Source organism: Williamsia serinedens (assembly GCF_024171725.1).
In the GTDB taxonomy this organism is placed as follows: domain Bacteria; phylum Actinomycetota; class Actinomycetes; order Mycobacteriales; family Mycobacteriaceae; genus Williamsia_A; species Williamsia_A serinedens.
This window is the reverse complement of the sequence record NZ_JAMTCG010000002.1, coordinates 515,642-572,385: the sequence shown is the minus strand read 5'-3', so window position 1 is coordinate 572,385 and position 56,744 is coordinate 515,642. Positions and strand designations below refer to the sequence as shown.

Genomic DNA, 56,744 nt, shown 5'->3' with positions numbered 1-56,744 from the left:
GTAGGACTCGAAGCCGCTCGACGTCCACTCCCACACGTCGCCCACCATCTGGTGCACACCGAGCGGCGAGACACCCCCGGGGTAGGCGCCGATGTCGGCCGGTTCCAGATGGCGCTGCGCGAGATTCGCGTGCACGGCCGTCGGGTCGTCGTCACCCCACGGATAGCGACGACCCGCGGTCGGTGCCGCCGGGTCGAACCGGGCGGCCTTCTCCCACTCGGCCTCCGTCGGCAGGCGTTTCCCCGCCCACCGCGCGAACGCCTCGGCCTCGAAGAAGCAGACGTGCACGACGGGAGCGTTCGGGCGCAGGGGCGTCATGGTCCCGAACACCCGCCGGAACCAGCGGCCGTCGACGTCGCGCTCCCAGAACTGCGGCGCGGTGAGGTCGGCCTCGACGCGATGGGCCCAGCCCCGTTCGCTCCACAGCTCCGGACGCTCGTAGCCGCCGTCGTCGATGAACGCACACCAGCGCTCGTTCGTCACCGGGAACCGCTCGATCGCGAACGCCGGCACCGACACCCGGTGCGCGGGTCGTTCGTTGTCGAGCGCCCACGGGTCGAGGTCGGTGCCCATCACGAAGTCCCCGGCGGGGACGATCACCTCGTCGACGGTGGGTGTGTCGGCCACACGCGGCGCGTCGGGTGCCCGCAACGCCGTCGGACCCGTCCGCAACTGGTGGGTCGCGAGCATCGTCTCGTCGTGCTGCTGCTCGTGCTGGGCGATCATCGCGAACGCGAAGCCGCGGTCGACGAGGCGTTCCCCCGACAGCGGAGACGCGTCGAGCACCTCGAGAGCGTGATGCCGCACCCCGGCGGTGTAGTCGCGGGCCTGGGTCGGGTCGAGCAGAGGCAGATCCGGTCGGCTGGCGCGGGCGTGCCGGAACGCGTCGTACAGGTCGTCGAGGTCAGGACGGATCGGCGCGCGACGGCCGACCTCGCGGATCAGCCACATCTCCTCCTGGTTGCCGATGTGCGCGAGGTCCCACACCAGCGGGCTCATCAACGGCGAGTGCTGCCGACGCAGGTCGTCGTCGGACACGGCGTCGACGAGACCCGCTGTGCGGGAACGCGCATCGCGTAGCACGGTCTCCAGGCGCGCGCGGACCTCGCGGGGGCTCTCGGCGAGGGGATCGTCGTGCAGGGCGGTCATCGGGGGTCCTGTCGGTCGAGGTCGGCGGGAACGGCGGGCGACTGCGCCGCGGGCGGCTCGCCCCGTCCGCATCGCGCGGCGGCTGCGGCGAGGAGGTCACGGTCCGGGCCGGACGGGGTGACGTCGGCGGCGAGGGTGAGCAGACGTGCTGCGGTGGAACGCAGTTCGGGGTCGGCGAGTCCACACTGCGCGCCGCGCATCCACGCGTCGGCGGTGGGACCTGCGATCGCGTCGACCTCGGCGCCGACGGCGTCGTCGGCCATGAGTGCCGCGACGGCCGCGATCGGGACGCGCCACAGGCCCTCCGGCTGCCCGTCGAGGTAGCGCACCTCGAGGTACCCCTGGGGGCGGACCATCGGGAAGACGGTCGTCACGTGGTACGCGAGGTCGCCGGCGTCGGGGCGGCGACCCACCGCGTCGTCGAGGTGGCCGCTCATCCAGTCGGCGAAGGTCGCTTCCGGCGGAGGCGCGTACCAGGAGCCGTCGGCGCACCGGACGCACAACAGCGGCACCGACAGCACCCAGTCGGCGTAGTCCTCGATGGTCTGGGCGTGCGGTGGGATCCGCGTGCGGTCGGTGCCGAGCCAGGCCCGCATCCGTTGCGACGCCCAGCGTTCGTCGTCGGCGCCGTGCAGTCGGGGCGAGCACGCGAACGCCGCGGTCATCGCCGGGCCGATGGTGTGCAGCCGCGTCCACCGCGTGACGGCGTGGTCGGGGTCGACGCCGGCGTCGAGCGCGACCTGCACGGCGGCGGTGTTGCACATCATCAACGACCCGAAGATGCCGCGGCGGGCGAAGGCGGCCTCCATCGACCGGTAGCGGTCGCTGGTCAGGATGCGGTGCGGTGCGCGGGTGGCGTCACCGGCGCCGGCGATGACCCGGATCCCCTGCGCGCCGAGCATCCCGCGGAGTTCGCGTTCGTCGGCGGCGAGCGAGCGACACAGGGCGTCGACGGAGTCGAAGGGGATGCTGGAGAGTTCGATCTGCCCGCCCGGCTCGACGGAGACGAGGCTGCCGGAGGTCAGGGGGCGGACGGGTGAGTCGGGCGAGATGGTGCGGGGGGCATGGTCTCCGAGTGCGGCGGCGAGGCGCGGGACGTCGGGACGGCCGGAGGAGTCGTGCGGATCGGTGGTGCGGGTGAACCATTCGAGTTCGGCGCCGACCAGACGCGGTGGGCCGAGTTTGAAACAGACGCGCGTCAGGTGCGCGGCCGCTGCAGGCCGCGACGTGATCGCCGTCGTGGGAGCTGTGGTCGTCATGACACCTTCCCGGGCCGGGGTCCGTGCGAGTCGGCGACGTTCCGGGCACCAGCGTCTCCAGTGCCCGTCGATGACCTCTCGATGCTACGGAGTCGGTGCGACAGGCACATCCGTCTGCGACAAGTGCGCTGGTCGGGTCGGCAGGAACACGACGAATCGGGCACCCGTCCCGGACGGTTCGACGCACTGGACGTCTCCCCCGTGCGCGCGTGCGAGAGCCCGGGCGATGGGGAGTCCGAGGCCGGCGCCAGGGGTGTCGCGGGCCCGGTCGAGCCGGACCAGTCGGTCGAAGATGCGGTCGCGGTCGGCGGCGTCGACCCCGGGTCCGTCGTCGGTGACGGTGATGGCCGCGGTCCCGCGGTCGACGCTGAGGGTGACCTCGATCGTCCCGGCCGGCGGGCTCACGCGGGCCGCGTTCTCGAGCAGGTTGGTGACGATCTGGCCGATCCGCCCGGGGTCGACACGTGCGGGCACGGTCGCCGGCCCATGTCGGGTGATCTTCAGGTCCGGATGGACCAGACCGGCCCGCTCGACCGCACCGTCGACGACGGTGGCGAGATCGGCGTCGACGAGATCGAGCGCGGGGTCGTCGTCGATGCGGGCCATGTCGAGCAGGTCGTCGACGAGCCGGGACGCATGCCGGGATTCACGGACGAGGAGGTCGGACCAGCGTGCGACCCGGTCCGGCCGGTCCGCGCCGTCGCGGGCGATCGACTCGGCGACTGCGGACAGTCCGGCGATCGGGGTGCGCAGCTCGTGCGCGGCGTCGGCGAGGAACCGCTTGATGTCGGCCTCGGCGCGCCGGGCCGTCTCCGCCGCGGTCCGCTCGGCGGTCTCGGCGGCCTCCAACGCGTCGAGCATCTCGTCCATCGACTCCGCGGTCCGGCCGAGCTCGGTGGACGGCGAGGCGGGACGGACGCGACGCCCGCGGTCGCCCGAGGTGATGTCGCGGGCGACGGCGACCATCGCCTCCAGCGGCCGCAACGCGCGACGGACCACGAGCAGGATGAGGCCGGTCGCCACCGCGAGCGCCACGAGACCAGCGGCCAGCATCAACCAGCGCAGCTGGTGCCGGACCTGGGTGATGGAGGTGGTGTCCCCGAGCAACGTCACCGTCGAACCGTCGGGCAGCGTGCGCGTGACGACGAGTGCGTCGCCGGGCGCTCCCGGGGCGACCGAACCCGGGCCCTGTCCGTCCGGCCCGCCCGGAGGCGGAGGACCGTCCTCACCGCGGGGCCCCCGGCCGCCCGACGGGCGTGGCGGGCGCATCTGTCCCGGATCGTCGAGGACCGGACCCGGTGTCTGGTAGACCGTCCCGTCCGAGGTCTGCAGTCGCACCCGGATGGAGTCCCCCTGCAGGGCCGTGACGAGGTCCTGGCCCTGGTAGCCCTCGGCCAACAGCGACGGCGCGCGGTCGGCGCGATCGGTGACCCGCGCGGACAGGTCGGACCGCAGCCGCTGGCCGAGCGCGATGTCGACGGCGACCCCGACCACGAGCAGCAGCACGGCGAACGCCACCGTCACCGCCACGACGACACGCCACCGCAGCGACGGCGTCGGGGTGGTGCCGGGGATGGCCCGCGGCCGGAGTCCCGTCACTGGGCGGACCGCAGGACGTACCCCAGTCCACGGACCGTGTGGATCATGCGCGGCCCGTGCGCCTCCATCTTCTTGCGGAGCGCGCTGACGTGGACCTCGACCAGATTGACGTCGTAGGCGTCGTATCCCCAGACCGCCTGCAGGATCTGCCGTTTGGTGACCGTGCGCCCCCGCTGGGCGACGAGGAACTCGGCGAGCCGGAACTCGGTCGCCGTCACGTCGAGCACGGTGTCACCGCGGGTGATGGTGGCGCCGTCGGGGTCGACGAGGAGGTCGCCGACCGTGATCGCCGTTGCCCGCCCGCCCCGACGTCGGAGGACGGCGTCTGCGCGGGCGAGCAACTCCTCGAGGCGGAACGGCTTGACCACGTAGTCGTCGGCGCCGCCGTGCAGGCCGCGCAGCCGGTCGTCGATGTGGTCGCGGGCGGTGAGCATGATGATCCCGGCGTCGCTGCGCGTGCGGACCACGTCGATGAGGTCGAAGCCGTCACGGTCGCCGGGGAGCATCACGTCGAGGATCACGAGGTCGGGACGCCTCCCCTCGACGAGCTCCTCCATCCCGTCCCCGGAGGACGCGCCGTAGGCGAGGTAGCCCGCATCGGCGAACGCGGCGATGACCGGCTCGCGGATGGCGTCCGCGTCCTCGACCACGACCATCCGCCGGGCCGCGCTGAACTCCCCTGCACCCGTCACGACTTCCCATTGTGGGGACGAGCCTGAAGTCAGGCTGAAGACCGCGCCGATCGGTCGCCGATTCAGGGTGGCTTCAGGTCCGGCACCCACCGTCGTCTGTGCCGCCGACGCGACATGCGACGTCGGCGAGGACCGAACGGAAGGTGAACTCACATGGCAGACGAGAAGGACAGGTCGTCCGACGCCGGCAACGGCGCGGACGTGACCCGACCGATGGACCGCGTGCACGACGGGTCGACGCCGGCGGCGCCGTACTCGGCACCGGTGTCGGACACCGTGCCCCCGACGGAGGCGGCCCCGCGCACGTCGCGACTGCAGCGCATGCGCGCGAGCACCTCGAAGCCGTGGGTGCCCGTCGCGGCGATCGCCGTCGGCGCAGCGCTCGTCGGCGCGATCGTGACGTCGGCGATCTTCGTCGCCAACCCGGTGCACGAGAACGTCAGCACGGCGTCGTCGAACAGCGCGCTGCCCCAGTCGGGTGGTCAGAACGGGTCGACCGGGCAGGGTCCCGACGGGCCCGGGGCGGGTGGGCAGCAAGCACAGCCGCCGAACGGTCAGGGTGGCCAGAACGGCCAGGCACCGCAACCGCCGAACGGTCAGGGTCCCGACGGCAAGGCAGGCCCCGGCGGTCCGGGTGGGCCCGGCGGACCGGGATGTGCCCCGGGCGGTCCCGGTGGCCCGGGTGGCAAGGGTCCGGACGGGAAGGGCCCCGACGGCAAGGGCCCCGACGGCAAGGGTCCGGACGGCAAGGCCCCGCAGGCACCGAACGGTCAGGCACCGCAGGCGCCCCAGCCGCCCACCGGTGGTCAGGCACCTCAGCCGCCGAGTGGCGGTCAGGCGCCCCAGCCGCCGAGTGGTGGACAGGCACCCCAGGCGCCGCAGGGCAGCTGACAGCACGACCCCATCGCACCCCCTCCGACACCGGAGGGGGTGCGGTGCGTTCACGGCCGCCCGTAGCGTGGGGGGACGCCGAGCCCAGGCGCGACGCACACCCCCGAGCAGACGGCGAGCACCAGATGAGCAACTTCCCGCACGACAAGGAGTCGCAGGTCGGCGAGACCGAGGAGATCCGCCGCGAGGAGAAGGTGTACGAGGCGGGCCAGTCCGACGCCGACGAGCCCACCGGCGAGATCGACCCCGGCGAGCACTCGTTCGGCGGGTCGGACGGGACGACCGACGGCACCTAGGACGGGCGTGGCGTCGGTCCGACACCAGGACGTCGTCGACGAGCTCCGCGCCGCCGGGTGCGTGTTCGCCGAGGACGAGGCGCGCATCCTGCTCGAGGCCCCCGACACCGACGTCGCCGCGCTCCTGGCCCGTCGGGTCGGCGGCGAGCCGCTGGAACACGTCGTCGGATGGGTCGCGTTCGCCGGTGCACGGCTGTCCGTCGCACCCGGGGTGTTCGTGCCCCGGCGGCGCACCGAGCTCCTCGCCCGCGTCGCCGCCGAGGCGACGCACGACGGCGCGGTCGTCGTCGAACTGTGCTGCGGGATCGGAGCCGTCGCCCACGTGGTGGCGACACGTCGTCGGCCGGCTCGGGTCGTCGCGGTCGATCTGGACCCCGCGGCGACCGCGTGCGCGCGAGTCAACCTGCCGCAGGCGGAGGTCCTGACCGGTGACCTGGTCGCTCCCCTGCCCGCCGATCTGCGTCGCGCCGTCGACGTCCTCGTCGCCAACGCGCCCTACGTGCCCACCGCGGCCGTCGAGACCATGCCACGCGAGGCGCGTGACCACGAGCCGCGCATCGCGCTCGACGGCGGTGACGACGGGCTCGACATCGCCCGACGGATCGTCTCCGAGGCGGGCGCCTGGCTGGCCTTCGGCGGGGTGCTGGCCATCGAGACCTCGTCCGGTCAGGCGCCGTCGCTCACCACCGCGATGACGGCCGTCGGCCTGCATGCCGACGTCGTGACCGACGACGACCTCGGCGGCGTCGTCACCGTCGGGCGGGCACCGCGAGAACAAAACCGAGAACTCCCGTCGTTGACGGTGGGGACCGCGCGCCCCCGCCCGGGGGCCGACACGGAAGCGAGCACCACATGAGCACCACCGGAACGGCCCTCGTCACCGGGGCGACCGGCTACATCGGGGGCCGCCTCGCGCCCCGCCTCGCCGCCGCGGGATGGACCGTCCGGGCGCTGGCGCGGACCCCGGCGAAACTCGACGACGCCCCCTGGGTCGGCGAGGGCACCGTGGTGCAGGGCGACCTCTCCGACCGCGACTCGCTGATGCGGGCGTTCGACGGCGTCGACGTCGTCTACCACCTCGTCCACTCGATGGGCGGTGACGGCACCGGCGACTTCAAGGAGGAGGAGGCCGAGTCGGCGCGCAACGTCGCCGCGGCGGCGAAGGCCTGCGGCGTCTCCCGGATCGTCTATCTCGGCGGGCTGCACCCCGACGGCACGAAGCTGTCGAAGCACCTCGCGTCGCGGGTGGAGGTCGGGGAGATCCTGCTCGCGTCGGGTATCGAGACGGTCGTCCTGCAGGCCGGTGTCGTCATCGGTTCGGGCTCGGCGTCGTTCGAGTTGATCCGCCACCTCACCGAGCGTCTGCCCGTCATGACCACGCCGCGCTGGGTGCACAACACCATCCAGCCCATCGCCGTCCGCGACGCCCTGCACTACCTCGTCGAGGCGGCGTCGGCGACGGTGCCCGAGAGTCGTGCCTGGGACATCGGTGGCACCGAGGTGTTCGAGTACGGCGAGATGATGCAGCTCTACGCGCAGGCCGCGGGTCTGCCGAAGCGACGGATGATCGTGCTGCCGTACCTGACGCCCACCCTGGCGAGCCGGTGGGTCGGCACGGTCACCCCCATCCCCACGTCGCTCGCGCGGCCGTTGGTCGAGTCCCTCGAGTGCGACGCGGTGATGAAGAACCACGACATCGACGAGGTGATCCCCCGCCCGGACGGCGGCCTGTTGACCTACCGGCAGGCGCTCGACGCCGCACTCGACCGCGTGCGTCGCGCCGACACCAGCGTGCCGTGGTCGAACGCCGACGCGTCGGTGTCGCCGGCCGAGCCGCTCCCGAGCGATCCTGCGTGGGCGGGTGAGGACGTGATGGTCGAGGAGCGGACCGCGACCACCCGCATCACCCCGAAGCAGCTGTGGGACACCGTCTCGTCGATCGGTGGTGACACAGGGTGGTTCACCCTCGATGCGGTGTGGCGTGCGCGGACCGCCGTCGACCTCGTCGTCGGCGGGGGGCCGGGCCCGAAGAAGCGTCGCCCGACGGGCGAGCCCACCAAGGGCGAGCCCCTCGACTGGTGGCGGGTGGAGGACGTGGAACCCGGCAGGCTGCTCCGACTGCGCGCCGAGACGACGATGCCCGGCACGGCGTGGCTCGAGCTGGGCGTGGAGCCCGACGGGTCCGGCGCCCGACTGCGCCAGCGGACGATCTACTACCCGAAGGGCCTTGCCGGACTCGGGTACTGGTACGGCCAGCTGCCGGCACACAAGGTCATCTTCGCGACGCTGGTGCGCGACATCATCCGGAACGCGGAGAAGTCGGCCCGCTCGTCGACCCGCGCCTGACGACCAGCCGGTAGAGACCTCCCACCGCGGCGACCACGATCCCCGCGACGACGGACGCGACCGGGAGGCTCACGGCGAGCGCCACACAGCCGATCGCGCCGACCACGTGGACGGCCATCGGGTAGCGGCGGTGAGATCCGGTCTGCGTCGCCGCGGCGAGGTTCGCGACCAGGTAGTACAGCAGCACCCCGAACGACGAGAAGCCGATCGCGCCACGCAGATCCACCGTCAGCACTGCGACCGCGACGATCACACCGACGGTGATCTCCATCCGGTGCGGCACCGAGAACCGCGGGTGCACCGCGGCGAGCGGTCGGGGGAGGTCGCCGGTCCGGGCCATGGCCAGCCCGGTGCGCCCGATCCCGGCGACGAGCGCCAGCAGCGCGCCGAGTGCGGCGACCGCCGCCGCGACACGGACGAGAGGCGCGATGACGTCGGCTCCGCTCGCGGACACCAGGGCGACCAGGGGCGTCGGGGTGTCGGCGAGGTCGTCGGGACCCAGCACGGCCACCGCGGTCACGCCGACGGCCGCATAGACGAGCAGGGCGCAGGTGAGCGCGCCGACGATGGCACGCGGGATGGCCCGCCGCGGATCACGGACCTCCTCGGCGAGGGTGGCGATCCGCGCGTACCCCGCGAAGGCGAAGAACAGCAGACCGGCGGCCTGCAGCACGCCGTGGACGCTCCCACCGTCGACCCTGATCGCCACGTTGTCCGCACGAGGGTCTCCACCGACGACCCCGGTCACCACCACCACGACGAGCACCGCGACAACTGCCGTGACGATGACCGCGGTGGCCGTCGCCGTCCGTGTGACGCCGAGACAGTTCACGGTCACCACCGCGGCGACGGCGACGACAGCCACCACGGGACCCCACGTCTCACCGGCCAGATAGGTCCCGACGGTGAGCGCCATCGCGGCGCAGCTGGCCGTCTTGCCCACGACGAACATCCAGCCCGCGGCGAAGCCCCACCACTCGCCCAGCCGTTCCCGGCCGTAGAGGTACGTGCCGCCGGCCTCGGGGTACTGCGCCGCGAGCTGCGCCGACGAGAGGGCGTTGCAGACGGCGACCACGGCGGCGACGGCGAGTCCGACGAGCAGCGCCGAGCCGGCGGCCGCCGCCGCGGGGGCGAAGGCGGTGAAGACCCCGGCACCGATCATCGAGCCGAGCCCGATGACGGTCGCCTGCGTCGTCGACAGACGGCGGGACAGACGACCGGAGCCCGGTGTGGTCATCGTCGAGGTGACCTCACCGGGCTCCGGGTGCGTGGACTACGTCAGGCGCCGAGCGCCGGACCGAGGGTGGAGAACCAGGCCTCCTTGAGGCGGGCCTGCCAGTAGGTCCACCAGTGGGTCCCGTCCTGCGTGATGTGGGTGACGGGGTTGATCCCGTTCATCCGCAGGGTGCCGATGTACTGCTGGCTGGCGATACCGGCCGCGGTCTCGAGCGGCACGAACTGCGCGAACTTCACCGGGTCGGCGGTCGGGTCGATGTTCGAGCCACCGAGGCCGGCCGAGATGTAGACGCGCTTGCCGCGCAGGTTGCCCGCGTGCAGGGCGGGGTCCTTGGCGAGCCACTGACCGCCGGGCCAGACGCCCCACATGTTGTTGACGTCGCCGCCGATCTGGCCGACGGCCAGGCCGATGCCCTGCGCGAAGCCGGGCTCGCTGCTCACCGGGTAGCCGCTGAAGGAGGCCACGCCCTGGTACATGTTCGGGTGGTCGGTCGCGAGGATCAGCGCGGAGGTGCCGCTCATCGACAGGCCTGCGATCGCGTTGCGCACCCCGTCGGAGCCGAAGCGCGCCTTCATGGCCGCCGGGAGCTCACGCGTCAGGAAGGTCTCCCACTTGACGTTGCCCAGCACGGGGTCGCGGTTCTGCCAGTCCTGGTAGAACGTGCCGGCACCGCCGTAGGGCAGCACGACGTTGACGTTCTTGTTCGAGAAGAACCGGACGACGTCGGTGTTGATGAGCCAGCCGTTGTCGTTGTTCGGTGCACGGAGACCGTCGAGCAGGTAGAGCGTCGGCGCGCTGTTGCTGCCGTTGGCGGCGCGGAGGACGCGGACGGGGATGTTCTTCCCCATCGCGGCCGAGTAGATCTGCGCGTCCGCGGGGCGGGCCTGGGCAGGGGCTGTGGAGACGACGCCGGCGACACCCGCGGCGGTCACGGTGGCCACGAGGACAGCGGTCAGGCGCGTCCGGAGGCTACGAATCGACATTGGGAGTGATGGTCCTTTGGCGGTGGTCGTCGGTGGGACCCCCGGAGAGTAACAGGGGAATAACGCCCTCACAGAACCGCGAGGGACGGACCGGGCACACGCGACATTTCCCCGTTCACCTCCGGCAACCTGCAGTTTCTTTACGACTCGATTACTTAGTAGTTCGCAACTAATCTCTTGTGAGTCCCACCGGACGCACGAGGGAGGACCCATGACGACGGCGACACCGACCCAGACCGGACGTGCCGTGACCGTCTACACCGCACTCGCACGGATCATCCGGACCCTGCGGAGCCAGACGGGTTCCGGTTCGTTGTCACTCGGCGCGACGTCGGCGCTGTGGGTGCTGGCGACCAACCCGCCGATGCGACTGTCCGACCTCGCCGCCCACGAGGGCGTCACCGCGCCGACGATGTCGCGGATCGTCTCGTCCCTGGAACGCGACGGCATGGTCCGACGCACCGCCGACCCCGTCGACGGTCGCGCCAGCCTGATCGAACCGACCGAGGACGGAGCCGACCTGGTCCACGGCACCACGTCCCGCCGCGCCCGACTGGTCGAGGAGGCCCTCGGCCGCCTCGAACCCGGCGACCGCGCAGCGGCCGAGCGATCCCTCGAGTTGCTCGCCGCCGCCCTGTCCACGTCCCGCGCCTGAACAAGAAAGCCTGAGATGACCCACCGCTCCACGGCCCTGCTCGACCACGCCGGGGCGCCGGAACCGTCACGGTCCGGACGCACCCGGTCACTGGCCGACCTCGGCCCCCACTACAAGTGGATCGCGTTGTCCAACACCACCTTGGGCATGCTGATCGCCACCATCAACTCGTCGATCGTGCTCATCGCGCTGCCCGACATCTTCAAGGGCATCAAGCTGAACCCGCTCGAGCCGTCGAACACCAGCTACCTGCTGTGGATGATGATGGGCTTCCTCGTCGTCACGGCCGTGCTCGTCGTCAGCTTCGGGCGCCTCGGTGACATGTTCGGGCGCGCCCGCATGTACAACATCGGGTTCCTGGTCTTCACCGTGTCGTCGATCTTCCTGGCCGCCACGTGGTTCGACGGTGCACCGGCCGCCATCTGGCTGATCTTCTGGCGCGTCGTCCAGGGTGTCGGCGGCGCGTTCCTGATGGCGAACTCGTCGGCGATCCTCACCGACGCGTTCCCGCAGCACCAGCGCGGCCTCGCGCTCGGCATCAACGGTGTCGCGGCGATCGCCGGGTCGTTCCTCGGCCTGCTCGTGGGCGGTGTCCTCGCCCCGATCGACTGGAACCTGATCTTCCTGGTGTCGGTGCCGTTCGGCGTCGTCGGGACCGTCTGGGCGTACATGAAGTTGCACGACACCGGAATCCGTCAGAAGGCGACGATGGACTGGTGGGGCAACATCACGTTCGCCGTCGGGCTCGTCGCGATCCTCGTCGGCATCACCTACGGCATCCAGCCCTACGGTGCGTCGAACATGGGGTGGTCCAGCCCGATGGTGTTGTCCTGCCTCATCGGTGGCGCGGTGGTGCTCGCGGCGTTCGCCGTGATCGAGACCCGCGTCGAGAACCCGCTGTTCAACCTGTCGCTGTTCCGCAACCACTCGTTCCTGTACGGGAACGTGGCCAACCTGATGGCCTCCATCGGTCGTGGCGGTCTGCAGTTCATCCTCATCATCTGGCTGCAGGGGATCTGGCTGCCGCAGCACGGGTACGACTACACCCGCACCCCGCTGTGGGCCGGTATCTACATGGTCCCGATGACCATCGGATTCCTGTTGTCGGCACCGGTGTCGGGGTGGCTGTCGGACCGCGTGGGGACCAAGTGGTTCACGACCAGCGGCCTGCTGCTCACCGCCGGCACGTTCGCCGCGCTGATCGCCATCCCGGTCGATTTCAACTACTGGGCGTTCGCCGTCATCCTGCTGATCAACGGGATCGGCATGGGACTCTTCGCATCCCCCAACCGCGCCGAGGTCATGAACAGCCTGCCCGCGAACTCCCGCGGGTCCGGCGCGGGCATGATGACCACGTTCCAGAACGCCGCGATGGTGCTGTCGATCGGCCTGTTCTTCAGCCTGATGATCGCCGGCCTGTCCAGCGACCTGCCGTCGGCGATGCACGGTGGGCTGGTGGCGCACGGTGTCTCGCAGTCCGACGCGAACGCGGTCGCGAACCTGCCGACCGTCGGCGTGCTGTTCGCCGCGTTCCTGGGCTACAACCCGATCAAGGAACTCGTCGGACCGCACCTGTCGACGCTGTCGCAGTCGAACCAGGACACGCTCACCGGGCTGAACTTCTTCCCGCACCTCATCTCGGAGCCGTTCTCCAACGGTCTGTCGGCGGCGTTCACCTTCGCCATCGTCTGCTGCGTCCTCGGCGCGATCGCGTCGCTGTTCACCGGCCGCAAGCCGGCGCAGACCTCGACGGACGAGCCGCACGAGACGGTCGGCGAGGAGCTGGCGAGCGTCGGGTTCACCGGCGTCGCCGCACGCGACGCCGAGCACGCGGAGCTCGAGGAGTACGCAGGCCGCTGATCGCACACCACTGAGAACCGCCCCGAGAAGGCACCCCGACGGCACTACGCCATCGGACGTCCCTCTCGGGGCGGTTCTCGTTCGGTCACTCCACCCCGATGGTCACCTCGGTCGACTTCACGAGGACCGTGGCGGGCTGGCCGACGGTGAGGCCGAGTTCCTCGACGGCCTCCTTGGTGATCGAGGAGACGACGGTCTGGCCGCCGGGGTCGAGGGTGACCTTGACGGTCGCCATGACCGACCCGAGGGTGATCTCGGCGATGGTCCCGGACAGCTGGTTCCGCGTGGAGAGGCGCATGTCCGCGACGGTAGTCGACGGGGTGCGATCCAGATCACATGCAGCGTTTTGACCTGCACGCACGTCTCGGCGCAGCATGGAGTCACCTGGAGCTACTCGCCGGTAACAACGGTGCGCCCGGGATCACAGATCGTCGAGGAGACACCATGCGCAGGACCCTGTACGGACCCGACCACCGCGCGTTCGGCGAATCGGTCCAGGAGTTCGTGGACCGGTACGTCACGCCGCGCCACGAGAAGATCATCGAGCAGCGGTTCATCGACCGCGAGATCTGGAAGCAGGCGGGGGAGCTGGGCTTCCTGGGTCTGGAGATCCCCGAGGAGTACGGCGGCTCGGCCGCCGGTGACTACCGCTTCAACGCCAAACTCACCGAGGTGCTCTCCGGCGTGAGCGCCGCGATCCCGTCGGCGTTCGGCATCCACGTCGACATCGTCGCGCCCTACCTCGTGCACCTGACCACCGAGGAGCAGCGGCAGCGGTGGCTGCCGGGCTTCTGCACCGGCGACACGGTGACCGCCATCGCGATGACCGAGCCCGCCGCCGGATCGGACCTCGCCGGGATCAAGACCACCGCCCGCCAGGAGGGGTCCGACTGGATCCTCAACGGCTCGAAGACGTTCATCACCAACGGCTTCAACGCCGATCTCGTCGTCGTCGCGGTGAAGACGTCGCCGGAGAAGAAGGCCAAGGGCATCACCCTGTTCGCCGTCGAGAAGGGGATGGAGGGCTTCGAGCGCGGCCGCAAGCTCGACAAGGTCGGTCAGCCCGAGTCCGACACCGCCGAGCTGTTCTTCTCCGACGTCCGGGTGCCGGCCGAGAACGTCATCGGTGAAGTCGACCGCGGCTTCATCCACATGATGACGTTCCTGCCGCAGGAACGGATGAACTGCGCCGTCTCGAACATCGCGCACGCCCGCGCGCTGTTCGACGAGACCCTGACCTACGTCACCGAGCGCAAGGCGTTCGGACAAGCCGTCGGCTCGTTCCAGTACAACAAGTTCACGATCGCCGAGCTGTCCACCCAGCTCGACGTGACGCAGGCCTTCGTCGACGCCTGCGTCGCCGCGCACTGCGACGGCGAGCTCAGCCCCGCCGACGCCGCGAAGGCCAAGTGGTGGACCGCCGAGATCCAGAACAAGGTCCTTGACGTCTGCGTGCAGCTCCACGGCGGCTACGGGTTCATGAACGAGTACCGCATCGCGCAGGCATGGAAGGATGCCCGGGTGACCAAGATCTGGGCCGGCTCCAACGAGATCATGAAGGAGATCATCGGCCGCGATCTCGGTCTGTAGGAACCGACATCTCAGCGAGGAGATCGCCCATGGCCGTGCTCGACATGTTCCGCCTCGACGACAAGGTCGTCATCGTGACCGGCGCGTCGTCGGGCCTGGGCGTCGCCTTCGCCCGCGCCGCCGCCGAGGCGGGGGCGTCGGTCGTCCTCGCGGCTCGTCGCGTCGACAAGCTCGCGGACACCCAGGCGATGGTCGAGTCGCTGGGAGCGAAGGCCGTCAGCGTGGCGACCGACGTCGCCGACCCCGGACAGGCCGCGGCCATGGTCGACGCCGCGACCGAGGCGTTCGGTCGAGTGGACGTGTTGATCAACAACGCCGGCGTCGGGACCGCGGTGCCCGCCACACGAGAGACGCCCGAGCAGTTCCGCACCGTCATCGACATCAACCTGAACGGCTCCTACTGGGCCGCACAGGCTGCCGCAAAGGTGATGCAGCCGGGGAGCAGCATCATCAACATCTCCAGCGTCCTCGGGCTCACGACCGCGGGTCTGCCGCAGGCGGCGTACGCGGCGAGCAAGGCCGGCGTCATCGGTCTCACGCGCGACCTGGCCCAGCAGTGGGGTAGCCGGAAGGGCATCCGCGTCAACGCGATCGCTCCTGGCTTCTTCGCATCGGAGATGACCGAGCAGTACGACGCGGGCTACCTCGAGTCGCAGCAGGCGCGCCAGCTCCTCAAGCGCATGGGTGACCCGGCCGAACTCGCCGCGACCGCTGTCTGGCTCGCGTCCGACGCAGGCGGCTACGTCACCGGGCAGACCATCGTCGTGGACGGCGGCGTCACCGTCACGTGACCCGGCGTCGCCTGGGGGTTCTCACGGGGGTCGGGGTCGTCGCGGTGATCGCACTGGTCGGTCTCGTCGCGCCCGACGACACCCAGCAGGCGTCGGACCAGGCGGCCGCGGTCACCCGCACCACCACCGAGACGGTCGCGACGAGCTCGCCCGAGCCGACGAGCACGAGTACGCCGGTCGAGACGACATCTCCGCCTGCCGATTCCGGCGCGGCGTCGGCCGCGCTGGCCACTCTCGAGACCCTGCCGGTGAAGGGCCGCGCCCCCAAGACCGGTTACAGCCGAGCACAGTTCGGGCAGGCGTGGTCCGACGACGTCGACGTCGCGTTCGGCCACAACGGATGCGACACGCGCAACGACGTCCTTCGCCGTGACCTGACGGGTGTCGTCGCCAGGCCGGGCACCCGCGACTGCGTCGTGCTCTCCGGAACGCTCGCCGACCCCTACACCGGCCGGTCGATCCCGTTCACCCGCGGCGAGCGGACGTCCGAGGCCGTCCAGATCGCCACGTCGTCGCCCTGTCCGACGCCTGGCAGAAAGGCGCGCAGCAACTCTCGGCCGACGAGCGCCGCGACTTCGCCAACGACCCCCGCAACCTGCAGGCCACCGACGGCCCGACGAACCAGCAGAAGGGCGACGGCGACACTGCGACCTGGTTGCCGCCGAGCCGCTCCTACCGCTGCACCTATGTCGAGCGGCAGATCACGGTGAAGTCGGCCTACCGACTGTGGGTGACGTCGGCGGAGAAGGACGCGATGGTCCGGATCCTCACGTCCTGCGGCGGGCAGGTGACCGCAGCGGCACCGACGACCACCACCACGGTCGAGCTCCCGCCACCACCACCGCCGGCCCCGACGACCACCGAGGCCCCCCGACCGCTCGTCCCGGCCGCGACTCCGGACGGCGGCTCGGCCTACTACCGGAACTGCTCCGCCGCCCGCGCCGCCGGCGCGGCGCCGCTGCGTGTCGGGGACCCGGGATACCGCGCGGGCCTCGATCGGGACGGCGACGGTGTCGCCTGCGAGTAATCGCCGGCGCCGACTCAGGTGAGCCGGATCCCGGTGAGTTCCGCGCAGTGTGCGAGCAGCTGATCCTGCTTCTCCACCGACCGCGCGTCGGGATGGGTCGCCGCGAGCTCCTGGTGGTAGAAGTGCTGCCCCGTGACCAGCGCCGCCGGTTCGTCGCTCGTGGCCAGCCAGACCTGGGTGACAGGCCCTGCGTCGAGGTCGTCGGTCGCTTCGGCGCCGCCGAGTTTCGTGGCCACCCACCCTGGTTCGACGGAGTTCACCAGGACGTCCGGCCAGAGTCGTGCGACAGCGAACGCGAGCATCAGATCGAACAGCTTGCTGTCGGCGTACGCCTGGTTGCCGTCCCACGGTCGTCGGGTCCACTGGGCATCGGAGAGGTCGAAGACACCCTGCTGGTGCAGTACCGAACTCAGGTAGACCAGCCGCTTCGGTCGTGGCATCGACGCGGTGATCACGTAGGGCGCGAGGACATTGACCGCGAAGGTGCGATCGAGTCCGTCGGCGGTCTCGACCCGCTCGGAGGCCATGTACCCCAGGCCGACGTTGTGGATCACGGCGTCGTACGGACCGTTCTCGGTGGCCAGCTCTGCGACCGACCGCATCTCGGAGATCTGCGACACGTCGCCGACCACGATCCCGTGTGCCTGGGGGACCGCCTCCCGGGTCTCGTCGGCGCGGGCGGCGTTGCGCGCATGCAGCGTGACGCTGTGCCCGTCGGCCACGAGCGACCGCGCCGCCATGAGTCCGAGGCCGTCGGACGATCCTGTGATGAATATGGATGACACTGTTCACTCCTTGGTGTCGGTTGACTGCGATGGTGTGCGGTGCCGGACGATCAGCACGACGACGAGGGCCCAGATCACGAGTACCGCGAGACCCAGCCCGAGGCCGTAGGGGCGGTCGAGGATGGTGCCGCTCTGCCCGTCCCCGGGTGGGAGCTGCGACGTCGATCGCGGGTACAGAACGGGAAGAGCGAGGAGCACCAGGAGCAGCGTGGCGGACGATCCGGCGAGCACCGGGGGCCACCACCGCTGCGGGAGGATCGCTCTCACGCTGTGGCCGGCCGCGATGCATGCCGGCGCGAAGATCGCGTCGTGGGCGACGAGTCCGCCGATGAGCCACACCAGGATCGAGGCCTTGTCGGCAGCGCTCATGTCCCACAGCAGCGACAACCCGTACCAGCCGACAGGCAGTGCGGCCAGGATCAGGACCAGCCGCGCGAGGCGGATGATCATGTGACCTCGATCCGGCTGAGCCACTTGGTCTGCAGGACACCCGGACGGTTGGGGGCGATCAGTCGGCACGGGTACCCGTGATCGACGGTGAGGGGCTCACCGTGCAGTTCGAGGGCCACCAGCGTGCTCGGATGGCGGGCGAATGCGGCCGGCAGCAGGCTCTCGCCGTACATCCCGCGTTCGAGGGAGACCACGCGCACGGCACGGTCGGGGTCGCCGCCGACCATCGCGACGAGATCGCGCACCCGGACCCCACGCCAACGGGCCTCTGCGCTCCAGCCCTCCACACAGGCGATCGGGAGATCGCTGTCGTGCTGGGGAAGTCGCCGCAGATCGTCGAGGGTCAGTGCCCTGCTCCGCCCGTCGGCCACGACGGTCAGCACGTAGTCGGCGGCTCGAGCCATGTCGACGACTCCGGCCGCCGACGCGGTCCGGTTGACGGGCACCCCCTGCGGACCCTCCCCCGACCGCGGCGCGAGGAACGAGACCCACCGCAGGAACGGGACGGTCTGACCCGCGAACGCCACGACCGCGAGCCCTGCGGCCGCCACCGAGCCGCCGAGGATCGCGCGGCGCGAGACCCCACGCTCGCCCGTCACCGGCTCATTGTCGATCGCCTCGGTGGACCCCAGTGGAGACCGGAACGCCGCCTGGATGATCGGAAGCTTGACCGCGATGTGCACGAGCAGTGCGGCGACGACGACGAACGACATCGCGTAGTGCGTCGTGGTGAAGAAGAACCGCCACGGGTAGAACTGCGCGGTGTTCATCAGGCCGGTGAACAACTGGAAGATCATCGAACTGACGAGGACGGCGATCGAGAGGCGTTCGGCCGCGCGCAACGGTGTGCCGATGACCGGCCGCGCGAACAGCCGCGGGTACACGAGTTGCAGCTTGATCAGCAGCAGCGGGATCGCCGCCGTCCCCGTGATCACGTGCAGGCCCTGACTGACCCGGTACAGCCACGGTGGATCGGTCGGGAACGCGAACCAGCCCGGCGGGTGCTGGATCCAGTGACTCACGAGCCCCGTCGCCAGGCACACCACGACGCAGATGCCGAGCATGAGGCCGACACGGGCGACGATCCTCGGGCTGCGCGGACCGACATCCGCCTCGGGCGCAGGCTGTTTCGTGAACGCGATCGCGTACAGGGTCGCCGCCAGATCAGCCCGCGCTGTCATTGCTGATAGGCGAGATCGGCTGCGGTGAGACCCTCCAGAGCCATGCCGAACGGGACCCCCTCGACGATGCGGCGGAGCAGCTTCTGGTTCAGGGTCTGCTTCTGCAGCGACCGGTAGAGGCGTGGCTTGGCGGCCAGGGTGCGTGCCAGTTCCAGCCCGCGGGCATACGCCTGATCGTGCTCGACGACCTCGTTGACCACGCCCCACCGTTCCGCGGTGGCGGCGTCGATCGTGTCACCGGTCCACAGCAGCCACTTGGCACGCGCCGTCCCGGCGATCTCCTCCCACACCACCTGCAGCCCGTCACCGGCGGTGATCCCGAACGCCGGGTGGGGGAAGTCGCCGTAGGTGGCGCGCTCGGAGGCGATGTGGATGTCGGTGAGCAACAGGTACTCCGAGTGCACGGTCGCCGGACCGTTCGCGACACCGACCACGGGGATCGGCAGGCTGAGGAGCCGCTGCAGGACTGCGAGTCCCTCGGTGCGGATCTTCTCCCAGACCGCGGGTCGGAAGATCTCACCGAGGCTGTCGCCGTCGATGCTGTCCATGAACACGTCGCCGGTGCCGGTGAGGACCAGCGCCCGGTTGTCGGCGTCGAGCGCGATCTCCTCGAGCGCCTTCGGGAGGTCCTCGTGGGTCTGCCCGGTGAAGGTCGCGGGGCCACCGTCGGTGTGGAACCGCATGGTGAGGACACCGTCGTCGGTGCGGTCGAAGGCGAGGTTCTCAAAACGGGTGAAATAGTCGGGCTGGGTCATGGCAGGACTCCTGTCGGGAGATGAGTTGTGAGACGGGGCGTTCAGCGATCGGTTATGGCGTCGAGCGCGGCGAGGATCTGCGCGGGCTCGGTGCGTGAGGTGTAGTTCGGGTGCACGTCGATGAAGCGCACCGTCCGCGACGAATCCACGACGACGACGGTGGGGAACGGCAGATCTGCCGTGCCGTCGGCGTTCACCTCGGTGACGTCCAGACCGAGCTTCCGCTGTGCGGCGAGGGCGTCGGGGTTCGTCGGGGCGAGGATGCCCAGGCTGCGCGCGACAGCGTTGCCGGCGTCGGAGAGCACCGAGAACGTCAACTCGTCGGCCTCGGCGGTGCTCAGCGAGCCGTCCGGCTTCTGCGGGCTGAGGGCGACCAGCGCGACGCCCCGCTCCTCCAACGCGGGAACCAGTTCCTGCTGGTACGCCCGGAGGGCGATGTTGCAGAAGGGGCACCACGCACCGCGGTAGAACACGAGAACGGCGGTCCGTCCGCCCAACTCGTCGGAGAGGCGCGTCGTGGACCCGTCGACGGTGAGGACGCCCGCGTCCGGGAGCGTCGTGCCCACGGCGGCGACGTCGTCGGGCACTCCGGCGGCGTCCAGCGCCGCACGGTCGGCGTCGAACGCATCCGACACCTCGGCGGGGAACTGGGTGCGCGACCCCACCAGCGTCGCGGTCAGTCGGTCGATCATGGAGTCCTGGGCTGCGGTCATCGTCTGCTCCTCGGGTCTGCGCACGTCGGGGTCGTCCCCGACATCGACCACGATGTCGAGCAAAAACTGGAATGTCCACTCCAGAAAAGATAGGGTCGCGCCATGTCCACCGACAGCCTGCGCACGAGCACCGGACGCCCGCTGACGAGCCGTGGTCGACAGACTCGGGAGCGCATCGTCACGGCGGCAGCCGCGTTGATGCTCGACATCGGGGTGTCGGGCACGACGATGGAGGATGTCCGCGACCGCGCCGGGGTCAGCAGTTCGCAGATCTACCACTACTTCTCGGACAAGGACGAGCTGGTGCGCGCGGTGATCGCCCACCAGGACGAGACCATCGTCGGCACCCACGAAGAGGTGTTCGCACACCTCGACTCCCTCGACGGACTCCGGCGCTGGTGCGACGGGATCGTCGACTACCAGCGGCTGGGTGGCTGTTCGGGAGGGTGCCCGCTGGGCTCACTCGGCGCTCAGGTCGCCGAGACGGACCCCGACGCCCGCGCCGCGGTGGCGCGGGCACTGGCCCGGTGGGAGCGGGCGATCCGGCGCGGGTACGACGCGATGCGCGACCGCGGCGTGTTCGAGGACTCGGTCGACACCGCGTCGCTCGCCGTGGCCACGTTGGCGGCCCTGCAGGGCGGACTGCTCATGGCGCAGGTCCAGCGCGACACCGCACCTCTACGGGCCTCGCTGGATGCCGTGGTGCACCGTGCCGAACTGTTGGCAACTCGGTGACCGCCCTGTGCTCGACGTCGCCGTGTCGGCCCCCCGTGCCACGATGACGTCGTGAGTCCGACCCCGCCGACCCATGCGCTGTGGCGGCCGGGGGTCGGGATGTCGTTGTGGTTCACCGATTCCTCCGGTGCACCCACCACCGAGCCCCGCGACGATCTCCCGGCGCCCGTCGCCGCCGTGGTCACCGGTCGGACCCTGCGGCGCACCATCGGGATCCGCGTCGGCGAGGCCACCGTCCACGCAGGCACGGTCACGCTCGGTCCGGCGGCGACCGTCGCGCTCCTCGACGACGACCTGGGCGTCGCACCGGGCGGCGAGCTCCAGTTCTATCGCCATGTGACGCAGGGTGTCCGACGCTTCGTGACCTCGGGGGCCGTCGCCCCGGCGGTCGCCTGGGTCGGTGGATCGTGGAGCGTCCGATGGACCCCGGTCCCCACGGCCCCGTGGCGCACTTGGCTGTCACAGGCGAGCGCGGCCGCGCCCCAGGTGCTGATCGACAACGGCGGCGCCGAGGCCGTCGAGGACTTCTGCCGCGAACTCGTCGACCTCACGTGCCGCGAGCGTTGCCGCGACATCCCCGCCGGCGCCGTGCGCTCCCCTTTCGTCCGCTCGCTCCTGCCCGACGCGGACAGCGCGATCGCCCCCGACCGCGCGTCGGCCGCGTCCCGGTCGTGGCAGGACTGGTCCGACGCCGTCCGCGAGGGCGAGAGTTCTCTCGTCCTGCGCCTGCACGAGCCGGCCGCGTCCGACGACCCCGAGGCGCAGCACTGGCGGCTGCAGGTGTGCCGACGTACACCCGACGGTGACGAGCCGCTCGAGATCCGTCGGCTCTCACCCCTCGAACTCGACGAGGTCACCACCGAACTCGCCGGTGCGGTGCGGGCGTTCGATCCCCTGGCCCGCGCCGGCCACGACGACCACACCCTGGATTTCCTCCTCGACACCGAGACCGTCGGCGCGCTGCTCGAGCATGGGGCGACCGCCCTGGGGGACGCCGGGATCGGGGTGTTGCTTCCCCGCACCATCGCCATCGCGACACCGACTCTGTCACTGCGGGGCGCGGCCCCCGGTGCGACCGTTCAGCGATCGGTGATGGCGGGCCTGGCCGAGATCCGGGACTTCCAGTGGCAGTTGGCACTCGGCGACACCGTCCTCGACGAGGGCGAGTTGCGCTCGCTCGCCGAGCAGAAGGGCAGCCTCGTCCGCGTCCGCGGGGTGTGGGTCCGGGCGGACGGGACGTCGTTGCGTCGCGCAGCGGAGTTCATCACCACCCAGCAGGCGCTGGCCGCGTCCGGCCACCCACCGGACATGGGCGAGTTGTTCGGGCTCGTCACCGGCGCCGGCGGCCCGGGCATCCCCGTCGCCTCGGTGTCCGGACTGTCCTGGCTCGACGACATCGCCGCTCAGGGCGCGGTCCGGCCGGACCCGCGGCCCGTTCCCGACACCCTCGTCGCCGACCTGCGGCCGTACCAGCACCGTGGCGTCGAGTGGCTCGCCCATCTCTCCGACCTGGGGATCGGCGCCGTCCTCGCCGACGACATGGGACTGGGCAAGACGATCCAGGTGATCGCGCTGCTGTGCGCGGAACGCGAGCAGGCCGGCGACGACGGACCCGGTCCGACCCTGATCGTGTGCCCGATGTCGGTGGTGGGCAACTGGGAGCGCGAGATCGCGCGATTCGCACCGCATCTGCGCGTGCTCGTCCACCACGGCGCGGGCCGCACGCGGGCGGCACGGTTCTCGTCCGCGGTCACCTCGGCCGACGTCGTCGTCACCACCTACGCGCTCACCGTGCGCGACAAGGAGGCCCTGGGCGACGTCCGCTGGGAACGACTCGTCGTCGACGAGGCGCAGCACGTGAAGAACGTGTCGACCGCCGCGGCGAAGGCGGTCCGCGCGATCCGGGCGCGCCATCGTGTCGCGCTGACGGGCACGCCGGTGGAGAACCGACTCGAGGATCTCCGCGCTGTCGTCGACCTGGTCAACCCCGGGCTGCTCGGCTCGCCCTCGGCGTTCAAGGCCCGCTTCGCCGAGGCCATCGAACGGGAGCGCGACCCCGACGCCGTTCGTCGCCTGGCCGCGATGACCTCGCCGTTCATCCTGCGGCGCGTCAAGACCGACCCGACGATCGTCGCGGACCTGCCGACGAAGACCGAGCTGACCGTGCGCGCCAACCTGACGGTCGAGCAGGCCGCGCTCTATCGCGCCGTCACCGACGACCTCATGGCGGCGCTGGGCAAGGTCGAGTCCGACGCCACCCACGAGGGGCACCGCGTCCGGACGGTGCTCGCCGCACTCACCCGCCTCAAACAGGTGTGCAACCACCCCGCACACTTCCTCGGCGACGGCTCGCCGCTGGTGCGCCGCAACGCGCATCGCTCGGGCAAGCTCGAACTCCTCGCCGACATCGTCGACACCATCGTCGCCGACGGCGAACGCGCCCTGCTGTTCACACAGTTCACCGCGTTCGGGGAGATGCTCGCACCGTGGCTCGCCGCCCGGCTCGACGCGCCAGTCCCCTTCCTGCACGGCGGTGTCGGTCGCAGAGCGCGCGACGCCATGGTCGAGCAGTTCTCCGAGACCGACGGTCCGCCCCTGATGATCGCGTCGCTGAAGGCGGGCGGTACCGGACTCAACCTGACCGCCGCGAATCACGTCCTGCACGTGGACCGGTGGTGGAACCCCGCCGTCGAGGACCAGGCCACCGACCGCGCCCACCGGATCGGCCAGCAGCGCGAGGTCGAGGTCCGGACGTTCGTCTGCATCGGGACCATCGAGGAACGGATCGACGCGATGATCCGGGACAAGCGGGTGCTGTCGGACCTGACCGTCACCTCGGGTGAGCACTGGCTGGCCGACATCGGCGACGACGAGCTGCACGACCTCATCCGGCTGCGCGACGAGGCGGTCGGGGAATGAGCCCCCGCGGCGGACGACCCCGTCGGGGTGACACCCCGCTCCGCGGATACGGGCGCACGCCATGGGCGCGTGCTGTGCTCGACATCGCGGACCGCCCGTCGGACACCCGACGGGTGACGAAGGCGCGCAGCTATTTCCGAGAACGGCAGGTTCACGACCTCCGCCTGCAAGCAGGCCTCGTCACCGCCCTGGTCCAGGGCAGCCAGCTCGACCCGTTCGAGACCGCACTGCGGTTCCGCACCGTCGAGCCCGACACCGTCGTGTCGTTGCTTCGGGCGCAGGACGCCACCGACGACCTGCTGGCCGTCGCCCGCGGCGAGCAGCCGCCGACCCTCGCGGCCATGGTGTTGCCCACCGAGGCGGCCGATCTCACCGTCGAGTGCTCGTGCCCCGACGACGAGCCGCACTGCATCCACGTGCTCGCCGTCGCCTACGAACTCGCCGCCCGCATCGACGACAGCCCCGGCGTCGCCTTGGCCATGATGGGGGCGGACGTGCCCACGTTGCTCACCCGGATGCGCACCGATCCGGTCTCCGGTGACGCACCTCCGCAGGACGACACCCCTCCCCGCCGCCCCTCCGACGACCCGTTCGCGGTCGGCGTGCTGCCACCGCTCCCCACACCGCCGGACTTCGACGTCCTCTCCGAGCTCGACACCGACGGGTTGGCCCGAGCGCTCCGCGCCTCGGGAGTCGCCGCGCTCGACGTCGCGGAGGTCACCGACGAGTTGGCGGAGCTGGTGGCTCGCGTCCGCGGCCATGGGTGACGATGGTCGCCATGGCCAGTCCGATGATGCACCTGACCGCCCTGGTCGTCCGGATCCGCTACCGCCGTCGGATGCGCACCGCCGAGCACGCGCGCCGCAGGATGGCGTCCGCTGGGCCGCCGGCCGATCCTCCGTCGTCTCTGCGCAGGTCTCACACCGTGTCCGACGCGACCGTCGACGGGTTCCGCTGCTGGACCGTCGCACCGGCGCACCCGACCGGCCGCGGGGTGCTCTACCTCCACGGTGGCGCCTACATCGCGCCGATCACGGGCTTCCACTGGCGCCTGATCGAGCGTCTCGCCGACGCCGGGGCGCGGGTTGTCGTACCGCTTTACGGCCTCGCACCCGCCCACACCGCCGCCAACGCGTACCCGTTCGTCCGTCGTGCTTTCGACGGCCTCGCCCGTGAGATCGGTCCCGACAACATCACCGTGGCAGGTGATTCCGCGGGCGGAGGGCTCGCGCTGGGTCTGACGCAGACCCTCGTCGACGACAACGTCCACCCGGGGCGCGTTGCCCTCATCGCGCCATGGCTCGACATCGCACTGACCGATCCCGACGTCGAGGCCATCGCACGTCGCGACCCCTGGCTGGTCCCGGCCGGACTCCGCGAGGCGGGCCGCGCATGGCGTGGCGACCTGTCCGCCGACGACCCGCGGGTCAGTCCCCTGCGCGGGCGTGTCGCAGGGCTGCCCCCCACCACGGTCTACATCGGCGATCGGGACATCTTCCTGCCCGACGCACTGCACCTCGTCGACGACATCCGGGCCGCCGGCGGTCAGGTGGAACTCGTCGAGCAACCCGGCGCGGTGCACGCCTATCCGCTGACACCGACACCCGAGGGGCGCGACGCGTCGTGCCGGATCGTCCAGGAGGCGACAGGATGACCGATCGCATCACCGAGTTCCGCAACGGCGACCTGACATTCGACGTCGTGGACACCGGTCCACTCGACAGCCCCGGCGCCGACGGCGCGGTGGTCGTCGCCCTGCACGGCTTCCCGCAGACGAAGGAGTCGTGGCGGCGGGTCGCGGCCGACCTGGCCGGGCGCGGGATCCGCACCATCGCCCCTGACCAGCGTGGTTACAGCCCCGGGGCCCGGCCGCGCGGTCGTCGGGCGTACGCGATCCCCGAGCTCGTCTCGGACGTGGCCGCACTCGTCGACAGGATCGGCGGACCCGTCCACCTCGTCGGTCACGACTGGGGTGCGATCGCGGGATGGGCCACCGCCAGTCGGCGACCCGAGCTGCTGCAGACCTACACGGCGTTGTCGGTGCCGCACCCCGCCGCGTTCCTCACGGCACTCGGCACGTCGTCGCAGGCACTGCGGTCCTGGTACATGGCGGCGATCCAGCTGCCCGTCGTCCCCGAGCGCGGCGTGCGCGCCGTGCGGCCGCGCCTCGAGGCGTCGCTGCGACGCAGTGGTCTCGACGACGAGAGCCTGGCCATCGTGCGCGAGCGGGTGGTCGAGACCGAGGCTCTCACCGGCGGGATGAACTGGTACCGCGGGATGCCGTTCGGACTCGGTGGCGCCGCCGGGGACGTCACCGTGCCCACGACCTTCATCTGGGGTGCGCGCGACTCGTTCCTCACCCGGACCGGGGCGATCGGGACCGCGGCACATGTTCTCGGCAAGTACCGTTTCGAGGTCGTCGAGGATGGTGGCCACTGGTTGCCCGAGACCCATCCCGCACTCGTCGCCGAGCTCGTGGCGGAACGGATCGACTCCGTCCGCTGACGCGACGACGCCCGGGGCCCAACTCGCCGAGCGTGCATCAGATCTCGTCCACTGTGCACTCGATTCACGTGCAAGTTCGGGTTCCGCACGCTCGGCGGGATCTACCGCACGCTCGGCGGGATCTGGTGCACGCTCGGCGAGCTAGAGCAGCCCGACGACCGCACGTGCCGCACGCGACCCGGAGACCATCGCGCCCTGCAGTGACGGGGTGTCGCGGTGGTCGCCGGCGAACACCGTGCGCTCCCCGACGCGCACCGGCCGACGGACGGGCAGTCCCGGCGCCTGTGAAGGCAGGGCCCGACGGATCACGTTGCGTGTCAGCAGTTCCCAGCCTGTCGTCGACGTCTGCCACAGACGGGCGAGTTCGGATCGCACCACGCTCTCGTCGACGGGATCGGAGTCCCCGAGCACGGCGCTCGCCTGCACCAGGGATCGATCGGCCGGTGCGTAGCCCGGTGCGATGGCGCTCATGACGGCCGTGTTCGCCAGCGGCCCACCGGAACCGGACACGCGCAGGAACGGGTCCGACAACCCCGGGTCGGCGGCGAACCACCACGTCGCCAGACCTCGCATCGGCGAGGTGTCGACGCCGGTCAGCTGCGCGGCGTCGACGGCGTCACCCGCGACGACGACGGCACGCGCGACCGTCGACTGCCCGTCCCCGGTTCGCACCGTGACCGACGACCCCGCCTCGTCGATCCCCTCGACCTCCACCCCGTAGCGCAGCGTCGCGTCCGACGACGCCGCCAGCTGGTCGGGCAGCGCCTGCATACCGTCCGCGGGCACACCGGGCGTCGCGCGGAGGAAGCTGCGGAGAACCAACCGCACGTAGCGATCCGACGTCGCCCCGTCCGCGTCGGCGAGAACTCCGCTGAGGAACGGCAGGAGCACCGAGTCCCGCAGGGGGCCGTCGACGCCGTAGCGGTCCCAGTCGTCCCCCACCGCAGCGTCGGGTCGTGCCTGCAGACGCCGGACGGGACCCATCGCGGGCAGAGCCCATCGCACCGCCCCGACGACCGCCTTCGGGCGCAGCAATCGCAGCGACGCCGCCGACGTGACGGTGGCGGCCGCGAGGTCCGGGTGACGGAACGGGTCGGCGAGGGTGTGGACGCCCCCGTCGGCGTCGACCACACGGACACCGCGCCCGGCGACCTGGAGGTCCAGCGCGTCGAGGTCGACGTGACGCTGTATCGCCGGGTAGGAGGGGTTGATCAACTGGAATCCGCGATCGCATCGGAACCCGTCGATCATGTCCGTGCGGACCCGTCCTCCCGGGGCGTCGGACCGCTCCAGGACGAGCACGTCCAACCCCCGTCGACGCAACGCACCGGCACAGCGCAGCCCGGCGAGTCCCGCGCCCACCACGACCACGTCGACGTCGATTCCGCTCACCTGACCATCGAACCATCCGCGGCGGGCGCGGCGGCCCCCTCAACCCACCCGCTGGTGCTCGAGCACCGCCAGCAGCTCCTCGTGCGGTCCGACGACGTAGGCCTCGTCGCCGGCGGCGAATGAGGTGCCGCGTCGGGGTGGGTACTCGAGGTCACCGCTGTCGTGGCGTCGGATCGCGATCACGCGGGTGTGCGCCGACAGCTCCTGCATCGCGACGCCGACCAGTCCTCCGTCGGGCGCGACCCGCAGCCGGCCCACGACGAAGCTCATCGACTGCACCGTGAAGGTGCTCAGCACCTGCAGGCCGAGGGCCGCGCCGACGAACCACGGCACCGCGAGCTCCGTCGTCGACCGCACGTTCCGGAAGCCGAACCGGTCGGCGACGGCGTCACCCATCGCGCGGTCGAAGACACGCAGCACCACCGGCACACCGCGCCGGTCAACCCTGGTCGCCCAGGCGTCCCCCAGCGCACCCCGCACCGCGATGCCGGTCTCGATGTTCACCATGTCGTCGCTGGTGAGCACCGCGACCGCGCCGGCGGTGTGCACACGCGCGTCGGCGAGCGTGGAGGCCAACGTCGCGTCCCCGATGACCACGGGGATCGAGGACGCCGACGCCGCCGACAGGAACCGGTTGTCGACCGACCGTTCGACGATCACCACCTCTCTCCCGCGCGCGGCGATGTCCCGTGCGACGCGGATCCCGAACGCGCCCAACCCGATCACGACGACATGGCCGGTCATGAACCGTGCCCGACGCCGACCGGCCGCCTCCGCGATGCGTCGGGAGATGAGCAGTTCGGCGAGGAACGCCATGACCATCGCGGTCGTCGTGAGCCCGAGGAACATCAGCACGATCGAGAAAATGCGCAGCGCGACAGCCTGATCGGAGAAGGTGAAGTCGCCGTAGCCGACCGTCGCGATGGTCTCCGTGCTGAAGTACACGGCGTCGAGCACGCTCATCCCGGGCTTGCGGTAGAACAGCCGCAGCACCGTTGTCGACACCACCAACAGCGCGACGAGGACGAGCAGCATCCGGAAGAAGTTCGGGTTGGCGTCCCGCACGAAGGAGCGCACTGCGGCCCGCGCGCGGCGCACCATCCCGGGTGGTCGGGGGCGGGCGCCCTCCTCGGACACCTCGTCGATCGTCAGTCCGTGCGCCGCGAACTCGTCGGCGGTGCCGAGCATCGTCGCGACGTCGCCCGCCGCGACGCGGTGGTCGCGGCCCGGGCACGCGACCATCTCGCCGTCGTGGGCGGTCACCGCGAGGGGGGCGAGGTCGCCGAAGATCTCCCGCAGCGTCCCGTCCCGTCCGACCGGGACCGTGGCCGCGACGACGTCGATGCCGGCAGCGGTGATGCGGTGCGTGGTGATGCCCAGGCATGCCTCCACGACCGACGGGGCAGCGAGGTCGGCGACGTCGAGGACGGTGTCGTGGTGTCCGTCGTCGGTGGCGGCCAACGCTCCCCCGACGGTCGCGTTCGCGAGCCGGGTGACGATCCGGACGTCGGGGCGCAGGCGGCGTGCGACCAGCGCGGTCTCGAGATTAGCCATCTCGCCGTCCTCGACGCACACGACGGCGTCCGCCGTCTCGAGGCCGGCCGCGATCAGCGCTTCGCCGAGGGGGCCGGCGCACACGACGACACCCACCCCATCGCGCGTGGCCCGGGCGGCAGCGTCCGCGGTGCGCACCACGACGGTCACGGGTGCGCCCGCGGCGAGGAGGTGGTCGGTGATGGGCACGGCGACACCCGCGTGGCCGCACACGATCACACCGGGCTGCCGCACCACCGCCACCTCCCCCACCGTCTCGGGTGAGGGGAGAGTACGACGATCGCGGCACCGGCGATGAGTTCCCGGCCGTGCGCGGGTCAGAACGGGTGACCCCGACGGAAGGCATGTCATGTTCGATCTCGAGCCCGCCACCACCGAGATGTCGCGGCTGGTGCGCGGCGTGGACACCGGGGGACTGGACGGCCCGACGCCGTGCGACGACTGGGCGGTGCGCGACCTGCTCGCACACGTCCATCAGTTCGTCGACGTGTTCACCACGAACGCCCGCAAGGGTCCGCTCGACCCGCCGGACGGTCTCGTCGAGAACTGGCGGACCGTGATCCCCGCAGCCCTGGACGACCTCGCGCGGGCGTGGTCGCAGCCGTCGGCCTGGGCGGGCCGGACCTCTGCGGGCGGCATCGAGATGGACGCGGCCGACAACGCGATCGTCGCGGTCGAGGAGTTGACGATCCACGCCTGGGATCTCGCGCGCGCGACCGGTCAGGCATTCGCCCCGTCGGATGACGTCCTCGCGCATGTCGAGCAGTTCTTCGTCCGCTTCTCGTCCGACACCGGCGACGACGGTCCGTTCGGCCCGCGCGGCCCCCTCCCCGCCGACGCCGATCGCCTCGATCGCGTCGTCGCCACCGCGGGACGCGATCCGCGGTGGACCGTCAGAGGTCGCGGATAGTCTGCGGCCATGCCGTCACCGTCGTGGGTCGAACTGGTCGGACGGAACGCCGCCGCCGAGGCGGTGAGCGTGTCGGGAACGCTCGTCGTCACCGAATCACCCGACGAGACTGTCCGGTACGACTTCGCCCACGCCCCCGGCGGTCGCTGGCGCATCGACCGCGACGGTCAGACCATCTACGTCGCCGGTCCCGAACGGACCGTGATCCGCATCGACGGCGAGATGCGCCTGATGGACGGCGACATCCGGGTACCGATCCTGGGCACCCACTTCACGCCACTCGACCTCCTCGGCGCCGACTCCCTGCTGCGGAAGTTGAGCCAAGACGTGGCGCCCATCGGCAACGCGCAGGGCGTCGAGGTCGCGGGACGCCCGGCGTGGTCGGTGCCGCTCGCCGCGCCGGGTCAGGGGACGATCCACGTCGCGTTCGACGACGCGACCGGGGTCCTGTCGCGCGTTGCGAACGACGACGGACGCGCGCTCCTCGACCTCGAACACCTCGACGTATCGGCGTCGTCGGGGAAGTCGTTCTTCGCGTGGGACGGACCGGTCGGTGAGCCTCTCGGCCGGCGCGGCCGTCCCCCTCAGAACACTCCCGATCTCGACGAGCAGATTGCATTCACGCGCGCGATGGTCGCGGCGCAGGAACGCGCCGACGAAGTGATGTTCGTGATTCGCACTGCCGAGAGCGAACCCGCAGCCCGCGCAGCCCTGTCGGAACTGCTCGACGTGCCGGGCGACATCGCCGACGCCGTCGCTGCGGCGCGGCTCTCGCTGTTCCGCTCCGACATGGCCGTGCAGACGCGGCGCACACTCCGATCGCTGGAGGAGCAGCGCTCGACGGGCATCTAGTCCGGCAGACCGATCACGTCGAGAACCGTGGTGCGCGGGAGGAGCGCGGCGTCGACGCCCCACACGGTGCGGGCGGCCCGCAGCGACAGGGCGAGGGACTCGCACCGCCACGGCGCGACGTCGTCGCGGCAGGCCCGCCCGGTCAGTACCAGGGTGTGCAGCCGGGGCAGCTCACGCATGTCGACCATGTGCGGGGCGCGGGTGACCGCGACGGGACCGAACTCCACCCCGGTGAGTCCGGCCGCCTCGATCGCCGAGCGCATGCCGTCGGTGACGGCGTACAGCCCCTCGACGACGACGATCCCGTCGGTGACGGGGTAGTCGAGAACGATGTGACCGGACGTCGCTCGGGGCGGGTTGTGCGAGCGGTCCCACGTCGCGGACGCGAGTCGCCCCGGCGTCGTCGGACGCAGCCGGTAGTGCACCGGCGAATCGATGCGGACGAACGACTCGACGTCGGGATCGGCGTGGACAGACGCGATCTCGGTGAGCGGGACGGTGGTGGTGTCGACGGGTGCGGCCATGCATCCGAGCGTGCTCGCCGACGCGCGGCACGGGTAGGGGGCAACCCGTCAAGATCGTCGCCCCGGGCGTCAAGATCGCGTTCAGGGCATTAGTGTGCGGCTCATCCGGCCGAGAGGAGACCCATGTCCGACGTGACGGCCGACATGCTCGCCGACTGGCGCGCCGGCGCCGAGATCGCTGTCGCGACCGTCGTGCGCACCTCCGGCCGGACGCCGTGTCCGCCGGGGACGACGATGGCGCTGCTGCCCGACGGGTCGGTGAGCGGATCGGTGTCCGGTGGCTGCGTCGAGGCCGACGTGCTCGCCTGCCTCCGTGACGTCCTCGACGGCGCGCCCGCATCGGTGCGTCGCTACGGACTCGCCGAGGACGTGCTCGCCGTCGGCCTGCCCTGCGGCGGAACCATCGACGTCCTGGTGAGCGCGGTCTCCCGCGACCGCACTCCGCACCTCGAGACGGTTGTCGCCGATCGCGCCGCGGACCGCCCTGTCGCGGCCGCCACCGTCGTCGCTCATCCCGACACCGCGCGCCTGGGCGAGACCGTCGTGGTGCGATCGGCGGACCTGCTGGGGTCGCTCGGGTCGACCGAGCTCGATCGAGCCCTCCGCGACAAGGCGAAGCGGGTCCTCGACGCCGGCCGCAGCACCGCAATCGATCTCACCGACGCCGTGTCGGTGTTCGTCGACGTCCATCCGCCTCGTCCGCGGATGCTGGTCTACGGCGGGGCTGCGGTCGCCGCGGCCGTCACACGGCAGGCCACGCTCCTCGGTTTCCGGGTCACGGTGTGCGATCACCGTGCCGAGTTCGCGACGCAGCGTCGCTTCCCGGAGGCCGACGAGGTCGTCGTCGCGACCCCGGCGGACCACCTCGCCGCGGAGATCGACGCCGGCCGGGTCGATCGGCGCACGGCGGTCTGTTCGCTGACCCACGACGTGCGCACGGACATCGACCTCCTGGAGGTGGCCCTGCACGCCGACCTCGGCTACGTCGGGGCCATCGGCTCCCGCCGGGTGCACGACGATCGCGTCCGCCGACTGCGGGCTCGCGGGGTCACCGCGCCGCAGCTGGCGACACTGCGCAGCCCGATCGGCCTCGACATCGGCGCGCAGACGCCCGCCGAGATCGCGGTGGCCGTCGGGGCAGAGATCACCGCCGTGCGGCAGGCGGCGTCGGGACTACCGCTGTCGCACAGCGCCTGACCCTCACCGTCGATCGATGTCGTGGCCGGTCGCGAGGTCACCGCACTCGACGGCCCGCACTCCGGGATGCGCCGTGAGGAAGGGACCCGCGCCGCGGTCTCCGTGCAGCGTCGTGCGCAGAGCGTCGAGGTGGGCGGACCCGATGTACACGGGGTGACCGGGCCGGCCGTCGTAGAAGGCCCGCACCACCGCGTCGGGTGAGCGCCCGGACGACCGCAGCACCCGCGCCACGACCGCCGCGTCGACGTCGGGCACGTCGACGAGCGTGATCAGCACCCCCACCACTCCGGGCACGGACCCAGCCGCCTCGACGCCGGCGCGGACCGACGCCGAGATCCCGGCCTCCCAGTCGGCGACGACGACCGCCGACGCCGGGGCGGGCACGTCCACGATCGCCGCGCCCAGGGTGACCATCACGGGTGCACACCCGCCGGCGTCCACCGCGCCGACCGCCCGGGTCAACCAGTCGTCGACGAGGACCTTCGGCGACCCGTAGCGCGTGCCGGCGCCGGCGGCGAGGACCACACCCACCACCGCCCCAGGTTCGTTACAGCCGTGAGTCATCGGTGTATATCTTCGCTCCCCCGGTCGCGGATCGTCGTCGGTGGCGCGAGGGTGTCCTTACCGGACGGGGCCGGAGAGGGGACACCATGGCGACGAACACCGACGACCCATCTGCAGCCGCACGCCCGGCCGTCACGCGTAAGCACCCGGTCGACGAGGTCCCGCCGTTCGGCAAGCTCGCAACCCTCGGTCTGCAGCACGTCATCGCGTTCTACGCGGGCGCGGTCCTGGTGCCACTGCTCATCGCCAGCGCCATCAAGCTCGACTCCGAGGCGCTGACGATGCTCATCACCGCCGACCTGTTCACGTGCGGCATCGCGTCGCTCCTGCAGGCCGTCGGCATCTGGAAGATCGGCGTCCGCCTCCCTCTGCTGCAGGGGATCACGTTCGCCACCCTCGCCCCGGTCATCAAGATCGCCAACGACAACGGGGGCGGCCGCGTCGGCCTGCTCACCGTGTACGGCGCGGTCATCTCCGCCGGCGTGATCACGTTCCTCATCGCGCCGTTCTTCGCGCGACTCGTGCGGTTCTTCCCGGCCGTCGTGACAGGCACGCTGATCACCATCATCGGCATCTGTCTGCTGCCGGTCGGCGCGGGTGACGCGACGCGCGATCCGGAGACCAAACTCCCCGACGCCGGCAACGGCCGCTGGCTGCTGTACGCGATCGGCACGATCGTCCTGATCGTGCTGATGCAACGGTTCTTCCGCGGCTTCTGGGCGACCATCTCGATCCTGCTCGGGCTCGTGGTCGGGACGTTCGTCGCCTGGACCCTGGGAGACACCGGCTTCGCGGCCGTCGGCGAGGCGCCCTGGGTCGGTTTCACCGACCCGTTCGCGTTCGGCTGGCCCCGGTTCGACGTGATCGCGATCGTCTCGATGGTCGTCGTGCTCTTGGTCGTGGCGGTCGAGTCGACGGGGTCGGTGTTCGCGACGGGCGAGATCGTCGGCAAGCGGATCACCAAGGCGCACATCGCCGCGACGGTCCGCGCCGACGGCCTGGCCACCGTCATCGGCGGCATCTTCAACTCGTTCCCCTACACGGCGTTCTCCGAGAACGTCGGTCTGGTCCGGCTGACCGGGGTGAAGAGCCGGTTCGTCGTGGCGGCCGCCGGCGTCATCATGATCATCCTGGGTCTCCTCCCCAAGACCGCGAAGCTCGTCGAGACCATCCCGTCGCCGGTGCTCGGTGGTGCGGCGCTGGTCATGTTCGCCACGGTCGCGATCGTCGGGATCCAGACCCTCGGGGCGGTCGACTTCACCGACCACCGCAACCTGATCATCGCGGGCACGTCACTGGCGATGGGCCTCTACGTCCAGTTCTCGCAGTCGGTGGCGCCGGAGACCATCACGGTGAACGGCGCACCGGTCGAGGTCCCCGGACTCCCCGGCGTCGACGAGGCGGTCCCCGGTCTGCTCCAGATCCCCTTCAGCACCGGGATCACGATGGGCGCGATCACGGCGATCCTGCTGAACCTGCTGTTCTTCCACACCGGGTCGCGGGGACCGGCGGTCGCCGGTCGCGGTGCCATCCGGCTCGCCGAGGTCAACGACATGTCCCGGGAGACGTTCCGCGCGACGTTCGGCGGGCTCGTCCAGGGCACCGACTGGGTGGTGGACCGAGCGTTCGAACAACGCCCGTTCGAGACCACGCACGATCTGCGCGCCGCGTTCTCGGAGGCGATGCTCACCGGCAGCGACGAGGAGCAGCTGCAACTGATCCGGTCGTTCCCGGACCTCGGCGCACAGGACGACGTGGGCAACCCGACGGCCGTCGACCACACCGGCCTGGTGGTGCTCGACGAGGAGGAACTGGGCACGGTCACCGACCTCGCGAAGGCCTACCATGAGCACTTCGGGTTCCCCCTCGTCATCTGCGCGCGCGAGACCGAACGCTACGAGCGGGTCCTGAGGAACGGATGGTCGCGCATGAAGAACTCACCGACCAGCGAGCGGTCGTTCGCGCTCATCGAGATCGCCAAGATCGCCAACTACCGTTTCGACGACCTCGTCGCCGACGCCAACCCCATCGCGACCGCTCGGCTGCGACGCCTGGAGGACATCGGTCGGCTCGACGGGACCGGCCGGTAGCCGATGCGACGTCCCGACTGGCGAGGGATCGACAGCTTCAACGCGCTCTCCGAGACGCAGGCGGTGCATGCGCTGTACGCGTGCTGCTCGTCGCGGATGTGGGCCCTGAGGGTCGCCGCGGCACGGCCGTTCAGCGACGAGGACGCGCTGCTGGACCAGTCCGACCTCATCATCGCCGAGCTGACCGAGACCGACCTCGACGAGGCGCTCGACGGCCACCCGCGCATCGGCGAGCGGTCGACGAACGCCAGCTCGGCGCGGGAGCAGCGCAATGTGACCGGTGCCGACCCCGCCGTGCTCGACGAGCTCCGCATCGCGAACAAGGAGTACGAGCAGATGTTCGGTCACGTGTACCTGGTGCACGCCGACGGGCGGCCCGCGACCGAACTGCTGCGCATCCTGCGGCAGCGGTTGCACAACGACCCCGCCACGGAACGTCGCGTGCTGCGGCTCGAGCTGGCCAAGATCACCCGGAACCGCCTGTCGCGGATGATCTGTCCGGCTGCACAACTGGCCGAGGACGCGCGCTGATGGCGTCGGTGAGCACACACGTCCTCGACGCGGTCGCCGGACGTCCGGCGGTCGGGGTCCCGGTCACCCTGACGGCGGACGACGGCACCGAGGTCGCCAGCGGCACCACCGACGACGACGGGCGCATCGGCCCGCTCGCCGACGACCTGCCGACAGGCGTCCACCGCATCCGTTTCGACACCGGGGCCTGGTTCGCCGCGCAGGCGGTCGAGGCGTTCTACCCCGAGGTGGTCGTCGCCTTCCGGATCACCGATGCCGGCGGGCACCACCACGTCCCGATCCTGTTGAGCCCGTTCGCGTTCTCCACCTATCGCGGCAGTTGAGAGGAGCGTCTCCCATGGGGATCACCCTGAGCGGTGACCAGTACGGCAAGGCCGAGAACCGCGTCGTCCGCATCTACCGGGACACGCCCCGGCACGAGATCCGCGACCTGAACGTCGGGACGGCCCTGCGCGGCGCGTTCACCGAGGCGTACACGGTCGGTGACCAGGGCGCCGTCCTCCCCACCGACACGCAGAAACAGACCTGTTACGCCTTCGCCAAGGAGAAGGGCATCGCCACCATCGAGCAGTACGGGCTCGATCTGGCAACGCATTTCGTCGACACCGTCGACCCGGTGAGCGGTGCGCGCATCGAGATCGAGGAGTACGCCTGGCAGCGGGTCCTCGTCGACGGCACCGAGCACGACCACACCTGGGTCCGGCGCGGCCAGGAGACCCGCACCGCCGACATCATCGTCGACGACTCCGACGGGACCCGCCGCACCTGGGTCATCGGCGGGTTCTCCGATCTGGTCATCCTCAAGTCGACCGGGTCGGAGTTCCACGGCTTCCCGACCGACAAGTACACGATCCTCGAGCCGACGACCGATCGTGTGATGGCCACGTCGTTGGTCGCGAAGTGGCGGTTCTCCACCGTCTACGTCGACTGGGACGCGGTCTACGACGACGTCAAGACGATCATGGTGGCCCAGTTCGCGACCCTGCAGTCCAAGGCACTGCAGCAGACGTTGTTCGCGATGGGATCGGCTGTGCTCGAGGCGCATCCGGAGATCGTCGAGGTGCGGCTGTCCGCACCGAACAAGCACCACTTCGTCTACGACCTGTCACCGTTCGGCCTCGACAACCCCAACGAGGTGTTCCACGCCGACGACCGCCCGTACGGACTCATCCAGGCCGCGGTGAGCCGGGACGACGCACCCGACGCCGGGCCGGCCTGGATCCCGCAGCGGACCTGGCTCACATGACCTCGATCGTCGTCGAGAACGCCGCCGTCGTCACGATGGACGCCGACGGTCGCGAGTTCGCCACCGCCACCGTCCTCGTCGAGGACGACCGGGTCACCGGGGTGGACGTCGGCGCCGATGCCATCCCTGCCGACGCCGCGCGGTTCGACGGGACCGGGTGCCTGCTTACCCCCGGCCTCGTGAACACCCATCACCACCTCTACCAGTGGATCACCCGTGGGCTCGCCGCCGATCACACGCTGTTTCAGTGGCTGACGACCCTGTACCCGGTGTGGGCGGGCATCGACGTCGACGGCCTGCACGCCGGCGCACGCGGCGCCATCACCGCGCTCCTGGAGTCCGGGTGCACCACCACCACCGACCACCACTACGTCTTCCCCACCGGCGCCGGTGATCTGCTCGGCGCCGAGATCGACGCCGCGACCACGCTGGGGGTGCGGTTCCATCCGACCCGCGGATCGATGGACCTCAGCGAGAAGGACGGGGGCCTGCCCCCGGACTCCGTCGTACAACCCATCGACGCGATCCTGGCCGACAGCGCCGAGGCGATCGACCGCTGGCACGACCCGTCCCCCGGTGCACTCGTGCAGATCGCGCTGGCACCGTGCTCCCCGTTCTCGGTGACCGCCGATCTGCTGCGGGAGTCCGCGGCCCTCGCCCGCGACCGTGGCGTGCGGTTGCACACGCACCTGGCCGAGACGCGCGACGAGACCGACTACTGCGCCGATCATTTCGGCTGCACGCCTCTGCAGTACATGAGCGACCTCGGCTGGACAGGGCCCGATGTCTGGTTCGCCCATGGCATCCACTTCGACGACGAGTCCGTCGCCGAACTCGGCCGCACCGGCACCGCCGTCGCGCACTGCCCCACGTCGAACAGTCGGCTCGGCGCGGGGATCGCCCGCACCCGGGACCTCCTCGACGCCGGCGCGGTCGTCGGGCTGGGTGTCGACGGTGCGGCGTCGAACGAATCCGCCCGGCTGCTGCAGGAGGTGACCATGGCGCTGATGCTCGCCCGCGCCGTCGGCGGGCCGACGTCCCTGTCCACGCGGGAGGCGCTGCGGCTGGCGACCGTCGGCGGTGCGCGGGTCCTCGGGCGCGGTGACGACCTCGGGAGCATCGCCCCGGGCATGCTGGCCGACATGGTGCTGTGGGATCTGACCGGGCCGGCGCACGCCGGCATCGATGATCCGGTCGCCGCGCTCGTGCTCGGCTCACCACCGCCGATCCGCCGATCGTGGGTCGGGGGGAGAACCGTCGTCGCGGACGGCCGTGCCATCGGCTCGGATGCCGACGAGCTCGCACGTGACGTCGCCGCGGCGCATCGTCGACTGCTCGATCGGGCAGGCTGAGGAGTCCATGGATCTGCATTTCGTCGACGACGTCGTCCGACCCACCACGCGGGACGAGTTGCCCTCCCCGCTGCCCGGCGACGCGCTGCTGGCCGGCGGGACGTCGGTGATGGCCGAGCCGGGTCGGGACCTCCGCCGCCTCGTCGACCTCACGACACTCGACTGGCCGGACCTCACCGTCGCCGACGACGGCCTCGAGATCGCGGCGACCTGCACCATCGACCGCCTCGTCCACGCGGATCTCCCCGAGAATTGGCACGCACGAACACTGTTCCGGTGGTGCGCCGACTCGCTGGTCGCGTCGTACAAGATCTGGCACACCGCGACCGTCGGCGGCAACGTCTGTCTGGCCTTGCCCGCCGGGTCCATGACGTCGCTGTGCTCGGTCCTCGACGCATCGCTGCTGGTGTGGCATCCCGACGGCACCGACAGCGTCGTCTCGGTCGCCGACGTCGTGGTGGGCAACCAGCGGAACTCGCTGGCGCCCGGCGATCTGCTGCGGTCCATCCATGTGCCGACAGCGGCGCTCACCGCGCCGGTCGCGGCCCGACGGGTCTCCTACGCGGAGTACGGCCGCGCCGGTGCCGTCGTCCTCGGCCGCGCCACCGACGGCGGCGTCGTGATCTCCGTTAGTGGCGGGACGGTGCGGCCGTTCGCGATCCCGGTTCCGTCCCGCGAGCCCGACGAGGTCGTCGCCGCCTGCGCCGCAGTCGTTCCCGAGGCCGCGTGGTTCACCGATGCGCACGGGACCGCCGAGTGGCGGCGCGCGGTGGTGCCGCATCTCGTCCGCGAGGTCGTCACCGAACTGGGGTCGGCGGCATGAGGGTCGACGGACAGGACGTCGACGGCACCCCCGGGCCCGGCCAGTGCCTGCGGACGTATCTGCGCGAGCACGGGCACACCGCGGTCAAGAAGGGATGCGACTCCGGCGACTGCGGCGCGTGCACCGTCGTCTTGGACGGCCGTCCCGTGCACTCCTGCATCGTCCCGGCGTTCCGGGCGATCGACAGCGAGATCACCACCGCCGCGGGTCCGGGCCTGGACACCGTGCAGCGGGCGTTCGTCGAGCGCGCAGGGTTCCAGTGTGGGTTCTGCACCGCCGGGATGATCGTCACGGCGTCGACGTTGGACCGGGAGAAGGCCTGCGACCTGAACCGGACCCTGAAGGGCAATCTCTGCCGGTGCACCGGGTATCGAGCAATCGAGGAGGCGATCACAGACTCCGTCGACGCCGATGCCCTCCCCGCCGAGCCCGCCGCCGTGAAAGCCCCCGCGGCACAGCGCATCGTGACGGGTGCCGAGTCGTACACGATGGACGTCCACGTCGACGACCTCGGCCACATCGCCGTGCTGGGGAGCCCGTATCCGTCGGCGCGGATCGCCGGCATCGACACGTCCCGGGCCGAGGCCGCTCCCGGGGTACGCGCCGTGCTGACCCATCACGACGACCCCGGAGTGGCCTTCTCGACGGCCCGCCACCACTCGCGCACCGACGATCCCGACGACATCCGTGTCTTCGACACCCGGCTGCGCTACGTCGGGCAGCGGGTCGCCGCCGTCGTCGCCGATTCCCCGCGGGAGGCGAAGCGGGCCGTCGACCTGATCGATGTGACCTACGAGGTCCTGCCCGCGGTGTTCGACGCCGAGGAGGCGATGCGGCCCGGTGCGCCCGCGGTGCACGGTGACAAGGATGCGACGACGGCGCGGATCGCGGACCCCGCGCGGAACGTGATCGCCGAGATCCACGGCGGCGTCGGTGATGTGGCGGCCGGGGTTGCGGCGGCACGCGCGGCCGGGGGTGCCGTGGTCGAGGGGGAGTGGCAGACAGCGCGTGTGCAGCACGTGCACCTCGAGACGCACGGCACCATCGGGTGGATCGACGACGACGATCGGTATGTCCTGCGGTCGAGTTCACAGGTGCCCTTCCTCGTCCGCGACGAACTGGCCTACGTGTTCGGTCTGCCCACCGACAGCATCCGCGTCGTCGCACCCCGGATCGGCGGGGCGTTCGGGGCCAAACAGGAGTTGCTCACCGAGGACGTCGTGTTGCTGGCCGTGCGGAAGACCGGCCGCCCCGCGGCGTACGAGATGTCGCGGACCGACCAGTTCACGATCGCGCCGTGTCGACACCCGATGCGGGTGCGGGTCACCGCTGCCGCGGAGCGCGACGGCACCCTCACCGCGCTGACCATCGACGTGCTGTCGGACGCCGGCGCCTACGGCAACCACAGTCCCGGTGTCATGTTTCACGGGTGCTCGGAATCGGTGTCGCTGTACCGCAGCCCGAACAAACGGGTCGACGCCCACTGCGTCTACACGAACAACCTGCCGTCGGGTGCGTTCCGCGGGTACGGACTCGGTCAGGTCATCTTCGCCGTCGAGAGCGCCATGGACGACCTCGCCCGGGAGCTCGGGCTGGACCCGTTCGCGTTCCGACGCCGCAACGTCATCACGCCGTCCGAGAAGTTCGTGACCTGGCAGGTCGAGGACCACGATCTCGAGTTCGGCAGCTACGGACTCGACCAGTGTCTCGACCTCGCCGAACGCGCTCTGCGTGAGGGCGCCGACGACCCCGACCGCGGGGGGCACGGGTACCGCGACGACCCGGAGTGGGTTGTCGGCGAGGGGATGTCGCCGTCGATGATCGCGACCATCCCGCCGGACGGGCATGTCGCCGACGTCACCGCCGAACGGGACGCCGACGGTCGGATCGTCGTCTCGGTCGGCACGGCCGAGTTCGGCAACGGCACCACGACGGTGCACGTGCAGCTGGCCGCCGACGCGCTGGATGTGCCGCCGGAGGACGTCGTGGTGCGCCAGTCGGACACCGACGTCGTGCGCCACGACACCGGTGCGTTCGGGTCCGCGGGGACGGTGGTCGCAGGGCGCGCGTTGCAGGTGGCGTGCCGGGAACTGCGGCGGCGCATCGACTCCGGCGAGTCCGGGCCGATCGTCGTCCGTGGTCGACATGACGGCACACCGCGCAGCGTCGTGTTCAACGTCCACGCCGTCCGGGTGGCGGTGCACCTGCCGACGGGACGGGTGCGCATCCTCCAGTCGATCCAGGCGGCCGACGCCGGCACAGTCCTCAACGAGCAGCAGTGCCGCGGTCAGGTGGAAGGTGGGGCGACACAGGCGATCGGGTCCGCCCTGTACGAGGAGATGATCCTGCGCGACGGCGTCGTCCAGACCGACATCCTGCGGAACTACCACATCCCGCGGCTGTCGGACTCACCGCGGACCGAGGTCCTCTTCGCCGACACCTACGACCGCCTCGGCCCGTCGGGCGCGAAGTCGATGAGCGAATCCCCCTACAACCCCGTCGCTCCCGCCATCGCCAACGCGATCCGTGACGCCACCGGTGTCCGCATCGGGCAGCTGCCCATGAACCCCGCCCGCGTCTGGGCGGCGTTGCATCAGAATGGCGGCGGGTCGGCATCCTCGTAGCGGTCGATGGTGCGGATGTGCGCGGCGCGCGCCTGGCTTCGTTTGTCGGCGAGTGTTGCACGCGCGGGGTGGTTGTCGGGCTTCGGTCGTGGTCCGAGGGCGGGGAAGATGTCCAGGGCGGTGTAGGCGTTGCCGAGGAACATGTGCCCGGTGGGGGATTCGAAGAACGCCTCACCCAGGGGTGACTGGTAGTCGCGCCATCGTGTGTCGAAGGTCTTGATGCGGTGGTGGAACCGGCACAGCGGCTTCAGGTTCTCGCGACGCGTCTGACCGCCGGCGTGTGGGTCGCGGTGGTCGAAGGGGTCGGTGTGGTCGAGGTCGACCGACCAGGCGGGTGCGGAGCAGCCGGGGAAGGTGCAGCACAGTTCACCCGCCCGGACCAGCGCCTCGAGTTTCTTCGACGGGGCGTAGGTCGATGCTGCCGCAGCTGCGCGGGCGTGGTCGTCGCGGCGCAGGAATTCGCGCTGGGCGTCGGCGAACAGCGCGCGCATGGTGTCGGCGTCGATGATCCCGCGCCCGTCGAGGTAACCGGGAGCGTCGTCGAGGCCGAGCAGCGTCGACAGGTTCACCACGATGTGGAACACCGGCCGCGCCGGTCCGACCGGTGGTGCGATCGGCTGCGGTGCAGGCTGCTCGACGGCGGGCGCAGGGTCGACCGCCGCGTCGATCTCGACGTCGGGCTCGGTGTCGACAGCCTGGGTGCAGGTGTCGCAGCCGCAGGTGAGGTAATCGAGCCCGGCGGCGAGAGCGATGAGGGCATCGGCGCGACGGTGGGCGCGGGTGCGCGGGTCACCGGAATGGACCGAGTCGGCCATGGCGGTGAGTCGGGCGTCGATGGCGGCGGCGTCGGTCATCGGCAGAGACGCCGAGACCCGGGAGGCGCCGGGCTGAAACCGGTCGGGGCGGATGGTGACGTCGCGGTCGGTTGCGGCACGCTCTTTACGACGCAGCAAGGCGTCGGGATCGACCATCGCCACGGTCGTGTCGACCATCGCCACTAGCCGGGCTCGCGACAGCGGTGGCCGCTCGAACAGGGCTTGGGCGATGTGGGTGTCGAGAATCTTCGCGAGGTCGGGATCGGTCACGAGTTTTGTGCGGGCGCAGATGAGCAGGAACCCGGCCAGGTCGATCCGGCCGACGGCCAGGGCTTGTCCGGTGAACACCAGCCGGTACCGGGCGGTGTCACCGGCGGTGATGATCTCCCTCGCTTTGGCCGCCGGGACGTCGAGGACGGCACCGACCTCGGCGGTCGCCCGTTCCAACCCGTCAGGCCCGAATTCGGCACGCGGATCGCGTCCGGCGAGGTGATCCATCCCCGCAGCCATGATCTCGTCCGCTGACTCGCGCTGCCCCGAGTCGTGTTCGCCGACCTCGACCAGGAAGTCCTCACACCGCTCATCGTGGATCAGGCTGGCAGCGCACAGCATCCGGTAATCCGCGGAGGCGATAATCGACCGACAGTGCGCCAGGATCTCCACGAGCTCAGTCGCCGAATGCTTCTCGTCGCCGGCGAGCGACGCCACAACACCCGAGGTGTCGAAGGAGCCCAACGTCGTGGTCATGCATCGAACATACATTCGACCATCGACAACGACCAGAGGCCGCGGTTCTGCCTGTGGACAACCGGCACACCTCGTGACCTCAGCGGAAGTCGAGAACCAGGCGACCGCGCAGACCGCCCGCCTCCAGACGCCGGTGGGCCTGTTCGGCCTGTTCCGCGGGCAGGACATCGGCGACGCGGGGCGTGAGGACGCCCTCGTCGACCAGTGACGCGAGCTCCCTGAGTCCGCCGGCGTCGCGGACGTGGTCGGCGACGCGCACGTCGTGGCGCACGATGCGGTCGGATTCCTCTGTCTCGCCGCCGATCCCCGCCCACCGCACAGCCAGGTACCGGCCTCCGTCGGCAAGCGCGGGGACCACCAGGTCGCCCTGGACGGCGCCGTCCATGAGGGCGTCGACACCGTTCGGGGCCAGCTCGCGGAACCGCTCGGCGACGTCGTCCCCGCGACGCACGACCTCGGCTGCGCCGAGACCACGGACGAGCTCCTCGTCGGACTCCTTCGCATCGGCGATCACCCGGATGCCCCGGTGCGCCGCGATCTGGATCACATACCCGCCCAACGCTCCTGCCGACCCGGTGACCGCCAGCGTGTCACCGTCGTCGAGATCCGCGAGCGTGAGAGCGACCAGCGCCGTCATCCCGTTCATCGCGATGGTCGAGGCCGCGAACACATCGACGCCGGCGGGCCGCGGAACCACGGATGCAGTCGGCACGACGATCGAGTCCTGGTAGGCACCGCCACCGTCGAGGACAGGGAGCGTGATGGCGAAGACCTCGTCGCCGACGGTGAACTCGCTGTCCGGGCCCACCTCCTCGACGACCCCCGCGGCCTCCCAGCCGGGGATGTAGGGCGGTCGCACATCGGTCCATCGCTCGCGGCCCCCGCCGGACCGCGTCACCAGATCGGACGGGTTGACCGCCGCCGCTTGGACGCGGATCCTCACGTCGCCGTCCTCGGCACGGGGCTCCGGGACGTCGAGAACGGTCAGGACCTCCGGTCCGCCGAAATCGGTGAAACCGATCGCGCGCATCGCACTCCCCCTCGCCTCTGGACTGGACGGATGCACCAACGCATCGGCGCGGGAGTGTGTTCCGACGTCAGTGCACCATCGGCGCGAGGAAGGTCGTGGCCATCGCGCGGATCGCCGGTTCGTCGTCGATGTCGACCGCTGCCGAGGCACGTCGGGAGACCGAGACCAGGACACGGAAGACCAGATCGGCGGCCACCCGTAGATCGTCGTCGGGCATCGTCGCCCCCGCGCGACGGAGGGTGCCCGCGATCAGTGTGCCGACGGTGTCGATGAGCGAGGGCCCGGGATCGGGATCCGCACTGCCGACGACGAGTTCGAGCATCTCGGGCTCGTCGACGAGCAGCCGTTTGGCGAGTGTGCTGCCGCGGACCTCCCGCGTCGCGAGCACGAATGCCTCGACGACGGCCTCGCGGGGACCGAGACCCCGCGTCGCCTCGTGCAGATCTCTGGTGAGCTGCAACGACATCCGACGCACCACGGCGACGAGCAGGTCTTCCTTGCCGGGGAAGCGCCGGTAGAGGGTGCTGCGGCTGACGCGCGCGACGCGGGCGATCTCGTCGAGGCTCGCCCTGCGGACACCCACCGCGGTGAACTCGGCCTCGGCCGCGGCGACGATCTCGGCCTCCTGCTCGGCGGGGGACGCCGATGTCCGCAGTGCGGCGCGGCGGGCGCTGGGGGCCATGCGCGCAGACTACGCGGGACGGTTCGCGATCCGCCGTGGGTCGATGCCGACACGTGACCACGCGTCGACGGCCCATGGCACGTAGAGGGTCCGCATCGGCAGCCGGGTGATGACCGGGTTCAGCGCACGCATCGTGGCCGCAAAACGCTGGAACCGACGTTCGTCCTTCTCGGTCCACGCGAGCGCACACACGTCACGCATCTGCTGCGGCAGCGTTCCGACAACCACGACGTGCAGCCCTGCGTCGACCACCGGACCGAGAACCCGCCACACCCACGCCGGCACCTGCTTCGGCCGAGGCACGCCTTTGCGGAGATACCCGGTCGCGTAGGTGATCGTCCTGGTCGCGACGAACCGGTCGAGCATGGAGTCCCAGTAGGCGCGGAACTCGTCGTAGGTCTGGGGTTGTGTCCGGTCGCTGACGCCGTACAGCGCGTACCAGGCCTTGCTCTCCTCGAAGATCTGCGCCTTCTCGTCCTCGGACAGCCGGCGGATGAAGGTGTCGGTGGTGAACAGCACCTGGTCGACGAATGTCGCGTGGGCCCAGTAGAACAACTCCGGGTTCAGTGCGTGGTAGCGCGAGCCGTCGCTGTCGACCGTCCCCTTGATCGACCGGTGGAAGTCGCGGACCTTCCGTCCCCACACGGCGGGATTCTCGCGGTAGATCGTCTTCATGATGGGTGGCACGGTCCGTCGCGCCCGTCCCGCGAAGTCGCTGAAGATGACCGAGTGGTCCTCCACCCCCTTCGCGAGCTGCTCGATGCAGTTCTCGGTGCCGGCGACGCGCTGGAAGCTGAGGACCGCACGCCGATCGCCGTAGAACTTCCAGATCAGCGACGACGGCCCGAGCGGATTGGGCGCGGCCTCGGCCCCCGCGTCGTCGACCGGCATCGGCTCGGCCTGACGGATCCCCTCGTCGAACCCGATGCTCATCGTCGTCTCCTGCCGTTCGCGTCACGCTGATGAGACGAATATATAGATCCGTCTCAACAGTGCAAGTCACCGCGCGTCCGACATGGCCTCCAGCGCGATGGCCAGGGTCTCGAGATCCATGCTCCCGAGGTGGTCCATGACGTGCCGCCTGACCGCGGCGAGGTGGGCGGGATAGGCCTCCTCCAGCGCCGCGAGGCCGTCGGGCCGCAAGACCGCGATCGCGCCGCGACGGTCACAACCGTCACGCCTCTTCTCCACCCACCCGCGCCGACGCAGCCCGTCGATGAGCCGGGTCATGCGGCTCGCCGACAGGCCGACATCACTGGCCAGCTCACTCATCCGGGAGCTGTGGTCGGGTGCCTCCGACAGCATCACCATCACCTGGTACTCGCCCAGGGTCATGGACGAGTGCTCCAGCAGATCCGCCTCGAGCGTCCGCGGGACGACGATCAGGCTGCGCGCGAACGACTTCCACACACGGATCTCCCGGCCGTCCAGCGGACGCGCACCGTCTGCTCCCGTTCTTCCCATCGCGCGCTCCTCTCGATCCCCGCTCCCACGATACTTGCGTGAGCAAGCACCAGATGTCATGCTGAGGTCCTTGCGTGCGCAAGCACTCGTCGAAAGGTGTCTTCCATGACCATCGCAGCCGTCGTCCTCGCCATCGTGTTGGCGCTGTTCTCCGCCTTCGCCGGTGTACCCAAGGCAGGGCTGAAGGGACCCGCGACGGAGATGCTCACCGGCCGTGGTCTCAGCGCGAACCTCGTCCGCTTCATCGGTGCCGCCGAGGTCGCCGGCGCGATCGGCCTGCTGATCGGCATCGCGTGGCATCCGCTGGGGATCGCCGCGGGTATCGGGCTGGCGATCGTGTTCGCGGGCGCGGTGATCTTCCACGTCCGCCACGGCGACTTCTCCGACCCCGAGACGCGCGGTGGTTCGGTGCCGTCGATCGTCGCCCTCGTCCTCGCCGTCGTGACGGTGATCGTCCTCGCCGCCGCCTGATCCCGCGGACCGACCCCGGCGCTGCCCTCCGGTAGCGTCGGGGTGCTCGGACACGCAGACGTGTCAGATCCGACAGAGGACCCTCCCATCAGCCCACACGACTCCGCCGCACCCGCGTCACCGGAACGCCCGTTCGCGGCGCGGCACGAGACCCACGCAGGCCGACGCCCGCGACTCCCGCGCGACGACGACTTCTACTCGTCGACCGACGGGTTCGAGGATCTGGCGCCCGGCACGGTCCTGCGCTCGCGTGATGTGCAGCTTGCGTTCCTCGGCCTGGTGCCCCAGCCGGTCAGGGCGGTGCAGTTGAACTACCGCACGACGGATCTGCGTGGGGATCCGATGGTCGCGGTGACCACGGTGCTGGTCCCCGATCATCCCGACGACGACCGGCCCACCCCGATCGTGTCGTACCAGTGCGCGATCGACGCCGTGACCGGTCGCTGCTTCCCGTCGTACGCGTTGCGCCGCGGCGCGAAGGCCATCGGTGCTCTGCCCCAGCTCGAGTTCCTCCTCATCTCGGCGCTCCTCGCCGAGGGATGGGCGGTGTCCGTCCCGGACCATGAGGGCCCGAAGGGACTGTGGGGCCTTCCGTTCGAGCCCGGATACGTCGCCCTCGACGGGATCCGGGCGGCTCTCTCGTTCGCGCCGCTCGGTCTCCGACCCGACGCCCCGGTGGGACTGTGGGGCTACTCCGGCGGTGGACTCGCCACCGCCTGGGCGGCGGAGATGTACGACGCGCACGCCCCGGAGCTGAACCTCGTCGGCGCCGTACTCGGTTCACCCGTCGGCGATCTCGGCAACACCTACACCCGGCTCAACGGCACCTTCTGGTCCGGTCTGCCGGCCTTGGTGGTCAGTGCGCTGCGGCATGTCTACCCCGAGCTCGACCGCATCATCGACGCGCACGCGACCGAGAGCGGTCGGGTCAAGTTGGCGCGCCTGCAGTCGATGACGACCGTCGAGGCGGTCGTCCGCTTCATGTTCACCGACATGGACGCGTTCCTCGACACCCCGTTGGACGAGGTTCTCGCCCTTCCCGAGGTGCGCCGCGTGTTCGACTCACTCCGGCTCGGTCAGTCGCCCCCGACCGTCCCGGTCCTGCTGGTGCAGGCCTGCAACGACCGCATCGTCGCCGTCGACGACATCGACGCCCTCGCCCGCACGTATGCGGCCGCGGGCACCGACGTGACTTACCACCGCGACCGCTTCAGCGAACACATGCTGATGCACCCGATGTCGGCGCCGACCGCGCTTCGATGGCTGCGTGACCGCATGGACGGGCGCCCTGTCGACGAGCGCCGACGCCGCACAGCCTGGCCCACGCTGCTCAACCCGTCGACCTACCTCGGCGTGGTCCGCCTGGCCTCGATCTCCGCGAAGGTGTTCTCCGGCAGGCCGATCCCGCGACGGAAGCTGTCCGAGCTGGATCGCTGACCGTCAGCCCTTGGCCATGTTCCGGAAGCGGGACATGTGGAGCTGGTGGGCGACGGTGATGGTGGCCGTCGGGCCGTTGCGGTGCTTGCCGAGGATGATGTCGGCCTCGCCGGCGCGGGGGTCGTCGCGCTCGATGGAGTCGGGGCGGTGCAACAGGATGACCATGTCGGCGTCCTGCTCCAGCGATCCCGACTCACGGAGGTCGGACACCTGCGGCTTCTTGTCGGTGCGCTGCTCGGGACCACGGTTCAGCTGGCTGATCGCCACGACCGGGACCTCGAGCTCCTTGGCCAGCAGCTTGAGGTTTCGGGAGAACTCCGAGACCTCCTGCTGGCGCGACTCGACCTTCTTGCCCGACGTCATCAGCTGCATGTAGTCGATGACGACGAGGCGGAGATCGTGGCGCTGCTTGAGGCGGCGCGCCTTCGCGCGGATCTCCATCATCGTCAGGTTCGGTGAGTCGTCGATGAACAGCGGCGCCTCGGAGATCTCGCCCATCCGCCGGGCGAGGCGGGTCCAGTCGTCGTCGCTCATGCGACCCGACCGCATGTCGGCGAGCTTGATGTTCGCCTCCGCCGAGAGCAGTCGCATGACGATCTCGGTCTTCCCCATCTCGAGGGAGAACATCGCCGACGTCAGCTGGTTGGCGATCGAGCAGCTGCGCAGGAAGTCCATCGCCAGGGTCGAGTTGTGCGTCGGGATCATCGACTCGCCGGCCAGGTAGAGGTGGTCGGCGTTGTCGACCTCGACGCACCGCACCGGCACGCTGTCGATCGCACGGACCGCGACGATCCGACGGACCCCCGACGCGCGTCGCAGTTCCTTGTGGCGGATCGCCTTGTGGTGCACGGTGAACACATCGTCGTCGGCATCGATCCGTACCCAGCCTGTCGCGGCGCGTCGGTACGAATACCCGAGTCCCGCCGCCAGATCCGCCACGACGGACGTCATGTGCTGCGTCGCGGCGGGGACGGTGATCCAGCCGTCGTCGTCGACGATCCCGCGCGCGTCGAGCAGGCCCGCGAGCAGCGCCCGTCGTTGGGCGACCGATCCGCGCAAGTACTCGTAGGGGATTCGCCCGCCCAGGTCGGACATGAGGGCCATGACGTCGACGGGACCCTCGGCGTCGATGCGCATCGCGATCTCCGGGTCGTCGAACGCCATGCCCGCCAACGCCGCGACGGTGTACGGGCCGTAGCAGAACCGGCGACGCGGGAGATCGATCGGCTCGGCGTTGCGGACACCGACGGAGCCCACCTGACCCCGCAGCTGTCCGGTCGTCTGGACCGCGGCGCCCCGTTCGGTCTCGGTGAGCCACTGGTGCTGCTCGTCGGCGACGAGCACCGATCCGTCGGAGAACTCGACCTCGTAGCAGGGGCGCTCCGTCATGACCTCGGTCGCGGCGACCACCCGGGTGGGACGTCCCTGGGCGTCGATCAGGTGGTCGCCCACCTTCACCTCGCCCATCGTGGTCCACCCGGTCGGCGTGGGCAGCGGCGTGTCCAGCGCGAGTGCCTTGCCGACACCGGGGCGCGCGGCGACGATGATCATCTGACCGGGGTGCAGGCCGTTGGTGACGGCGTCGAGATCGGCGAATCCCGTTGGCACACCGAGCGACAGCCCACCGCGCGAGGCGATGGAGTCGATCTCGTCCATCGTCGGCTGGAGCAGCTCCTCCAACGGGACATAGTCCTCGGCGGTCCGGCGCTCGGTGACCTCGTACACCTCGGCCTGGGCACGGTCGACGACCTCGGCGACGTCCTGGCCGTCGTCACCGCCGTACCCGAACTGGACGATGCGGGTCCCGGCCTCGACCAGCCGCCGCAGGATGGCCTTCTCGGCGACGATCTGGGCGTAGTAGCCCGCGTTGGCCGCTGTGGGCACCGTGGAGATCAGTGTGTGGAGGTAGGGCGCCCCGCCCACCCGACGGAGCTCACCGGCCCGCTCGAGCTCGGCGGAGACCGTCACGGCGTCCGCGGGCTCGCCCTTGCCGTACAGCTCCAGGATGGCGTCGTAGACGGCCTGGTGCGCCGGCCGGTAGAAGTCGCCGGGCCGCAACACCTCGAGCACGTCGGCGATGGCGTCCTTCGACAGCATCATGCCGCCGAGCACCGACTGTTCGGCGAGCAGATCCTGGGGTGGCTGGCGTCCGAAGTCCTCCGACGGCGGCTCGTCACGGGGCGTATGACCGCGTTCATCCACAACAGCCACAGCTGATCCTCCCGACTCGACCCTGCCCGGTCTGTGCTCGAGGCACCTCGCCCCGTCGACCGGTTCTACCGGTCGACACCGACACCGCGAACGGCGCGGGCGACGGGTCACGACATTAGGGCGCGTTGTGTGATCGTCCAACCGCGCGTGTGGAGGGATGTGTGCACATCCTGTGGACCGATGGGGCCTTCCATGTGCACCACCTGTGCACACCTGTGGATGGACGGGGTCCCGTACACACGTCCGCGCTGGTCAAGCGCCGGTAAAGGGGTGGACAAAAGATTTCTCAGGTTGCCCGGCGTGTCGCGGTGAGACGGTCCGCCGGGCGTGTTCGCGTCCGTCGCAACGGACAGGACATGACGGCACCGTGAACAGGCTCCGACGACGAGACCACGAGGCGGGGAACGGCCACCCGAACGGTGCGAGGCAGGGCGGTCGACCTGTCGAAACAGTACGTCCGTCTTCCGACTCCGCCGAGGGTAGCGCATCGGCGCGTCGCGTAGAGATCGTGTGTGCACGGGTGGGCGGACCGTCGAAATGGCGTCAACGGCAACGGAACGGAAGTCTCACGCGGGTAGACCGGTCGTCGTGACACTGACCGACATCCTGCCGACCCTGCGCGGCAGTCTCCCGGACCCCCTGGACCGGACCCGCTGGCCGGCCGAGACGCTCGCCACCGTCGACGACGTTGCGGTACAGGGGCTCTCACTCGCCCGCACCGCGCGGCTCCTCGGTACGCCGCTCGTGTTCCGCCCTGCCGCAGGCGATCCCGTCGGCGTGGTGGCGCTCACCGTGTCGGGGGTGACAGCCGGTCCGGAGGCACGCCGTGTCCTGTGCGGTCGCACACGGCTGTCGTCGACCGTGTGCGTCTGCGGTGACGAGATGTGCTGGTACGAGGCCCGTCTCGTCGGGCGCGTCTCCGTGACCCATCGACGTCCCGCGACGCTGGTCGCCTGTGGCGCCGAGCGTACCGTGGACCTCCCGGTGGATCTCGGTCCCGGCGACGTGATCGCGATCCCCGTTCGGATGTCGCCCACGGCACCCGGTGGATGTCGTCTACTGGACAGGATCGAGGATTCACCCGGCCACTGACAGGACGCCCATGCGACGAGGACCAGCCCGCCCGACCCACCGCGTCATCGCCCTCGTGGCCGTGCTCGCGGGCATCCTCGCCGTCGTCGGGATCCCTGCTGTCGCAACGGCTGGTCCCAGTCCGTCGTCGACGCTGTGGCTGTGTCGCCCGGGACAGCCGGCGGACCCGTGCGGCGGGCGCGGGGACGCGCCGGTCGACTGCTTCTACGTCTACCCCACCGTGTCCCTCGCACCGGGCGTGAACGCACCCCGGTCGGTCGGACCGGAGGAACGCCTGATCGCGAACCAGCAGGCCGAGCCGTTCGGGGCCCGGTGCCGCGTCTGGGCGCCCGTCTACCGGCAGAGCACGCTGCGTGGGCTGTTCTCGGCCCGGTCCACCGCCGACCGCACCGCCGCCCTGCGCGTGGCGTACACCGATGTGCTGAGCGCCTGGCGCGACTACCTCGCCCACGACAACGGCGGCCGTGGCGTCGTACTGGTGGGACACTCCCAGGGCACGCTCATGCTGCGCACGCTCCTGCGGGAGGAGATCGAGCCGTCGCCCGTCCACGACAGGCTCGTGTCGGCGATCCTGCTGGGCGGCAACGTCCTCACCCGCTCCGGGTCGCTCGTCGGGGGCGACTTCACCCGCACCCCGCTCTGCACCGCGCGGGCCGAGACGGGATGCGTCGTCGCCTATTCGACGTTTGGGCGCACCCCGCCCGCGGACACCCGCTACGGCGTCGTGCCCACCGAGGTGTCCTCACCGTCGCGCCCCCTCCCGGCGGGCGACGGCTACAGCGTGGCGTGCACGAACCCGGCCGCCCTCGGATCCGCGGCCACCGCCCCACTGCGCAGTCGGATCGCGGGGCGGCCCGTCACCGGGTACAACGGGCGCTGCACGACGGGCGCGGGCCCGCACGTGTTGCAGGTGAGTGGTGGGGATCCCGTTCCGGCCGTGGCACTCCCACAACTGCCGAACGCCACGTGGGGTCTGCATTTGCTGGACGTGAACATCGCGCAGGACGATCTCGTCGACCTCGTGGGCGCCCAAGCACGCACCTATCTCGCGCACCGCTGATCAGACACCTCGGCCCCCGACCGCGCGATGCGGACGGGGGCCGAGGGGACGCGATCGAGCGGGCCGTCAGGCCGCGGCGACCACCGAGAGCTGCACCGAGGCGGTCACGTCCGGGTGGAGCGTGATCTCGACGGGGAAGGTGCCCGTGGACTTGATGTGTCCCTTGGGCAGCGACACCGAGCGCTTGTCGACGGCGGGTCCGCCGGCCGACTTGATCGCCGCGGCGACGTCACCGGTGGTGACCGAACCGAACAGCTTGCCCGAGTCATGGGTCTTCACGGTCAGGGTGACCGCGTCGAGCGCCTCGAGGGACTGCTTCAGTTCGTTCGCGTGCTCGAGGCCGCGCACGGCGCGGGCTTCCTGGGCACGGCGGATGCCGTCGACCTGCTTCTGCGCGCCGCGCGTGGCCGGGATGGCCAGGCCGCGGGGCAGCAGCAGGTTGCGGCCGTAGCCGTCCTTGACCTCGACGGTGTCGCCGGCGACACCGAGGTTCTCGACCTCGGCGGTGAGGATGAGCTTCATGGTGTGATCCCTTCCGCTCAGCGCGCCGTGGAGGTGAACGGCAGGAGCGCCACCTCGCGCGAGTTCTTGACGGCCACAGCGACATCACGCTGGTGCTGGACGCAGTTGCCCGTCACGCGACGCGACCGGATCTTGCCGCGGTCGGACAGGAAACGACGCAGCAGCGACGTGTCCTTGTAGTCGATGACGAGGTTCTTCTCCTTGCAGAAGGTGCAGGCCTTGGCCTTGACCACCTTCTCGGCGCGGCCCTTCCGGCCGCCGCCGCTGCTCTTTGCCTTGGGCATTCGTTGTTCTCCTGGGATGTCAGGTGTCCGCGCGCACGCGGAGCACCCTCAGATGTGTCGTGTCAGAACGGGGGCTCGTCGTCGCTGCCGCCGAACGACCCGCTCGCGGGGGCGCTGCCCCACGGGTCGTCGACAGCACCGCCGCCGCCGGACTGGCGGGCACCGCCGCCACCTCCGGAGCCGTAGTTCCCGCCACCGCCGCCGGCACCGCGCGAGGCGCGGTTGACCTTGGCCGTCGCATACCGCAGCGAGGGGCCGATCTCGTCGCACTCGAGCTCGACGACCGTACGCTTCTCGCCCTCGCGGGTCTCGTACGAACGCTGCTTGAGGCGACCGGAGACGATCACCCGCGCACCCTTGGTGAGGCTCTCGGCCACGTTCTCCGCGGCCTCCCGCCAGATGCTGCAGCGCAGGAACAGCGCCTCGCCGTCTTTCCACTCGTTGGTCTGACGGTCGAACGTGCGCGGGGTGGACGCGACGGTGAAGTTCGCGACCGCCGCGCCGGAGGGCGTGAAACGCAGCTCCGGATCAGCCGTGAGGTTCCCGATGACGGTGATGACGGTGTCGCCGGCCATGGATCGATCTCCTTGGTGGTTCGGTGCGAGTGGGGCGGGTTCAAGGGTGGGTCGGTGAGAAGTCTCGCTTCATTCGACCCGCCGGGCGTCGATTCGGTTCCACGATCATGCAGACCCGTCCCGACACCCGACCCGTGGGCTCACTTGCCCGAGCGCAGCACCTTCGTCCGCAGCACCGACTCGTTCAGCTTCAGCTGACGGTCGAGCTCGGTGACGGTCTTGGGCTCGGCATCGAGATCGATGACGGCGTAGATCGCCTCGGAGTGCTTCTGGATCTCGTACGCCAGCCGGCGCTTGCCCCAGATGTCGACCTTCGCGACCTTGCCGCCGTCGTTGCGGACCACGTTCAGGAACGTGTCCAACGACGGGGCCACGGTGCGCTCGTCGAGACTCGGGTCGAGGATGACCATCAATTCGTAGTGACGCATGGGGATCCCATCACCTCCTGTGGACTGAGAATCGGCCACGGACTGTCCGTGGCAGGAGGGTCGCCTGCGTCGGCAACTCGCCCACGGTACAGCAACCGGTCGTGACCAGCGAAATCACCGGCGACGACAGCAGCGCCACCGCCCGGTAACGTCGCGCCTCGTGGCCGGGTGGTGGTCCTTCGACGACATCGACGCGACGTGGGTCCGCGATGTCCTGGGCATCGCCGACGCGCGCGGCTGGTCGCTGGAGCGCGTCACCCGCGGACGCATCACCCAGGCCGCCCGCCTGCATGTTCGCCGGCCCGACGGCGACGTCGAGACCGTCGTGGTGAAGTGCGTCGACCCCGGGTGGACGGGTTCGCTGCTCCCGCTCGAGCGGCAGCACCGCTTCTACGCCGGCTCGACGGGACTCGAGCTGCCCGTCGCCACCTGCCGTGCGACCTGTCTCGACCCGGGCACCGGACGGTTCTGGACGGTGCTCGACGACCCGGGTCCGTCCCATTACGGCGACGACGTCGTCGGGCCGACCTACCCGACGTCGTTCCTCGCGATGGCGGCGCTGGCGACCGTCCACCGCGCGGTCGACTGGCGCGGCCCCCGTCCGGACTGGGTCGACCCCCTCCCCGTCCCCGACCACGACGGCCTCGGCGACGACTATGTCCGGTTCGTCGAGCAGTACGGCGAACGGATCGATCCGGTCCATCTGACGCTGGCCAACCAGGTGGTCGCATCGATCGGGACCCTCACCGACCACGCCGCCCGGCTGGGCGCGCGCGCAGGGATCGTGCACGGCGACTTCCGCTACGGGAACCTCGTCGTCGGACGACATGGTGCGGCGAGACCGGTTGTCGTGACGAACTGGAGCCACGTCACGTGGGGACCTCGCGTGGTCGACCTGGCGTCGTTCCTGTCGATGTCGCTGCCGCCCGAGGTCCGCCGACGGAGCTACGACGAACTGCTCCACCGTTACCTCGTCGGGTTGGGCGGGCCGGTCGACGGCGAGGCGATCGGGGCGTTGCGGCGGGAGATCCACGACCACGCCTTCCTCGTGCTCGTCCAGGTCATCCGGTGCGCGGTCGAGACGCCGGGCTGGGAGGCGCCGGAGAAGGCCGGTCCGGGACGGTCGATCACCGACCTCTGGCTGACCATGTTCGCCCGGGTGTGCACGTTCCTCGAGGACCTCGGGCGTCCCCTCGTCACCCCGGCGCCGGGGCGCCCTTCCCGCCCGGTGGCGCTCGCCGACGAGTTCGCCCACCCCGACTCGGTGGGAGACGGTCTCAGCGAGGAGTGGACGCTGGCGGTTGCCGACACCACCGCCGAGGTGGGCGTGTGGGTCCGTTTCGGCAGGCACTCGGCCCTGACGGAGGGTGCGTACGTGACGGTGTCGATCACCGGGCCCGACCTGCCGCAGATCACGGTGGCGACACCCACCCCTGACATCGACGAGAACCTGTCGGTGACCATGCCCGGAATGCGCATGCAGCACACCGTCGTGGACCCTCTGCGGCACGTGCACCTGCGACTGAGCGGGCGCGGTGAGGCCGGCGGCGACGACGTGGGGATAGTCCTGGACCTGCACTGGTACGCCTGCGCCGACCCGGCGCTCTACGGCGGCAGCCCGCTGCTGCTCGTGCCGTCGGTCGTGACGGGGACCATCACGCTCTCGGGTCTCGGGCCGGCCGAGCGGCGGATCGCCGTCGACGCCCCCGGGTACCGGGACCACTCCTGGGCCGGCACCGACTGGTGGGACATGCGGTGGACCGCCTTCGTCGCCCATTTCGACGACGACAGCGAGATGAACGGGCTCGACGTCCGCATCCCCGGTATCGCTCCGGTGTCCCTCGGGCAT

General features: G+C 70.6%; 54 protein-coding genes and 1 pseudogene (2 of these 55 running past the window's edge). 29 read left to right on the top strand and 26 right to left on the bottom strand.

Annotated features, from left to right (window positions below):
- The 4 genes from egtB to LX12_RS06180 form a co-directional block, all read right to left on the bottom strand.
- Positions 1-1,149, bottom strand: the 5' portion of a protein-coding gene (gene egtB / locus LX12_RS06195) for an ergothioneine biosynthesis protein EgtB (RefSeq protein ID WP_253653641.1). The gene continues 186 nt to the left of window position 1, outside the view; the window shows 1,149 of its 1,335 coding nt (coding positions 1-1,149); its start codon is at positions 1,147-1,149; its stop codon lies beyond the left edge, outside the window.
- Positions 1,146-2,408 carry an ergothioneine biosynthesis glutamate--cysteine ligase EgtA gene (egtA, locus tag LX12_RS06190; RefSeq protein ID WP_253653640.1) on the bottom strand — a complete coding sequence of 421 codons (1,263 nt, stop codon included), beginning with the start codon at positions 2,406-2,408 and terminating at the stop codon, positions 1,146-1,148. Before egtA ends, egtB begins: the two co-directional genes overlap by 4 nt.
- A gap of 84 nt (positions 2,409-2,492) precedes the next feature.
- The gene (locus LX12_RS06185; RefSeq protein ID WP_253653639.1) at positions 2,493-4,007 is read right to left on the bottom strand and encodes a sensor histidine kinase; all 1,515 of its coding nucleotides are present in this window, start codon (positions 4,005-4,007) and stop codon (positions 2,493-2,495) included.
- Complete coding sequence (locus LX12_RS06180) at positions 4,004-4,699, bottom strand: response regulator transcription factor (RefSeq protein WP_253653638.1); 696 nt, start codon at positions 4,697-4,699, stop codon at positions 4,004-4,006. Before LX12_RS06180 ends, LX12_RS06185 begins: the two co-directional genes overlap by 4 nt.
- Before the next feature lie 153 nt (positions 4,700-4,852).
- On the opposite strand from LX12_RS06180, the gene LX12_RS21920 reads away from it, so the two are divergent.
- The 4 genes from LX12_RS21920 (at position 4,853) to LX12_RS06160 (ending at position 8,232) form a co-directional block, all read left to right on the top strand.
- Complete coding sequence (locus tag LX12_RS21920) at positions 4,853-5,590, top strand: hypothetical protein (RefSeq protein WP_301284198.1); 738 nt, start codon at positions 4,853-4,855, stop codon at positions 5,588-5,590.
- 125 nt (positions 5,591-5,715) lie between these two features.
- Positions 5,716-5,886 (top strand): hypothetical protein, encoded by a 171-nt coding sequence (locus LX12_RS06170; RefSeq protein WP_253653637.1) that lies wholly within the window; start codon positions 5,716-5,718, stop codon positions 5,884-5,886.
- A gap of 7 nt (positions 5,887-5,893) precedes the next feature.
- Positions 5,894-6,742: a putative protein N(5)-glutamine methyltransferase gene (locus LX12_RS06165; protein ID WP_253653636.1), complete on the top strand. Its 849-nt coding sequence runs from the start codon at positions 5,894-5,896 to the stop codon at positions 6,740-6,742.
- On the top strand, positions 6,739-8,232 hold the full coding sequence (locus LX12_RS06160; RefSeq protein ID WP_253653635.1) for a DUF2867 domain-containing protein: 1,494 nt from the start codon (positions 6,739-6,741) through the stop codon (positions 8,230-8,232). The genes LX12_RS06165 and LX12_RS06160 overlap by 4 nt, the downstream gene beginning before the upstream one ends.
- On the opposite strand, the gene LX12_RS06155 is transcribed toward LX12_RS06160, so the two are convergent.
- Both LX12_RS06155 and LX12_RS06150 read right to left on the bottom strand, forming a co-directional pair.
- The gene (locus LX12_RS06155; RefSeq protein ID WP_253653634.1) at positions 8,186-9,469 is read right to left on the bottom strand and encodes an APC family permease; all 1,284 of its coding nucleotides are present in this window, start codon (positions 9,467-9,469) and stop codon (positions 8,186-8,188) included. The two genes, LX12_RS06160 and LX12_RS06155, sit on opposite strands and share 47 nt — an antisense overlap.
- Positions 9,470-9,510: 41 nt before the next feature.
- A complete protein-coding gene (locus tag LX12_RS06150) occupies positions 9,511-10,452 on the bottom strand; it encodes an alpha/beta hydrolase (protein ID WP_253653633.1) in 942 nt (313 codons plus the stop codon).
- A gap of 211 nt (positions 10,453-10,663) precedes the next feature.
- Here LX12_RS06150 and LX12_RS06145 point away from each other — a divergent pair, with 211 nt between their 5' ends.
- Both LX12_RS06145 and LX12_RS06140 read left to right on the top strand, forming a co-directional pair.
- A complete protein-coding gene (locus LX12_RS06145) occupies positions 10,664-11,107 on the top strand; it encodes a MarR family winged helix-turn-helix transcriptional regulator (protein WP_253653632.1) in 444 nt (147 codons plus the stop codon).
- Positions 11,108-11,122: 15 nt separating this feature from the next.
- The gene (locus tag LX12_RS06140) at positions 11,123-12,967 is read left to right on the top strand and encodes an MFS transporter (protein ID WP_253653631.1); all 1,845 of its coding nucleotides are present in this window, start codon (positions 11,123-11,125) and stop codon (positions 12,965-12,967) included.
- Between the two features lie 85 nt (positions 12,968-13,052).
- Here LX12_RS06140 and LX12_RS06135 read toward each other — a convergent pair whose 3' ends face one another.
- Positions 13,053-13,265 (bottom strand): TOBE domain-containing protein, encoded by a 213-nt coding sequence (locus LX12_RS06135; protein WP_253653630.1) that lies wholly within the window; start codon positions 13,263-13,265, stop codon positions 13,053-13,055.
- A gap of 146 nt (positions 13,266-13,411) precedes the next feature.
- Between LX12_RS06135 and LX12_RS06130 the strand changes: the two genes are divergently transcribed.
- The 3 genes and pseudogenes from LX12_RS06130 (at position 13,412) to LX12_RS06120 (ending at position 16,375) form a co-directional block, all read left to right on the top strand.
- Positions 13,412-14,557 (top strand): acyl-CoA dehydrogenase family protein, encoded by a 1,146-nt coding sequence (locus LX12_RS06130; protein WP_253653629.1) that lies wholly within the window; start codon positions 13,412-13,414, stop codon positions 14,555-14,557.
- Between the two features lie 29 nt (positions 14,558-14,586).
- The gene (locus tag LX12_RS06125; RefSeq protein ID WP_253653628.1) at positions 14,587-15,348 is read left to right on the top strand and encodes an SDR family NAD(P)-dependent oxidoreductase; all 762 of its coding nucleotides are present in this window, start codon (positions 14,587-14,589) and stop codon (positions 15,346-15,348) included.
- A 47-nt stretch (positions 15,349-15,395) separates the two neighbouring features.
- A pseudogene (locus LX12_RS06120) lies at positions 15,396-16,375 on the top strand (GmrSD restriction endonuclease domain-containing protein).
- Between the two features lie 14 nt (positions 16,376-16,389).
- Here the strand turns inward: LX12_RS06120 and LX12_RS06115 are convergent.
- Genes LX12_RS06115 through LX12_RS06095 form a run of 5 tightly spaced genes read right to left on the bottom strand, consistent with a single transcriptional unit; the run spans position 16,390 to position 20,259 of the window.
- Entirely contained in the window at positions 16,390-17,160 is a 771-nt protein-coding gene (locus LX12_RS06115) for an SDR family NAD(P)-dependent oxidoreductase (protein ID WP_253653627.1), read from the bottom strand.
- A gap of 3 nt (positions 17,161-17,163) precedes the next feature.
- Entirely contained in the window at positions 17,164-17,610 is a 447-nt protein-coding gene (locus tag LX12_RS06110) for a hypothetical protein (RefSeq protein WP_253653626.1), read from the bottom strand.
- The gene (locus LX12_RS06105) at positions 17,607-18,791 is read right to left on the bottom strand and encodes a molybdopterin-dependent oxidoreductase (protein WP_372504933.1); all 1,185 of its coding nucleotides are present in this window, start codon (positions 18,789-18,791) and stop codon (positions 17,607-17,609) included. Before LX12_RS06105 ends, LX12_RS06110 begins: the two co-directional genes overlap by 4 nt.
- Complete coding sequence (locus tag LX12_RS06100) at positions 18,788-19,546, bottom strand: enoyl-CoA hydratase/isomerase family protein (RefSeq protein ID WP_253653625.1); 759 nt, start codon at positions 19,544-19,546, stop codon at positions 18,788-18,790. Before LX12_RS06100 ends, LX12_RS06105 begins: the two co-directional genes overlap by 4 nt.
- A gap of 41 nt (positions 19,547-19,587) precedes the next feature.
- The gene (locus tag LX12_RS06095; protein WP_253653624.1) at positions 19,588-20,259 is read right to left on the bottom strand and encodes a peroxiredoxin-like family protein; all 672 of its coding nucleotides are present in this window, start codon (positions 20,257-20,259) and stop codon (positions 19,588-19,590) included.
- Between the two features lie 102 nt (positions 20,260-20,361).
- On the opposite strand from LX12_RS06095, the gene LX12_RS06090 reads away from it, so the two are divergent.
- From LX12_RS06090 to LX12_RS06070, 5 genes are all read left to right on the top strand, one after another.
- Positions 20,362-20,994 (top strand): TetR/AcrR family transcriptional regulator, encoded by a 633-nt coding sequence (locus LX12_RS06090; RefSeq protein ID WP_253653623.1) that lies wholly within the window; start codon positions 20,362-20,364, stop codon positions 20,992-20,994.
- Positions 20,995-21,093: 99 nt separating this feature from the next.
- The gene (locus LX12_RS06085) at positions 21,094-23,913 is read left to right on the top strand and encodes a DEAD/DEAH box helicase (RefSeq protein WP_253653883.1); all 2,820 of its coding nucleotides are present in this window, start codon (positions 21,094-21,096) and stop codon (positions 23,911-23,913) included.
- A complete protein-coding gene (locus tag LX12_RS06080) occupies positions 23,910-24,680 on the top strand; it encodes an SWIM zinc finger family protein (protein ID WP_253653622.1) in 771 nt (256 codons plus the stop codon). Before LX12_RS06085 ends, LX12_RS06080 begins: the two co-directional genes overlap by 4 nt.
- A gap of 11 nt (positions 24,681-24,691) precedes the next feature.
- Entirely contained in the window at positions 24,692-25,567 is an 876-nt protein-coding gene (locus LX12_RS06075; RefSeq protein WP_253653621.1) for an alpha/beta hydrolase fold domain-containing protein, read from the top strand.
- On the top strand, positions 25,564-26,418 hold the full coding sequence (locus tag LX12_RS06070) for an alpha/beta fold hydrolase (protein WP_253653620.1): 855 nt from the start codon (positions 25,564-25,566) through the stop codon (positions 26,416-26,418). The genes LX12_RS06075 and LX12_RS06070 overlap by 4 nt, the downstream gene beginning before the upstream one ends.
- Positions 26,419-26,559: 141 nt before the next feature.
- On the opposite strand, the gene LX12_RS06065 is transcribed toward LX12_RS06070, so the two are convergent.
- Entirely contained in the window at positions 26,560-27,810 is a 1,251-nt protein-coding gene (locus tag LX12_RS06065) for an FAD-dependent oxidoreductase (protein WP_253653619.1), read from the bottom strand.
- 39 nt (positions 27,811-27,849) lie between these two features.
- Positions 27,850-29,598 carry an NAD-binding protein gene (locus LX12_RS06060; protein WP_253653618.1) on the bottom strand — a complete coding sequence of 583 codons (1,749 nt, stop codon included), beginning with the start codon at positions 29,596-29,598 and terminating at the stop codon, positions 27,850-27,852.
- A 115-nt stretch (positions 29,599-29,713) separates the two neighbouring features.
- Here LX12_RS06060 and LX12_RS06055 point away from each other — a divergent pair, with 115 nt between their 5' ends.
- On the top strand, positions 29,714-30,274 hold the full coding sequence (locus tag LX12_RS06055; protein ID WP_253653617.1) for a TIGR03086 family metal-binding protein: 561 nt from the start codon (positions 29,714-29,716) through the stop codon (positions 30,272-30,274).
- A gap of 9 nt (positions 30,275-30,283) precedes the next feature.
- The gene (locus tag LX12_RS06050) at positions 30,284-31,126 is read left to right on the top strand and encodes a hypothetical protein (RefSeq protein ID WP_253653616.1); all 843 of its coding nucleotides are present in this window, start codon (positions 30,284-30,286) and stop codon (positions 31,124-31,126) included.
- Here the strand turns inward: LX12_RS06050 and LX12_RS06045 are convergent.
- Complete coding sequence (locus LX12_RS06045; RefSeq protein ID WP_253653615.1) at positions 31,123-31,650, bottom strand: hypothetical protein; 528 nt, start codon at positions 31,648-31,650, stop codon at positions 31,123-31,125. The genes LX12_RS06050 and LX12_RS06045 overlap by 4 nt on opposite strands.
- Before the next feature lie 123 nt (positions 31,651-31,773).
- On the opposite strand from LX12_RS06045, the gene LX12_RS06040 reads away from it, so the two are divergent.
- A complete protein-coding gene (locus LX12_RS06040) occupies positions 31,774-32,847 on the top strand; it encodes an XdhC family protein (RefSeq protein ID WP_253653614.1) in 1,074 nt (357 codons plus the stop codon).
- Between the two features lie 3 nt (positions 32,848-32,850).
- Here the strand turns inward: LX12_RS06040 and LX12_RS06035 are convergent, their stop codons facing one another.
- Complete coding sequence (locus LX12_RS06035) at positions 32,851-33,411, bottom strand: nucleotidyltransferase family protein (protein ID WP_253653613.1); 561 nt, start codon at positions 33,409-33,411, stop codon at positions 32,851-32,853.
- A gap of 86 nt (positions 33,412-33,497) precedes the next feature.
- Here LX12_RS06035 and LX12_RS06030 point away from each other — a divergent pair, with 86 nt between their 5' ends.
- From LX12_RS06030 to LX12_RS06000, 7 genes are read left to right on the top strand one after another with little or no spacing between them, the layout of a single operon-like run.
- Positions 33,498-35,501 carry a solute carrier family 23 protein gene (locus LX12_RS06030; protein ID WP_253653612.1) on the top strand — a complete coding sequence of 668 codons (2,004 nt, stop codon included), beginning with the start codon at positions 33,498-33,500 and terminating at the stop codon, positions 35,499-35,501.
- A 3-nt stretch (positions 35,502-35,504) separates the two neighbouring features.
- Positions 35,505-36,032, top strand: coding sequence for a 2-oxo-4-hydroxy-4-carboxy-5-ureidoimidazoline decarboxylase (gene uraD / locus LX12_RS06025; RefSeq protein WP_253653611.1), 528 nt, complete (start codon positions 35,505-35,507; stop codon positions 36,030-36,032).
- Positions 36,032-36,355: a hydroxyisourate hydrolase gene (gene uraH / locus LX12_RS06020; protein ID WP_253653610.1), complete on the top strand. Its 324-nt coding sequence runs from the start codon at positions 36,032-36,034 to the stop codon at positions 36,353-36,355. Before uraD ends, uraH begins: the two co-directional genes overlap by 1 nt.
- A gap of 14 nt (positions 36,356-36,369) precedes the next feature.
- Positions 36,370-37,278, top strand: a complete 909-nt coding sequence (gene pucL / locus LX12_RS06015; RefSeq protein WP_253653609.1) for a factor-independent urate hydroxylase — start codon at positions 36,370-36,372, stop codon at positions 37,276-37,278.
- On the top strand, positions 37,275-38,630 hold the full coding sequence (locus tag LX12_RS06010) for an 8-oxoguanine deaminase (protein ID WP_253653608.1): 1,356 nt from the start codon (positions 37,275-37,277) through the stop codon (positions 38,628-38,630). The genes pucL and LX12_RS06010 overlap by 4 nt, the downstream gene beginning before the upstream one ends.
- A complete protein-coding gene (locus tag LX12_RS06005; RefSeq protein WP_253653607.1) occupies positions 38,584-39,453 on the top strand; it encodes an FAD binding domain-containing protein in 870 nt (289 codons plus the stop codon). The genes LX12_RS06010 and LX12_RS06005 overlap by 47 nt, the downstream gene beginning before the upstream one ends.
- On the top strand, positions 39,450-42,077 hold the full coding sequence (locus LX12_RS06000) for a molybdopterin-dependent oxidoreductase (protein WP_253653606.1): 2,628 nt from the start codon (positions 39,450-39,452) through the stop codon (positions 42,075-42,077). The genes LX12_RS06005 and LX12_RS06000 overlap by 4 nt, the downstream gene beginning before the upstream one ends.
- Here LX12_RS06000 and LX12_RS05995 read toward each other — a convergent pair.
- The 5 genes from LX12_RS05995 to LX12_RS05975 form a co-directional block, all read right to left on the bottom strand.
- The gene (locus LX12_RS05995) at positions 42,047-43,639 is read right to left on the bottom strand and encodes an HNH endonuclease signature motif containing protein (protein WP_253653605.1); all 1,593 of its coding nucleotides are present in this window, start codon (positions 43,637-43,639) and stop codon (positions 42,047-42,049) included. The genes LX12_RS06000 and LX12_RS05995 overlap by 31 nt on opposite strands.
- A 79-nt stretch (positions 43,640-43,718) precedes the next feature.
- Positions 43,719-44,669: an NADP-dependent oxidoreductase gene (locus LX12_RS05990; protein WP_253653604.1), complete on the bottom strand. Its 951-nt coding sequence runs from the start codon at positions 44,667-44,669 to the stop codon at positions 43,719-43,721.
- A gap of 67 nt (positions 44,670-44,736) precedes the next feature.
- Entirely contained in the window at positions 44,737-45,351 is a 615-nt protein-coding gene (locus LX12_RS05985) for a TetR/AcrR family transcriptional regulator (protein WP_253653603.1), read from the bottom strand.
- A gap of 9 nt (positions 45,352-45,360) precedes the next feature.
- A complete protein-coding gene (locus LX12_RS05980) occupies positions 45,361-46,284 on the bottom strand; it encodes an oxygenase MpaB family protein (protein WP_253653602.1) in 924 nt (307 codons plus the stop codon).
- A gap of 66 nt (positions 46,285-46,350) precedes the next feature.
- Positions 46,351-46,815 carry a MarR family winged helix-turn-helix transcriptional regulator gene (locus tag LX12_RS05975; protein WP_253653601.1) on the bottom strand — a complete coding sequence of 155 codons (465 nt, stop codon included), beginning with the start codon at positions 46,813-46,815 and terminating at the stop codon, positions 46,351-46,353.
- Between the two features lie 105 nt (positions 46,816-46,920).
- Between LX12_RS05975 and LX12_RS05970 the strand changes: the two genes are divergently transcribed.
- Positions 46,921-47,286 (top strand): DoxX family protein, encoded by a 366-nt coding sequence (locus tag LX12_RS05970; RefSeq protein ID WP_253653600.1) that lies wholly within the window; start codon positions 46,921-46,923, stop codon positions 47,284-47,286.
- An 87-nt stretch (positions 47,287-47,373) separates the two neighbouring features.
- Entirely contained in the window at positions 47,374-48,723 is a 1,350-nt protein-coding gene (locus tag LX12_RS05965; protein WP_372504944.1) for a lipase family protein, read from the top strand.
- A gap of 3 nt (positions 48,724-48,726) precedes the next feature.
- On the opposite strand, the gene dnaB is transcribed toward LX12_RS05965, so the two are convergent.
- A complete protein-coding gene (gene dnaB, locus LX12_RS05960) occupies positions 48,727-50,934 on the bottom strand; it encodes a replicative DNA helicase (RefSeq protein WP_253653598.1) in 2,208 nt (735 codons plus the stop codon).
- Positions 50,935-51,522: 588 nt separating this feature from the next.
- Between dnaB and LX12_RS05955 the strand changes: the two genes are divergently transcribed.
- Entirely contained in the window at positions 51,523-52,026 is a 504-nt protein-coding gene (locus LX12_RS05955) for a hypothetical protein (RefSeq protein WP_253653597.1), read from the top strand.
- Positions 52,027-52,036: 10 nt separating this feature from the next.
- A complete protein-coding gene (locus LX12_RS05950) occupies positions 52,037-53,086 on the top strand; it encodes a DUF3089 domain-containing protein (RefSeq protein WP_253653596.1) in 1,050 nt (349 codons plus the stop codon).
- Positions 53,087-53,152: 66 nt separating this feature from the next.
- Here the strand turns inward: LX12_RS05950 and rplI are convergent, their stop codons facing one another.
- The 4 genes from rplI to rpsF all read right to left on the bottom strand — a co-directional run bounded on the left by rplI (position 53,153) and on the right by rpsF (position 54,895).
- Positions 53,153-53,608 (bottom strand): 50S ribosomal protein L9, encoded by a 456-nt coding sequence (rplI, locus tag LX12_RS05945; RefSeq protein WP_253653595.1) that lies wholly within the window; start codon positions 53,606-53,608, stop codon positions 53,153-53,155.
- Positions 53,609-53,625: 17 nt separating this feature from the next.
- Positions 53,626-53,892 (bottom strand): 30S ribosomal protein S18, encoded by a 267-nt coding sequence (rpsR, locus tag LX12_RS05940; protein WP_253653594.1) that lies wholly within the window; start codon positions 53,890-53,892, stop codon positions 53,626-53,628.
- Between the two features lie 62 nt (positions 53,893-53,954).
- A complete protein-coding gene (locus tag LX12_RS05935) occupies positions 53,955-54,467 on the bottom strand; it encodes a single-stranded DNA-binding protein (protein ID WP_253653593.1) in 513 nt (170 codons plus the stop codon).
- 140 nt (positions 54,468-54,607) lie between these two features.
- A complete protein-coding gene (rpsF, locus tag LX12_RS05930; protein ID WP_253653592.1) occupies positions 54,608-54,895 on the bottom strand; it encodes a 30S ribosomal protein S6 in 288 nt (95 codons plus the stop codon).
- A gap of 160 nt (positions 54,896-55,055) precedes the next feature.
- Here rpsF and LX12_RS05925 point away from each other — a divergent pair, with 160 nt between their 5' ends.
- Positions 55,056-56,744, top strand: partial view of a DUF7064 domain-containing protein gene (locus tag LX12_RS05925; RefSeq protein WP_253653591.1) — the 5' portion only. 321 nt of this gene lie beyond the right edge of the window; the window shows 1,689 of its 2,010 coding nt (coding positions 1-1,689); its start codon is at positions 55,056-55,058; the stop codon falls past the right edge of the window.

Coding starts and splice junctions, on each gene's coding strand:
- egtA (WP_253653640.1), bottom strand. CDS start 2,408: ATGACGACCACAGCTCCCACGACGGCGATCACGTCGCGGCCTGCAGCG.
- LX12_RS21920 (WP_301284198.1), top strand. CDS start 4,853: ATGGCAGACGAGAAGGACAGGTCGTCCGACGCCGGCAACGGCGCGGAC.
- LX12_RS06170 (WP_253653637.1), top strand. CDS start 5,716: ATGAGCAACTTCCCGCACGACAAGGAGTCGCAGGTCGGCGAGACCGAG.
- LX12_RS06160 (WP_253653635.1), top strand. CDS start 6,739: ATGAGCACCACCGGAACGGCCCTCGTCACCGGGGCGACCGGCTACATC.
- LX12_RS06155 (WP_253653634.1), bottom strand. CDS start 9,469: ATGACCACACCGGGCTCCGGTCGTCTGTCCCGCCGTCTGTCGACGACG.
- LX12_RS06150 (WP_253653633.1), bottom strand. CDS start 10,452: ATGTCGATTCGTAGCCTCCGGACGCGCCTGACCGCTGTCCTCGTGGCC.
- LX12_RS06145 (WP_253653632.1), top strand. CDS start 10,664: ATGACGACGGCGACACCGACCCAGACCGGACGTGCCGTGACCGTCTAC.
- LX12_RS06140 (WP_253653631.1), top strand. CDS start 11,123: ATGACCCACCGCTCCACGGCCCTGCTCGACCACGCCGGGGCGCCGGAA.
- LX12_RS06135 (WP_253653630.1), bottom strand. CDS start 13,265: ATGCGCCTCTCCACGCGGAACCAGCTGTCCGGGACCATCGCCGAGATC.
- LX12_RS06130 (WP_253653629.1), top strand. CDS start 13,412: ATGCGCAGGACCCTGTACGGACCCGACCACCGCGCGTTCGGCGAATCG.
- LX12_RS06125 (WP_253653628.1), top strand. CDS start 14,587: ATGGCCGTGCTCGACATGTTCCGCCTCGACGACAAGGTCGTCATCGTG.
- LX12_RS06110 (WP_253653626.1), bottom strand. CDS start 17,610: ATGATCATCCGCCTCGCGCGGCTGGTCCTGATCCTGGCCGCACTGCCT.
- LX12_RS06105 (WP_372504933.1), bottom strand. CDS start 18,791: ATGACAGCGCGGGCTGATCTGGCGGCGACCCTGTACGCGATCGCGTTC.
- LX12_RS06100 (WP_253653625.1), bottom strand. CDS start 19,546: ATGACCCAGCCCGACTATTTCACCCGTTTTGAGAACCTCGCCTTCGAC.
- LX12_RS06095 (WP_253653624.1), bottom strand. CDS start 20,259: ATGACCGCAGCCCAGGACTCCATGATCGACCGACTGACCGCGACGCTG.
- LX12_RS06090 (WP_253653623.1), top strand. CDS start 20,362: ATGTCCACCGACAGCCTGCGCACGAGCACCGGACGCCCGCTGACGAGC.
- LX12_RS06085 (WP_253653883.1), top strand. CDS start 21,094: ATGTCGTTGTGGTTCACCGATTCCTCCGGTGCACCCACCACCGAGCCC.
- LX12_RS06080 (WP_253653622.1), top strand. CDS start 23,910: ATGAGCCCCCGCGGCGGACGACCCCGTCGGGGTGACACCCCGCTCCGC.
- LX12_RS06075 (WP_253653621.1), top strand. CDS start 24,692: ATGGCCAGTCCGATGATGCACCTGACCGCCCTGGTCGTCCGGATCCGC.
- LX12_RS06070 (WP_253653620.1), top strand. CDS start 25,564: ATGACCGATCGCATCACCGAGTTCCGCAACGGCGACCTGACATTCGAC.
- LX12_RS06055 (WP_253653617.1), top strand. CDS start 29,714: ATGTTCGATCTCGAGCCCGCCACCACCGAGATGTCGCGGCTGGTGCGC.
- LX12_RS06050 (WP_253653616.1), top strand. CDS start 30,284: ATGCCGTCACCGTCGTGGGTCGAACTGGTCGGACGGAACGCCGCCGCC.
- LX12_RS06045 (WP_253653615.1), bottom strand. CDS start 31,650: ATGGCCGCACCCGTCGACACCACCACCGTCCCGCTCACCGAGATCGCG.
- LX12_RS06040 (WP_253653614.1), top strand. CDS start 31,774: ATGTCCGACGTGACGGCCGACATGCTCGCCGACTGGCGCGCCGGCGCC.
- LX12_RS06035 (WP_253653613.1), bottom strand. CDS start 33,411: ATGACTCACGGCTGTAACGAACCTGGGGCGGTGGTGGGTGTGGTCCTC.
- LX12_RS06030 (WP_253653612.1), top strand. CDS start 33,498: ATGGCGACGAACACCGACGACCCATCTGCAGCCGCACGCCCGGCCGTC.
- uraD (WP_253653611.1), top strand. CDS start 35,505: ATGCGACGTCCCGACTGGCGAGGGATCGACAGCTTCAACGCGCTCTCC.
- uraH (WP_253653610.1), top strand. CDS start 36,032: ATGGCGTCGGTGAGCACACACGTCCTCGACGCGGTCGCCGGACGTCCG.
- pucL (WP_253653609.1), top strand. CDS start 36,370: ATGGGGATCACCCTGAGCGGTGACCAGTACGGCAAGGCCGAGAACCGC.
- LX12_RS06010 (WP_253653608.1), top strand. CDS start 37,275: ATGACCTCGATCGTCGTCGAGAACGCCGCCGTCGTCACGATGGACGCC.
- LX12_RS06000 (WP_253653606.1), top strand. CDS start 39,450: ATGAGGGTCGACGGACAGGACGTCGACGGCACCCCCGGGCCCGGCCAG.
- LX12_RS05995 (WP_253653605.1), bottom strand. CDS start 43,639: ATGACCACGACGTTGGGCTCCTTCGACACCTCGGGTGTTGTGGCGTCG.
- LX12_RS05990 (WP_253653604.1), bottom strand. CDS start 44,669: ATGCGCGCGATCGGTTTCACCGATTTCGGCGGACCGGAGGTCCTGACC.
- LX12_RS05985 (WP_253653603.1), bottom strand. CDS start 45,351: ATGGCCCCCAGCGCCCGCCGCGCCGCACTGCGGACATCGGCGTCCCCC.
- LX12_RS05980 (WP_253653602.1), bottom strand. CDS start 46,284: ATGAGCATCGGGTTCGACGAGGGGATCCGTCAGGCCGAGCCGATGCCG.
- LX12_RS05975 (WP_253653601.1), bottom strand. CDS start 46,815: ATGGGAAGAACGGGAGCAGACGGTGCGCGTCCGCTGGACGGCCGGGAG.
- LX12_RS05970 (WP_253653600.1), top strand. CDS start 46,921: ATGACCATCGCAGCCGTCGTCCTCGCCATCGTGTTGGCGCTGTTCTCC.
- LX12_RS05950 (WP_253653596.1), top strand. CDS start 52,037: ATGCGACGAGGACCAGCCCGCCCGACCCACCGCGTCATCGCCCTCGTG.
- rplI (WP_253653595.1), bottom strand. CDS start 53,608: ATGAAGCTCATCCTCACCGCCGAGGTCGAGAACCTCGGTGTCGCCGGC.
- rpsR (WP_253653594.1), bottom strand. CDS start 53,892: ATGCCCAAGGCAAAGAGCAGCGGCGGCGGCCGGAAGGGCCGCGCCGAG.
- LX12_RS05935 (WP_253653593.1), bottom strand. CDS start 54,467: ATGGCCGGCGACACCGTCATCACCGTCATCGGGAACCTCACGGCTGAT.
- rpsF (WP_253653592.1), bottom strand. CDS start 54,895: ATGCGTCACTACGAATTGATGGTCATCCTCGACCCGAGTCTCGACGAG.